The organism is Streptomyces sp. CC224B, assembly GCF_030010595.1.
In the GTDB taxonomy this organism is placed as follows: Bacteria; Actinomycetota; Actinomycetes; order Streptomycetales; family Streptomycetaceae; genus Streptomyces; species Streptomyces longispororuber.
The window spans coordinates 1-56,494 of the sequence record NZ_JASCXL010000053.1 but is presented as its reverse complement, the minus strand read 5'-3'; the positions used below and the strand labels follow the sequence as shown (position 1 = coordinate 56,494).

The 56,494-nt window shown below is 73.1% G+C and carries 52 protein-coding genes, 1 tRNA gene and 1 pseudogene (1 of these 54 cut by a window edge); 29 read left to right on the top strand and 25 right to left on the bottom strand.

The window, feature by feature from the left end; translation table 11 throughout:
* Positions 1–403 carry the 3' portion of an Lrp/AsnC family transcriptional regulator gene (locus QK440_RS21655; protein WP_190135402.1) on the top strand. Its footprint begins 83 nt before the window's first position, so the window shows 403 of its 486 coding nt (coding positions 84–486); its start codon lies off the left edge, out of view; its stop codon occupies positions 401–403.
* Between the two features lie 55 nt (positions 404–458).
* Here QK440_RS21655 and QK440_RS21650 read toward each other — a convergent pair whose 3' ends face one another.
* Both QK440_RS21650 and QK440_RS21645 read right to left on the bottom strand, forming a co-directional pair.
* Entirely contained in the window at positions 459–1,052 is a 594-nt protein-coding gene (locus QK440_RS21650; protein WP_282794817.1) for a TetR/AcrR family transcriptional regulator, read from the bottom strand.
* On the bottom strand, positions 1,049–2,563 hold the full coding sequence (locus QK440_RS21645; protein ID WP_282794816.1) for a 3-hydroxyacyl-CoA dehydrogenase: 1,515 nt from the start codon (positions 2,561–2,563) through the stop codon (positions 1,049–1,051). Before QK440_RS21645 ends, QK440_RS21650 begins: the two co-directional genes overlap by 4 nt.
* Before the next feature lie 195 nt (positions 2,564–2,758).
* Between QK440_RS21645 and paaN the strand changes: the two genes are divergently transcribed.
* On the top strand, positions 2,759–4,450 hold the full coding sequence (gene paaN, locus QK440_RS21640) for a phenylacetic acid degradation protein PaaN (protein WP_282794815.1): 1,692 nt from the start codon (positions 2,759–2,761) through the stop codon (positions 4,448–4,450).
* Positions 4,451–4,686: 236 nt separating this feature from the next.
* Here the strand turns inward: paaN and QK440_RS21635 are convergent, their stop codons facing one another.
* The 3 genes from QK440_RS21635 to QK440_RS21625 are packed head-to-tail and all read right to left on the bottom strand — an operon-like array spanning position 4,687 to position 7,636.
* Positions 4,687–5,475 carry a TrmH family RNA methyltransferase gene (locus QK440_RS21635; RefSeq protein ID WP_282794814.1) on the bottom strand — a complete coding sequence of 263 codons (789 nt, stop codon included), beginning with the start codon at positions 5,473–5,475 and terminating at the stop codon, positions 4,687–4,689.
* Positions 5,472–6,845, bottom strand: a complete 1,374-nt coding sequence (locus tag QK440_RS21630) for an HTTM domain-containing protein (RefSeq protein WP_282794813.1) — start codon at positions 6,843–6,845, stop codon at positions 5,472–5,474. Before QK440_RS21630 ends, QK440_RS21635 begins: the two co-directional genes overlap by 4 nt.
* Positions 6,842–7,636 (bottom strand): DUF5819 family protein, encoded by a 795-nt coding sequence (locus tag QK440_RS21625; RefSeq protein ID WP_282794827.1) that lies wholly within the window; start codon positions 7,634–7,636, stop codon positions 6,842–6,844. Before QK440_RS21625 ends, QK440_RS21630 begins: the two co-directional genes overlap by 4 nt.
* A gap of 379 nt (positions 7,637–8,015) precedes the next feature.
* Here QK440_RS21625 and QK440_RS21620 point away from each other — a divergent pair, with 379 nt between their 5' ends.
* The 7 genes from QK440_RS21620 (at position 8,016) to QK440_RS21590 (ending at position 13,282) form a co-directional block, all read left to right on the top strand.
* Positions 8,016–8,174: a hypothetical protein gene (locus QK440_RS21620; RefSeq protein ID WP_282794812.1), complete on the top strand. Its 159-nt coding sequence runs from the start codon at positions 8,016–8,018 to the stop codon at positions 8,172–8,174.
* Between the two features lie 209 nt (positions 8,175–8,383).
* Positions 8,384–9,439: a 1,2-phenylacetyl-CoA epoxidase subunit PaaA gene (gene paaA / locus QK440_RS21615; RefSeq protein ID WP_282794811.1), complete on the top strand. Its 1,056-nt coding sequence runs from the start codon at positions 8,384–8,386 to the stop codon at positions 9,437–9,439.
* Positions 9,436–9,726, top strand: coding sequence for a 1,2-phenylacetyl-CoA epoxidase subunit PaaB (gene paaB, locus QK440_RS21610; protein ID WP_190135378.1), 291 nt, complete (start codon positions 9,436–9,438; stop codon positions 9,724–9,726). Before paaA ends, paaB begins: the two co-directional genes overlap by 4 nt.
* Positions 9,723–10,448 carry a 1,2-phenylacetyl-CoA epoxidase subunit PaaC gene (gene paaC / locus QK440_RS21605; RefSeq protein WP_282794810.1) on the top strand — a complete coding sequence of 242 codons (726 nt, stop codon included), beginning with the start codon at positions 9,723–9,725 and terminating at the stop codon, positions 10,446–10,448. The genes paaB and paaC overlap by 4 nt, the downstream gene beginning before the upstream one ends.
* On the top strand, positions 10,442–10,942 hold the full coding sequence (paaD, locus tag QK440_RS21600; protein ID WP_282794809.1) for a 1,2-phenylacetyl-CoA epoxidase subunit PaaD: 501 nt from the start codon (positions 10,442–10,444) through the stop codon (positions 10,940–10,942). Before paaC ends, paaD begins: the two co-directional genes overlap by 7 nt.
* Positions 10,942–12,009 carry a 1,2-phenylacetyl-CoA epoxidase subunit PaaE gene (paaE, locus tag QK440_RS21595; RefSeq protein ID WP_282794808.1) on the top strand — a complete coding sequence of 356 codons (1,068 nt, stop codon included), beginning with the start codon at positions 10,942–10,944 and terminating at the stop codon, positions 12,007–12,009. The genes paaD and paaE overlap by 1 nt, the downstream gene beginning before the upstream one ends.
* A 121-nt stretch (positions 12,010–12,130) precedes the next feature.
* Positions 12,131–13,282: an acyl-CoA dehydrogenase family protein gene (locus QK440_RS21590; RefSeq protein WP_282794807.1), complete on the top strand. Its 1,152-nt coding sequence runs from the start codon at positions 12,131–12,133 to the stop codon at positions 13,280–13,282.
* A 221-nt stretch (positions 13,283–13,503) separates the two neighbouring features.
* Here the strand turns inward: QK440_RS21590 and QK440_RS21585 are convergent, their stop codons facing one another.
* The 4 genes from QK440_RS21585 to QK440_RS21570 form a co-directional block, all read right to left on the bottom strand.
* Positions 13,504–13,833, bottom strand: a complete 330-nt coding sequence (locus tag QK440_RS21585; protein WP_190135401.1) for a rhodanese-like domain-containing protein — start codon at positions 13,831–13,833, stop codon at positions 13,504–13,506.
* A 208-nt stretch (positions 13,834–14,041) separates the two neighbouring features.
* Positions 14,042–14,836: a hypothetical protein gene (locus QK440_RS21580; RefSeq protein WP_282794826.1), complete on the bottom strand. Its 795-nt coding sequence runs from the start codon at positions 14,834–14,836 to the stop codon at positions 14,042–14,044.
* 138 nt (positions 14,837–14,974) lie between these two features.
* The gene (locus QK440_RS21575; RefSeq protein ID WP_282794806.1) at positions 14,975–16,549 is read right to left on the bottom strand and encodes a DUF2252 domain-containing protein; all 1,575 of its coding nucleotides are present in this window, start codon (positions 16,547–16,549) and stop codon (positions 14,975–14,977) included.
* Positions 16,550–17,013: 464 nt separating this feature from the next.
* Positions 17,014–17,100, bottom strand: a tRNA-Leu gene (locus QK440_RS21570).
* A gap of 1,546 nt (positions 17,101–18,646) precedes the next feature.
* Between QK440_RS21570 and QK440_RS21565 the strand changes: the two genes are divergently transcribed.
* The 6 genes from QK440_RS21565 (at position 18,647) to pknB (ending at position 26,939) form a co-directional block, all read left to right on the top strand.
* Positions 18,647–19,501, top strand: a complete 855-nt coding sequence (locus QK440_RS21565; RefSeq protein WP_282794805.1) for a DUF3662 and FHA domain-containing protein — start codon at positions 18,647–18,649, stop codon at positions 19,499–19,501.
* A 10-nt stretch (positions 19,502–19,511) separates the two neighbouring features.
* A complete protein-coding gene (locus tag QK440_RS21560; RefSeq protein ID WP_282794804.1) occupies positions 19,512–20,042 on the top strand; it encodes an FHA domain-containing protein in 531 nt (176 codons plus the stop codon).
* A 120-nt stretch (positions 20,043–20,162) separates the two neighbouring features.
* Entirely contained in the window at positions 20,163–21,791 is a 1,629-nt protein-coding gene (locus tag QK440_RS21555) for a Stp1/IreP family PP2C-type Ser/Thr phosphatase (RefSeq protein ID WP_282794803.1), read from the top strand.
* Positions 21,792–21,817: 26 nt separating this feature from the next.
* Positions 21,818–23,245 (top strand): FtsW/RodA/SpoVE family cell cycle protein, encoded by a 1,428-nt coding sequence (locus tag QK440_RS21550; RefSeq protein ID WP_190135368.1) that lies wholly within the window; start codon positions 21,818–21,820, stop codon positions 23,243–23,245.
* The gene (locus tag QK440_RS21545; protein WP_282794802.1) at positions 23,242–24,705 is read left to right on the top strand and encodes a penicillin-binding protein 2; all 1,464 of its coding nucleotides are present in this window, start codon (positions 23,242–23,244) and stop codon (positions 24,703–24,705) included. The genes QK440_RS21550 and QK440_RS21545 overlap by 4 nt, the downstream gene beginning before the upstream one ends.
* A 170-nt stretch (positions 24,706–24,875) precedes the next feature.
* A complete protein-coding gene (gene pknB / locus QK440_RS21540) occupies positions 24,876–26,939 on the top strand; it encodes a Stk1 family PASTA domain-containing Ser/Thr kinase (RefSeq protein ID WP_282794801.1) in 2,064 nt (687 codons plus the stop codon).
* A 95-nt stretch (positions 26,940–27,034) separates the two neighbouring features.
* On the opposite strand, the gene QK440_RS21535 is transcribed toward pknB, so the two are convergent.
* The 7 genes from QK440_RS21535 to QK440_RS21505 form a co-directional block, all read right to left on the bottom strand.
* Complete coding sequence (locus QK440_RS21535) at positions 27,035–27,448, bottom strand: hypothetical protein (RefSeq protein WP_282794800.1); 414 nt, start codon at positions 27,446–27,448, stop codon at positions 27,035–27,037.
* Positions 27,449–27,574: 126 nt separating this feature from the next.
* Positions 27,575–28,309 (bottom strand): class E sortase, encoded by a 735-nt coding sequence (locus QK440_RS21530; RefSeq protein ID WP_282794799.1) that lies wholly within the window; start codon positions 28,307–28,309, stop codon positions 27,575–27,577.
* Positions 28,310–28,345: 36 nt separating this feature from the next.
* Positions 28,346–29,620 carry a class E sortase gene (locus tag QK440_RS21525; protein WP_282794798.1) on the bottom strand — a complete coding sequence of 425 codons (1,275 nt, stop codon included), beginning with the start codon at positions 29,618–29,620 and terminating at the stop codon, positions 28,346–28,348.
* On the bottom strand, positions 29,617–30,255 hold the full coding sequence (locus QK440_RS21520; protein ID WP_282794797.1) for an aminodeoxychorismate/anthranilate synthase component II: 639 nt from the start codon (positions 30,253–30,255) through the stop codon (positions 29,617–29,619). Before QK440_RS21520 ends, QK440_RS21525 begins: the two co-directional genes overlap by 4 nt.
* Complete coding sequence (locus tag QK440_RS21515; protein ID WP_282794796.1) at positions 30,255–30,413, bottom strand: hypothetical protein; 159 nt, start codon at positions 30,411–30,413, stop codon at positions 30,255–30,257. The genes QK440_RS21520 and QK440_RS21515 overlap by 1 nt, the downstream gene beginning before the upstream one ends.
* A 67-nt stretch (positions 30,414–30,480) precedes the next feature.
* The gene (locus QK440_RS21510) at positions 30,481–31,203 is read right to left on the bottom strand and encodes a class E sortase (protein ID WP_282794795.1); all 723 of its coding nucleotides are present in this window, start codon (positions 31,201–31,203) and stop codon (positions 30,481–30,483) included.
* Between the two features lie 53 nt (positions 31,204–31,256).
* Positions 31,257–32,048: a DUF881 domain-containing protein gene (locus QK440_RS21505; protein ID WP_282794794.1), complete on the bottom strand. Its 792-nt coding sequence runs from the start codon at positions 32,046–32,048 to the stop codon at positions 31,257–31,259.
* Positions 32,049–32,198: 150 nt separating this feature from the next.
* Here QK440_RS21505 and crgA point away from each other — a divergent pair, with 150 nt between their 5' ends.
* Positions 32,199–32,456: a cell division protein CrgA gene (gene crgA / locus QK440_RS21500; protein WP_282794793.1), complete on the top strand. Its 258-nt coding sequence runs from the start codon at positions 32,199–32,201 to the stop codon at positions 32,454–32,456.
* A gap of 365 nt (positions 32,457–32,821) precedes the next feature.
* On the opposite strand, the gene QK440_RS21495 is transcribed toward crgA, so the two are convergent.
* Positions 32,822–33,715 carry a rhomboid family intramembrane serine protease gene (locus QK440_RS21495; RefSeq protein ID WP_282794792.1) on the bottom strand — a complete coding sequence of 298 codons (894 nt, stop codon included), beginning with the start codon at positions 33,713–33,715 and terminating at the stop codon, positions 32,822–32,824.
* A gap of 145 nt (positions 33,716–33,860) precedes the next feature.
* On the bottom strand, positions 33,861–34,394 hold the full coding sequence (locus QK440_RS21490; RefSeq protein ID WP_282794791.1) for a peptidylprolyl isomerase: 534 nt from the start codon (positions 34,392–34,394) through the stop codon (positions 33,861–33,863).
* Positions 34,395–34,759: 365 nt separating this feature from the next.
* On the opposite strand from QK440_RS21490, the gene QK440_RS21485 reads away from it, so the two are divergent.
* From QK440_RS21485 to QK440_RS21475, 3 genes are all read left to right on the top strand, one after another.
* The gene (locus QK440_RS21485; protein ID WP_282794790.1) at positions 34,760–35,479 is read left to right on the top strand and encodes a DUF5324 family protein; all 720 of its coding nucleotides are present in this window, start codon (positions 34,760–34,762) and stop codon (positions 35,477–35,479) included.
* 299 nt (positions 35,480–35,778) lie between these two features.
* Positions 35,779–36,513, top strand: coding sequence for a M23 family metallopeptidase (locus tag QK440_RS21480; RefSeq protein ID WP_282794789.1), 735 nt, complete (start codon positions 35,779–35,781; stop codon positions 36,511–36,513).
* A gap of 147 nt (positions 36,514–36,660) precedes the next feature.
* On the top strand, positions 36,661–36,936 hold the full coding sequence (locus QK440_RS21475; protein WP_282794788.1) for a chaplin: 276 nt from the start codon (positions 36,661–36,663) through the stop codon (positions 36,934–36,936).
* A 128-nt stretch (positions 36,937–37,064) separates the two neighbouring features.
* On the opposite strand, the gene QK440_RS21470 is transcribed toward QK440_RS21475, so the two are convergent.
* From QK440_RS21470 to QK440_RS21445, 6 genes are all read right to left on the bottom strand, one after another.
* Entirely contained in the window at positions 37,065–37,937 is an 873-nt protein-coding gene (locus QK440_RS21470) for a tyrosinase family protein (RefSeq protein ID WP_282794787.1), read from the bottom strand.
* A 59-nt stretch (positions 37,938–37,996) separates the two neighbouring features.
* Positions 37,997–38,407 (bottom strand): tyrosinase family oxidase copper chaperone, encoded by a 411-nt coding sequence (locus tag QK440_RS21465; protein ID WP_282794786.1) that lies wholly within the window; start codon positions 38,405–38,407, stop codon positions 37,997–37,999.
* A 13-nt stretch (positions 38,408–38,420) separates the two neighbouring features.
* Positions 38,421–39,080, bottom strand: a complete 660-nt coding sequence (locus QK440_RS21460) for a vitamin K epoxide reductase family protein (RefSeq protein WP_282794785.1) — start codon at positions 39,078–39,080, stop codon at positions 38,421–38,423.
* On the bottom strand, positions 39,080–39,583 hold the full coding sequence (locus QK440_RS21455; RefSeq protein ID WP_282794784.1) for a DUF5949 family protein: 504 nt from the start codon (positions 39,581–39,583) through the stop codon (positions 39,080–39,082). Before QK440_RS21455 ends, QK440_RS21460 begins: the two co-directional genes overlap by 1 nt.
* Positions 39,584–39,822: 239 nt before the next feature.
* Positions 39,823–40,098: a hypothetical protein gene (locus tag QK440_RS21450; protein ID WP_282794783.1), complete on the bottom strand. Its 276-nt coding sequence runs from the start codon at positions 40,096–40,098 to the stop codon at positions 39,823–39,825.
* 199 nt (positions 40,099–40,297) lie between these two features.
* Positions 40,298–41,281 (bottom strand): hypothetical protein, encoded by a 984-nt coding sequence (locus QK440_RS21445; protein ID WP_282794782.1) that lies wholly within the window; start codon positions 41,279–41,281, stop codon positions 40,298–40,300.
* A gap of 734 nt (positions 41,282–42,015) precedes the next feature.
* Here QK440_RS21445 and QK440_RS21440 point away from each other — a divergent pair.
* The 9 genes and pseudogenes from QK440_RS21440 to QK440_RS21400 all read left to right on the top strand — a co-directional run bounded on the left by QK440_RS21440 (position 42,016) and on the right by QK440_RS21400 (position 53,445).
* Positions 42,016–42,312: a hypothetical protein gene (locus tag QK440_RS21440; protein ID WP_282794781.1), complete on the top strand. Its 297-nt coding sequence runs from the start codon at positions 42,016–42,018 to the stop codon at positions 42,310–42,312.
* Between the two features lie 35 nt (positions 42,313–42,347).
* Positions 42,348–43,475 (top strand): annotated as a pseudogene (locus tag QK440_RS21435) (glycosyltransferase); the annotation flags it as partial.
* A 575-nt stretch (positions 43,476–44,050) separates the two neighbouring features.
* The gene (locus QK440_RS21430; RefSeq protein ID WP_282794780.1) at positions 44,051–45,823 is read left to right on the top strand and encodes a sugar transferase; all 1,773 of its coding nucleotides are present in this window, start codon (positions 44,051–44,053) and stop codon (positions 45,821–45,823) included.
* A gap of 15 nt (positions 45,824–45,838) precedes the next feature.
* Positions 45,839–47,248 carry an O-antigen ligase family protein gene (locus QK440_RS21425; RefSeq protein WP_282794825.1) on the top strand — a complete coding sequence of 470 codons (1,410 nt, stop codon included), beginning with the start codon at positions 45,839–45,841 and terminating at the stop codon, positions 47,246–47,248.
* Positions 47,245–49,344 carry a lipid II flippase MurJ gene (locus QK440_RS21420; RefSeq protein ID WP_282794779.1) on the top strand — a complete coding sequence of 700 codons (2,100 nt, stop codon included), beginning with the start codon at positions 47,245–47,247 and terminating at the stop codon, positions 49,342–49,344. Before QK440_RS21425 ends, QK440_RS21420 begins: the two co-directional genes overlap by 4 nt.
* Positions 49,334–50,113: a polysaccharide deacetylase family protein gene (locus QK440_RS21415; protein ID WP_282794778.1), complete on the top strand. Its 780-nt coding sequence runs from the start codon at positions 49,334–49,336 to the stop codon at positions 50,111–50,113. Before QK440_RS21420 ends, QK440_RS21415 begins: the two co-directional genes overlap by 11 nt.
* Entirely contained in the window at positions 50,110–51,306 is a 1,197-nt protein-coding gene (locus QK440_RS21410) for a glycosyltransferase (RefSeq protein ID WP_282794777.1), read from the top strand. The genes QK440_RS21415 and QK440_RS21410 overlap by 4 nt, the downstream gene beginning before the upstream one ends.
* Before the next feature lie 184 nt (positions 51,307–51,490).
* Positions 51,491–52,231 carry a lipopolysaccharide biosynthesis protein gene (locus QK440_RS21405; protein ID WP_282794776.1) on the top strand — a complete coding sequence of 247 codons (741 nt, stop codon included), beginning with the start codon at positions 51,491–51,493 and terminating at the stop codon, positions 52,229–52,231.
* A complete protein-coding gene (locus QK440_RS21400) occupies positions 52,228–53,445 on the top strand; it encodes a GNAT family N-acetyltransferase (RefSeq protein ID WP_282794775.1) in 1,218 nt (405 codons plus the stop codon). Before QK440_RS21405 ends, QK440_RS21400 begins: the two co-directional genes overlap by 4 nt.
* A gap of 34 nt (positions 53,446–53,479) precedes the next feature.
* Here the strand turns inward: QK440_RS21400 and QK440_RS21395 are convergent, their stop codons facing one another.
* Entirely contained in the window at positions 53,480–54,880 is a 1,401-nt protein-coding gene (locus tag QK440_RS21395; RefSeq protein ID WP_282794774.1) for a glycosyl hydrolase, read from the bottom strand.
* A gap of 130 nt (positions 54,881–55,010) precedes the next feature.
* On the opposite strand from QK440_RS21395, the gene QK440_RS21390 reads away from it, so the two are divergent.
* Positions 55,011–56,318, top strand: a complete 1,308-nt coding sequence (locus QK440_RS21390; protein ID WP_282794824.1) for an ATP-grasp domain-containing protein — start codon at positions 55,011–55,013, stop codon at positions 56,316–56,318.
* Positions 56,319–56,494: the final 176 nt, after the last annotated feature.

Sequence of the window (56,494 nt, the reverse complement as noted above, 5' to 3'; positions counted from 1 at the left end):
GCACACGGACGGGCGCGCCTCGATAAGGTCCGTGGCCGAGCGCGTCCACGTGTCGCGGGCCAACGCCTACGCCCGCATCAACCGGCTGATCGAGGACGGCGTCATCCGGGGCTTCGGCGCCCGCGTCAACTACGAGCGGGCAGGCCAGGGCGCGTCCGCGTACATCACCCTGAAGATCGTCCAGAACACCTGGCGCACGGTCCGCGAGCAGTTGCGCACCCTGCCGGGAGCCGCCCACATCGCCCTGGTCAGCGGGGACTTCGACGTCCTGCTCCTGGTGCACACGCCGGACACGCGCGCGCTGCGGGAGCTGGTCCTCACCCGGCTCCAGTCCATCCCCGAAGTGCTCAGCACACGCACCCTGCTGGTCTTCGAGGAGGACGACCTGGACATGGAGAGCTGAGGCCCGGCCGGCCCGCGGGCGGCGTCGCGGACCGGCCGGCGGCTACCGCCGGGTCTCAGCCATTCGTCCGCAGTCCGCCGAAGGCGAACTGCACCACGGCGTCGGCGATCTCCACGCCGTCGGCGGCACCCCGGACGTCCGGCCGGTACCACTCCACGATGGAATTGATCATTCCGAAGAGCAGCCGGGTGGCGAGCCGCAGCTCGACGTCCGAGCGCAGGTCACCGTCCGCCACGGCCTCCTTGAACAGGGCCGCCACCTGGTGGTCGAAGTCCCTGCGGCGCTCCATCGCCCACCGCTCGGTGTCGGTGTTGCCGCGCACGCGCAGCAGCAGCGTCACGTAGGGCAGCTCGGCGACCAGCACCTCGACGGTGCGGCGCGTGACGTACTCCAGGCGGTCCACCGCCCTGCCCACGCGCGCGGGGTCCTCGGTGAGTACGGCGAAGAGCCCGTCGAGCGCCCGGTTCACCGCGCGCCGCAGCAGCTCCTCCTTGCCCGCCACGTGGTGGTAGATCGACGACTTGGAGATGCCGGCCGCCTTGGAGAGGTGCTCCATGGACGTGCCGTCGTACCCGCGCTCGTTGAAGACCCGTACGGCGACTTCGAGGAGGGTCTGCGGGGTGTAGGTGTCGCGTCGTGCCGTGCTCATCCGTTCTCCTCCCGCGCGGCCGCGTGGCGCAGCCCCTGCGAAGGGGCGTACCGCCCCGTGGGGTACTCGCCGTGCACGCTGTCGAGGAACTCGGCCACCCAGGGCAGGCCGACCGCCGTGCCCCAGGTCAGCGGCCCGCGCGGGTAGTTGACGCCCAGGCGCATGGCCGTGTCGATGTCGTCCGCGGTGGCCACGCCGCGCGCCACGGCGTCGTGCGCGAAGTCGACGAGCATCGCGACGGTGCGCGCGACGATCAGGCCCGGGGTGGCGCGGACGACGCTGACCTCCTTGCCGAGCGCCTGGAAGAGACCCACCGCCTCGCTCAGGCCCTGGTCCCCGACGCGTACGTCGCGGGCGAGCGCGATCCTGGTGGCGGACGCGTAGTCCAGGGCGAGGTCGAACTCGACGGTGGGCGCCGCGGCGGTGTGCGGGGACCCGCCGCAGACCAGGGACAGGCGCGTACCGCTGGGCAGTTCGATCCAGCCGGGGTACGGCCCGCCCTGGGTGGCGTCCCGGTCGACGCGGATGCCCGCGCCCTCGATGAGACCGACGAGCGCGGCGGCCTGGAACAGCTCGCCGTGCACGGTGACGGCCTCCGGGGCGTCGGCGGGCCCCGCGGTGTGCGGTGCGGGGCGCGGGGCGTCGTCGCCGTACGCGTACCAGCCCTGCCCGGTCTTGCGTCCCAGGCGCCCCGCCTGGACGAGGCGGCGCTGGGCGAGGGACGGGGTGAACTTCGGGTCCTGGAAGAACGACTCCCACACCGAGCGGGTGACGGCCTCGTTCACGTCCTGGCCGATGAGGTCGGTGAGTTCGAAGGGGCCCATCGCGAAGCCGCCGCACTCGCGCAGCACGGCGTCGATGGTCGCCGGGTCGGCCACCTGCTCCTCGTACGCGCGCAGCGCCTCGGCGTAGAAGGGCCGCGCGACCCGGTTGACGATGAACCCGGGGGTGTCGGCGCAGCGCACCGGGGTCTTCCCCCAGGCCTGTGCCGTCGCGTACGCGCGCGTGGCGGCCGCTTCGTCGGTGGCGGCGCCGCTGACGACCTCCACCAGGGGCAGCAGGGGCGCCGGGTTGAAGAAGTGCAGCCCCACGAAGCGGCCGGGCCGGGACAGCGCGCCCGCGATCGCGGTCACCGACAGCGACGAGGTGTTGGTGGCGAGCAGACAGTCCTCGGAGACGGCCTCTTCGAGCTCCTGGAACAGCCGTTGCTTGACGTCCAGCCGCTCCAGGACGGCCTCGACAACGAGGCCGCACCCGTCGAGGTCGGCCGTCGTGTCGACCGTCCGGAGGCGCCCGACGGCGGCGGCGCGGGCGTCCGCGTCGAGGCGGCCCTTCGCCACGAGCCGGTCCAGACGTGCGGTGATCGCCTCGGCCGCCTTCTTCGCGAGTCCGGGGGCGGCGTCGTACAGCCGCACCGGATGTCCCGCCACCAGCGCGACCTGGGCGATGCCCTGGCCCATGGTGCCGGTGCCGACGACGGCCACCGGGCTGCTGAGATCGAGTGCTGTCATGCTCGCGATCCTCCCGCACAAGGGTCCTGGCCAGGGGTTCGGGGTGGGTGAGGGAGGTTTTCCACAGCTTCGGCGGACCCCCTTGTCCCGACCGATCGTTCGGTTACTCTAGCCCTGTCCAGTCGTTCCTGCCCACTGTCCCTGCCCCGCTCGCCAGCTCGAAGGAGAGCTGACTCGACGAGGAGTTGGTCCGCCATGGCCGCCGAACTCACCGCGCACCCGCTGATCGCCAAGCACCGGCCCACGCTCGACCAGGCGCTGGAGGCCATCAGCACGCGCGCGTACTGGTCGCCGCACCCCGAGCACCCGAAGGCCTACGGGGAGAACGGCAGCCTGAGCCTGCCGGAAGGCAAGGCCGCCTTCGAGTCCCTGCTGAACCAGCGCTTCGACCTCGACCAGCCGGGCACGGACGACTGGACGGGCGGCGAAGTCTCGCCCTACGGCCTGGAGTTGGGCATCACCTACCCGCACCCGGACGTGGACACCCTGCTGCCCGCGATGCGCGCGGCGATGCGCGCCTGGCGGGACGCGGGCGCCGAGGTCCGCGCGGCGGTCTGCCTGGAGATCCTGGCGCGCATCAGCGCCCGGACGCACGAGTTCGCGCACGCGGTCATGCACACCAGCGGCCAGGCCTTCATGATGGCGTTCCAGGCGGGCGGCCCGCACGCCCAGGACCGCGGCATGGAGGCGGTGGCGTACGCCTACGCCGAGCAGGCCCGCACCCCCGCCACCGCCGCGTGGCACAAGCCCCAGGGCAAGCGCGACCCCCTGGTGCTCGACAAGCGCTTCACGCCGGTCGGCCGCGGCGTCGCCCTGCTGATCGGCTGCAACACCTTCCCGACGTGGAACGGCTACCCGGGCCTCTTCGCCTCCCTGGCCACGGGCAACGCGGTCCTGGTCAAGCCCCACCCGCGCGCGGTGCTGCCCCTCGCCCTGACCGTGCGCGTCGCCCGCGAGGCCCTCGCCGACGCCGGCTTCGACCCCAACCTGGTCGCGCTGGCCGCGGAGCGCCCCGGCGAAGGCATCGCCAAGACCCTCGCCGTCCGCCCCGAGATCAAGATCATCGACTACACGGGCTCGACCGCCTTCGGCGACTGGCTGGAGGCCAACGCCCGCCAGGCGCAGGTCTACACGGAGAAGGCCGGGGTCAACACGGTCGTCATCGAGTCGACCGACAACTACCAAGGCATGCTGGCGAACCTCGCCTTCTCCCTGTCGCTCTACAGCGGTCAGATGTGCACCACCCCGCAGAACCTCCTGATCCCGCGCGGCGGCATCGACACGGACGCGGGCGCCAAGTCGTACGACGAGGTGGTCACGGACCTCGCGGGCGCGGTGTCCGGCCTCCTGGGCGACGAGGCCCGGGCGAACGGCATCCTGGGCGCCCTGGTCAACCCGGACGTCAAGGCGCGCCTGGAGGCGGCGGCCGGCCTCGGCGAGGTCGCACTGGCCTCGCGGGAGGTGGCGAACGCGGAGTTCCCGGAGGCCATGGTGCGCACCCCGGTGATCGTGAAGCTCGACGGCGCGAAGCCGGACGCCGAGGCCGCGTACCTCAGCGAGTGCTTCGGCCCGGTGTCGTTCGCCGTGGCGGTGGACTCCGCGGCCGACGCGGTCGAGCTGCTGCGCCGCACGGTGCGGGAGAAGGGCGCCATGACGGTCGGGGCGTACACCACGTCCCAGGAGGTGGCGTCCATGGTCGAGGAGACCTGCCTGGACGAGAGCGCCCAGCTCTCGCTGAACCTGACGGGCGGGGTGTACGTGAACCAGACAGCGGCGTTCTCGGACTTCCACGGCTCGGGCGGCAACCCGGCGGCGAACGCCGTGCTGTGCGACAGCGCGTTCGTCGCCAACCGCTTCCGGGTGGTGGAGATCCGCAAGGAGGCGTGAGCCGGGCGGCGTTCCCCGGGGCCGGGCGGCGTCCTCGGGGTCCGGGCGGCGTCCCCGGGGCCCGGTCGGCGCGTCCCCGGGGCCCGGTCGGCGCGTCCCCGGGGCCCGGTCGGCGCGTCCCCGGGGCTCGATCGGAGGCTCCGGGGATCGATCGGAGGCTCCGGGGCCCGGTCGGCGGCTCCAGGGCCTGATCGGTGCTCCGGGGCCCGGTCCGCGTGGGCCGGGCTCCCCTGGGGTCAGCTCTTCGCTGCCGCCGGACCGTGCTGCGCCGACCAGTGGAACAGCGTCATGCCGACGCTGGTGGCCAGGTTGTAGCTGGACACCTGCGGGCGCATCGGCAGGGACACCAGGTGGTCGGCGCGGGCCCGGACCTGCGGTGACAAGCCGCTGCGCTCGGAGCCGAAGGCCAGGACGGCGTCGTCGGGGAGGGTGATCCCGCGGATGTCGTCACCCTCGGCGTCGAGCGCGAACAGCGGTCCCTCGGGCAGCGCGCCGTCGTCCAGGCGCTCCACCGCCGTCGCGAAGTGCAGGCCCGCGCCGCCGCGGACGACGGTGGGGTGCCAGGGGTCGAGCGTGCCGGTGGTCACCACGCCCGTGGCGCCGAAGCCGGCCGCGAGGCGGATCACCGCCCCGGCGTTGCCCAGGTTGCGCGGGTCGTCGAGGACGACCACGGGCGCGGTCCGCGGCCTGCGCGCCAGCGCCTCCAGGTTGGCGGCCCGGGACGGGCGGTCCGCGAGGGCGGCCACGGCCGTGGGATGCAACCGGGGCACCAGGGCGCGCAGCGTCGCGTCGTCGGTCTCGACGAGCAGCGCGTCCAGCGTGTCCGCCACATCCGGCGCCAGGTCCGCCGCGAGGGCCAGGGCGCCCGTCTTGTCGCTGGTCAGCGCCACGGGGACGGACGCGCCGAAGCGCAGCGCGTGCTTCAGGGCGTGAAAGCCGTCGAGCAGCACCGCCGCTCCGGCCAGCCCGCGCCACAGCCGCACCGCGTCCACCGGCGGCCCGCCGCCCTCTCCCGTACCGCTCATGCCCCGAAGCCTACGTGCGCCTGCCGGGCCTCCTCGTGCCCCTGCCCGGCCTCCTGACGGGCGGGCACGCCGTCCTGGGGGTGCTGGTGCGGCACCGCGCGGCCCCGGAGGGCACGGGGCACCGGAAGCCGCGCGGACAGCGCTCCACGCGCGCGTGCCAGCCCGTTCCCCAGCCGCCGCAGGAAGGACGCCGGCAGGAACACGGCGTCGGCCGCGATCATCGCCAGCGAGAAGAACGGCAGCCCCAGCACCACCGCGATGACGGCGTGCTCGCAGATCATGACCGCCAGCAGCACGTTCTTGACACGCCGGTTGAGCAGCGTGAACGGAAAGGCCACCTGCACGATGACCGTCCCGTACGTGATCAGCATGACCATCGTGCCCTGGGAGGAGAGCAGCTCGGACAGGGCGGGCCAAGGAGAGAAGTAGTCGAGGTTCAGCGGGTAGTAGACGGCCGTGCCGTCCTGCCAGCGGCTCCCCTGGACCTTGTACCAGCCCGCCGTCGCGTAGATCAGACACGCCTCGACCATGATCACGAGCAGGGCGGCGTTGTGCGCGAGGTTGGCCACGACGTCGAGCAGCCGGCGCGGGGCACCGTACGGCGACCGCCGCCCGGCGGCCCACCACAGCCCCTGGGACGCCCACATGCCCCAGAAGAGCACCGGCCAGAACCGGTCGAGCTCCCCCATGCCCGTCACGAGGGCCAGCGCGATCCCGAGCACCCACCACAGGACCGGGCCGACACGGTCGGCCGCGCCCGGGACGCCCGTACGGTCCCCTTCGACGGCACGGCCCAGGGAGTCGGCGTCGCGCAGGGTGTCGGCACGACCCAGGGTGTCGGCACGGCCCGGGGAGCCGGCACGGGCTCCACGCGCGCGTGGACGCCGTCGGGCGTCCAGCGACCACACCTGGCCGCAGCGCGTGAACACGAGGTAGATCGCCATCAGGTGGATGACGTTGTCGCCGCCGTCCCCCATGAAGATGCTGCGGTTCTGCAGCGAGAGCACGCCGATCATGAACAGCACGGACATGGTGCGCGTACGCCAGCCCACGAGGAACAGGGCACTGGTGAGCACGGCGAAGGCGTAGACGAACTCGAACCACAGCGTCGAGTCCGACCACATGAGCACCGTGAACGCGCCGTTCCCGGAGATCATCTCCCGCGCCATGTCCCAGCCCCAGGGGCTGTCGGGCCCGTACAGCTCGTGGCGGTGCGGCAGTTCGCGCAGCAGGAAGAACAGCCACGTCGCCGCGAAGCCGATCCGGACCACCGCGGTCTGGTACGGCCCGAGGGCGTGGGCGGTGACGCGCTGCAGGCCGCGCGCGAGCGGGTCAAGGCGCGCCGCGGCGCGCCGGGCCGGGTGGCTCACCGGGCACTCCCCTCGGCGGCGACGTCCCGGCTCGCGCGCGCGTCGTCGGCCAGCGGCAGGTCGTCCGGGATCACCGACCACCAGGGCAACAGCCGCACCACCGGTTTGGTGCTGACGTTCTCGTCGCTCCACTCGGGCGGCCGTACGGCCGTGGTCCGGGACCGGATCTGCACCTGGTCGATCGTCTCCCCGCGCGCGAGGGGGTCCTGCCGGTCGATGCGCAGCAGCACGACGCGGCGGATGTAGCGCTCGGAGATCTCACCGCGCGGACCGGTGGGACGATTCTGCGCGTCGTGCGTGGACAGGAAGAAGTCCCAGGCCCGGCGCAGTTCGTTCTGCTGCGTGTGGCTCGGCAGCGGGTTGTGGTCGATGGCGGCGCCGTCCTGCGCGGACAGGTCGTACCAGGAGGTGACCCGGTGCCCGCCGTCCGCGGTACGGAGCTTCGCGCGGGCCTGCACCGAGACGTTCTGCTGGAGCGGGTTGGGCGCGAACAGCTTCCAGTTCTGCTCGAACTCCGGGTACACCCACTTGTCGATGGTTTCGCCGTGCTTCTTGCTGACGGTGTTCGCCGGGGCGACGTGCAGGAACATCATGCCGAGGTGCACGCAGACGGTGGCAGCGATCGCCGCCAGGGCGAGAACGGCGACGACCTGGTAGCGGCGGGGGAGTCCGGCGAGGCCTAGGGGGGCGGCGGGAGTGCCCGGAGCGGAGGCGCTGCCGGGCCACTCAGGTGCCGGGAACCCGCTGGGGGCGCCTGCCGCCGGGGGTCGGGCAGGGGTGCCTGCCGCCAGGGGCCGGGCAGGGGCGTCTGCCGCCGGGGACCTGACGGGGCCGTTTGCCGCCGGGGCCTGGTGCGCGGCCGGCCACCCGCCGGGGGCACCTGCCGCCCGGGCCTGGCGCGCGGCCGGGGTTATGCCGTCGGCGGGGACGGTGGGGGGTTCGCCCCTGGCGGGGGAGGCCGTCTCCGCAGCGCGGGCCTCCTCCACCTCGTGGGGCGCAGGGGGCGGGGACGCGTAGGTGGCCGCGTGGGTCTCCTCCACCACCTCCGGCGCAGGGAGCGCACACGCGGCCGTGTGGGCCTCATCCACCGCCTCCGGCCCGGACGACACGCGGCCCTCATCCACCCCACCCGGCGCGGACGACACGGGGCTCTCATCCACCCTGCCCGGCGTGGGAGACGCGAGGCTCTCATCCACCCCGCCCGACGCGGAGCACGCACAGCTCTCATCCACCCCGCCCGACGCGGAGGACCCCGAGATCTCCGCCGTCCCGTCCGGCGCGGAGGGCTCGTCGGGCTCGACCGGCCCGTCCGGCGGGCTCTTGTCGTAGGCGTCCATTCCGTCCCGTTCCCCGATCCCGCACCGATCCTTGCCGCCGGAACGGTACTCAGACCTGCCCGCCCGGCACAGCGTCCCGGAGGTTATCCACAGGGTTGACACCTTATGGCGCCGCGCCGCACCATTGAATTCCGGCGGACCGAACGATCGGTCGGGAGCCGGTGAGGACGCAGAGACTGCCCGAGGTCGAGGGGGACCGAGATGGCGACAGCGCACCAGCCGCCCGTCGTGGCGGAGGACGAGGCCGCGGCCGGCGCCGTGTCCACCGCCGCGGTGGTGGACACGGCCGCGCTCGAGTCCGCCTTCGACGCGGCCGTGGCCGCCGACGAGCGCATCGAGCCGCGCGACTGGATGCCCGACGCCTATCGCGCGACGCTCGTGCGCCAGATCGCGCAGCACGCCCACTCCGAGATCATCGGCATGCAGCCGGAGGCCAACTGGATCACGCGCGCCCCGTCCCTGCGCCGCAAGGCCATCCTGATGGCCAAGGTCCAGGACGAGGCGGGCCACGGCCTGTATCTGTACAGCGCGGCGGAGACGCTCGGCACCAGCCGCGACGAGCTCCTCGACAAGCTGCACGCGGGCCGCCAGAAGTACTCCTCGATCTTCAACTACCCGACGCTGACGTGGGCCGACGTAGGCGCCATCGGCTGGCTCGTGGACGGCGCGGCGATCACCAACCAGGTCCCGCTCTGCCGCTGCTCCTACGGTCCGTATGCGCGCGCGATGGTCCGTATCTGCAAGGAGGAGTCCTTCCACCAGCGCCAGGGGTACGAGCTTCTGCTCGCCCTCAGCCGCGGCACCCCCGAGCAGCACGAGATGGCCCAGGACGCGGTGAACCGCTGGTGGTGGCCGTCCCTGATGATGTTCGGCCCGCCGGACGCCGAGTCGTCGCACTCCGAGCAGTCGATGACCTGGAAGATCAAGCGCCACTCGAACGACGAGCTGCGCCAGCGCTTCGTGGACATCTGCGTCCCCCAGGCGGAGTCGCTGGGCCTCACCCTTCCGGACCCGGACCTGAAGTGGAACGAGGAGCGGGGCCACCACGACTTCGGCGCCATCGACTGGAGCGAGTTCTGGGCGGTCCTCAAGGGCAACGGCCCGTGCAACGAACAGCGGCTGACCCAGCGCAGGCGGGCCCACGAGGAAGGCGCGTGGGTGCGCGAGGCGGCCGCCGCGTACGCCGCCAAGCACAGCGACCACGACAAGGACCGCCGGCCCGCGACGCCCGGCACTCACGGGGAGGCGACCGCATGAGCAACTCGACCGAATGGCCGCTGTGGGAAGTGTTCGTGCGCTCGCGCCGCGGCCTCTCGCACACGCACGCGGGCAGCCTGCACGCCCCGGACGCCGAGATGGCCCTGCGCAACGCCCGTGACCTGTACACGCGCCGGAGCGAGGGTGTCTCCCTCTGGGTGGTGCCGTCCGCCGCGATCACCGCCTCCTCGCCGGACGAGAAGGACGCCTTCTTCGACCCGGCCGCCGACAAGCCGTACCGCCACCCGACGTTCTACGACATCCCGGAAGGGGTGCAGCACCTGTGACCACCGCACCCCGCACGGCCCACGTCGCGGCCCTCGCCCTCGGCGACGACGCACTGGTGCTCTCCCACCGCCTGGGCGAGTGGGCGGGGCACGCCCCCGTGCTCGAGGAGGAGGTCGCCCTGGCGAACATCGCCCTGGACCTCCTCGGCCAGGCCCGGGTCCTGCTGTCCCTGGCCGGCGACGAGGACGAGCTGGCGTACCTGCGCGAGGAGCGCGCCTTCCGCAACGTCCAGTTGGTCGAGCAGCCGAACGGCGACTTCGCCCACACCATCGCCCGCCAGCTCTACTTCTCCGTCTACCAAGGCCTGTTGTACGACCGGCTGGCCACCACGGAGAGCGAGCTGGCGCCCCTGGCCGCGAAGGCCGTCAAGGAAGTCGCCTACCACCGCGACCACGCCGAGCAGTGGACGCTCCGGCTCGGCGACGGCACGGCCGAGAGCCACGAGCGGATGCAGCGCGGCCTCGACGCGCTGTGGCGGTTCACCGGCGAGCTGTTCCGGCCGGTGCCGGGCCTGGACGTCGACGGGGAGGCCCTGCGCACCGAGTGGACGGCCACGGTCACCTCCGTCATCCGGAAGGCGACGCTGACCGTCCCGGAGGGCCCGCAGGCCGGGGCCTGGGCCGCGGGCGCCGGGCGCGAGGGCCTGCACACGGAGTCCTTCGGGCGGATGCTCGCCGAGATGCAGCACCTGCACCGCAGCCACCCGGGGGCGTCATGGTGACCACCGCGCCCACCCCCCTGGAGGAGCGGCTCCGCGCCCTGGCCGGCTCGGTGCCCGACCCCGAGCTGCCCGTCCTGACCCTCGCGGAGCTGGGCGTGGTGCGCGGGGTGCGCGTCAGCGGGCCGAGCCGCGTCGAGGTCGAGCTGACGCCGACGTACACCGGCTGCCCCGCGATCGAGGCCATGACCGCGGACATAGAGCGGGTCCTGCACGAGCACGGCATGGCCGACGTCCAGGTGCGCACGGTGCTCTCCCCGGCCTGGTCCACGGACGACATCAGCGCCGAGGGCCGCCGCAAACTGGCCGAGTTCGGCATCGCCCCGCCCCGCCCGCACACCGCCGACGGCCCCGTGCCGCTCACCCTCACGGTCCGCTGCCCGCACTGCGGCTCCACCGACACCGAACTGCTCAGCCGCTTCTCGTCCACGGCCTGCAAGGCGCTGCGCCGCTGCGTGACCTGCCGCGAACCCTTCGACCACTTCAAGGAGCTGTGATGGCGCGCTTCCATCCGCTGCGCGTGGCGGCCGTCGAGCAGCTCACCGACGACTCCGTGGCCCTCACCTTCGACGTCCCGGAACCCCTCCGCGAGGAGTACCGCTACGACCCCGGCCAGCACCTCGCCCTGCGCCGCGTCGTGGACGGCGTGGAGATCCGCCGTACGTACTCCATCTGCTCGCCGGCGCCCGCTCCGGGAGCCACCGGGGAGCCACGGACGCTGCGGGTCGGCGTGCGCGTGGTGGACGGCGGCGCCTTCTCCACGTACGCGCACAAGGAGATAGCCGCGGGCGACGAGCTGGAGGTGATGACCCCGGCGGGCCGCTTCACCCTGGACCCCGCGCCCGGGCGGTACGCGGCGGTGGTCGGCGGCAGCGGCATCACCCCGGTGCTCTCCATCGTCACCACGCTTCTGGAGCGCGAGCCGCGCGCCGCGTTCTGCCTCGTCCGCAGCGACCGCACCGCCGCGTCCACGATGTTCCTGGAGGAGGTCGCCGACCTCAAGGACCGCTGGCCGGACCGGTTCCAGCTCGTGACGGTGCTCTCCCGGGAGGAACAGCAGGCCGGGCTCACCTCCGGGCGGCTCGACCAGGAGCGGCTCACCCAGTTGCTGCCCGCGCTGCTGCCGGTCGCCGAGGTGGACGGTTGGTTCCTGTGCGGTCCGTACGGCCTGGTGCAGAGCGCGGAGCGGACCCTGCGGTCCCTCGGCGTGGACCGCCGCCGTATCCACGAGGAGATCTTCCACGTCGACGCCGCTCCGACGGCCTCGGCGCCCCTCCCGACGCCCGAGCACAGCACGGTCACCGTCACCCTCGACGGCCGCTCCGGCACCTGGCCGGTCCAGGCCGGTGAGTCGCTGCTCGACACGGTGCTGCGCAACCGCGCGGACGCGCCCTTCGCCTGCAAGGGCGGGGTGTGCGGCACCTGCCGCGCCTTCAAGGTCTCCGGTGAAGTGCGGATGGACCGTAACTTCGCGCTGGAGCCGGAGGAGACCGAGGCGGGGTACGTCCTGGCCTGCCAGTCCCACCCCACCACGGACAAGGTGGAGCTGGACTTCGACCGCTGAGCACCCCCCGCCCGCCTGTTCCCTTCTTCTGAGACCTGTTCTACCTTGACGCCCCGTCAGCTCCCGTGCGCGGGGCGGCAGGACGGACGGGCACGGACAGGCCGGGCGGGAAGGACGTGCAGTGGACTTCACCTTCACCGAGGAACAGCAGGCGGCGCTCGAAGCGGCGAAGGCCCTCTTCGCCGACGTCGCGCCGGACGGTGTGCCGAGCCCGTCCCTCACCCCCGGCGCCGTCGCCGAGGACTTCGACCGTGCCTTGTGGGCCAGGCTGGCGGACGCCGACCTGCTCAGCCTGCTCCTCGCTCCCGAGTACGGTGGTTCGGGCCTCGACGCCATCGCGCTCTGCCTGGTGCTGCGCGAATCCGCGAAGGTCCTCGCTCGCGTCCCGCTCCTGGAGTCGAGTGCGGCCGCCTGCACCGTACAGGCTCATGGCAGCGCGGAGTTGAAACGGCGGCTCCTCCCGCCGACCGCTCGTGGTGACGTCGTCCTGACCGTCGCCGCGCACGGGCGCACGGGCCACGACGGAGCCGAACTCGCCGTCGCCGCCCGGCCCGACGGCCCCGACTGGCTGCTCGACGGCACCCAGACCGCCGTGCCCTGGGCACACAACGCTGACTTCGTCCTGGTACCGGCCACCGCGCCGGAGGGCGGTGCCGTTCTCGCCGTCGTGCCCCGCGCCGTTCCCGGTCTGAGCATCGCCGACCAGTTCTCCACCCACGGCGAACGCCTCGGCGAGCTGCGCCTGGACGCGGTGCGCGTCCCGGGCCACGACCTCGTCACCGCCGACGGAGCCTGGGACGTCCTGCGCCACCTGCTCGCGACGGGCACCTGCGCGCTCGCCCTGGGCCTCGGCACCGAGGTACTGCGGATGACCAGCGAATACACCGGCAAACGGGAGCAGTTCGGCCACCCCATCGCCACCTTCCAGGCCGTCGCGGTGCAAGCCGCCGACCGCTACATCGACCTGCGTGCCATGGAAGCCACCCTCTGGCAGGCCGCCTGGCGACTCAGCACGCCGGACGCCACTCCCCTGGGCAACGGCGGTCCGCTGCCCGTCGCCGCGGACGTAGCCGTGGCCAAGACATGGGCGTCGGACGGCGTACGCCGCGTCGTCCAGACCGCGCAGCACCTGCACGGCGGCCTGGGCGCGGACACCGACTACCCCCTGCACCGCTACCACGCCTGGGCCAAGTACCTGGAGCTCTCCCTGGGCCCCGCGGCAGCCCATGAGGAGGCCCTCGGCGAGATCCTCTCCGCCCACGCCCCTGGCTGACGGAGCGGGGCCCCACGGGCCCCGCGAGGGGACCTGGGCAAGCCATGAGCCCTGAGCGCCCGGGGCGGGCACCACACCATACGCGGAGCATCGCGCGGTAGCGCCCTACGAACGCGAAGGCCCGGCCGACGCCTCCAGGAGCACGCCGGTGCCCGGTGCCCGGCCAACGCGGGCGCCGCCCGTGGCAGACCAGGGAGGCGTCCTGCGACCGCGCCGACGCCCTAGATCACGGTGCCCGGCTGGCCCTTGTCGTCGACGACCGGCTTGCCGGAGGCCTCCCAGACCTGCATGCCGCCGTCCACGTTGACGGCGTCGAAGCCCTGCTGGGCGAGGTACATCGTCACCTGCGCCGAACGCCCCCCGGACCGGCAGATCACGTGCACCTTGCCGTCCTGGGGCGCCGCCTCCGTCAACTCACCGAAACGCGCGGTGAACTCGCTCATCGGAATGTGCAGCGCGTTCGCCGCGTGACCGGCCTGCCACTCGTCGTCCTCGCGGACGTCGAGCAGGAAGTCTCCGTCGGAGAGATCAGCGACCGTGACCGTGGGCACACCAGAACCGAATTGCATGCCACCGACGCTACCCGACCCCACCACCCCGCCCCGGCCCGACCACCCGGAACCAGCCGAGCCGCCCCCTCGAACCCCGCACAGCCCTCACCCCCGCAGCCCTCGCCCCCGGCAGGCATCCACGCCACCCACCATCCGGCCCGGCACCCAGAAGCCACCCACTCTGCGACCCGGCGCACGCCGCGCCACGTCACGCGGCCTGCAACCGCTCCAGTTCCGCCTCGCGCTCCGCCACCTGGGCCAGCAGTTGCTCGGCGATCTCGTCGAGGAGCCGGTCCGGGTCGTCCGGCGCCAGCTTCAGCATCGCGCCGATCGCGCTCTCCTCCAGCTCACGCGCGACCACCGACAGGAGTTCCTTGCGCTGCGCGAGCCACTCGAGCCGCGCGTACAGCTCCTCGCCGGGGGTGGGCCGCCGCTCGTCCGGCACCGGCCCCGCGTCCCACTCCTCGTGCAGCTCGCGCAGCAGCGCCTCGTCACCACGGCCGTACGCGGTGTTCACCCGCGCGATGAACGCGTCCCGCCGCTCCCGCTCCTGGTCGTCCTGCGCGAGGTCGGGGTGGGCCTTGCGGACCAGCTCGCGGTAGAGCTTGCGCGCCTCGTCACTGGGCCGCACCCGCTGCGGCGGCCGCACCGACTGATCGGTCAGCATCGCGGCGGCCTCGGGCGGCAGCCCGTCGCCGTCCATCCAGCCGTGGAACAGCTCGTCCACGCCCGGTATCGGCAGGACCCGCGCCCGGGCCTCCTCCGCCTTGCGCCGGTCCTCCGGGTCGCCGGACCGTGCCGCGACGGCCTCGGCGATCAGCGCGTCCAGCTCGTCGAGGCGGGCGTACATGGGGCCGAGCTTCTGGTGGTGCAGCCGGGAGAAGTTCTCCACCTCGACCCGGAACGTCTCCACCGCGATCTCGTACTCGATCAACGCCTGCTCAGCCGCCCGCACAGCCTTCTCGAGCCGCTCCTCGGGCCGGGCGCCGCCGGCCTGCGGCACGCCCTCGGGCGTCTCGTCCTGTGCTTGCTCGGCTTCCGGGGTCGTCACCTGCCCAGCGTAGGACACGGGCCGGGCGCCACCGTGCCCAGAGCCCGAACGCCGGCGGCCCCGCGCCTCTCCGTTTCTCTCACACCCCCCTCACACCCCCGTCTCAGCCGCGACGCGCCCCTCCCGGACGGCGGTGACCAGCAGCGCGTGGTCCGCCTCCGTACGGTCGGCGTACGCCACCGCGAAGTCGGCCATGGCCTCGTCCAGTTCGTCGTTCTTGCCGCAGTACCCGGCGATGAGGCGCGGATCCGCGCTGTGGGCGTGCGCGCGGGCCAGGAGGGCGCCGGTCATACGGCCGTAGTCGTCCAGTTGGTCGGGAGCCAGTGCGGCCGGGTCGACGCTGCCCTTGCGGTTGCGGAACTGCCGTACCTGGAAGGGGCGCCCGGCGATCGTGGTCCAGCCGAGCAGGAAGTCGCTGACCACCTGCATTCGCTTCTGGCCGCGCACCACCCTCCGGCCCTCGTGGACGACCTCCTGCGCCGTGAAGCCGACCGCGGGTAGATGGGGCAGCAGCGCCGAGGGGCACGCCTCCTTGACCTGGAGCACCAGCGGTTCACCCCGGTGGTCGAGGAGCAGCACCACGTACGACCGCAGGCCGACGCTTCCGGTGCCGACGACGCGGAACGCCACGTCCTGGATCGCGTACCGCGCGAGCAGGGGGAGGCGGTCCTCGGACAGCGTGTTCCGGTACTCGCCCAGGGCGAGGGCGACCGCCGCCGCCTCGGCGTCCGGTATGCGCCGCAGGACCGGCGGGGCGTCGACGAAGCGCCGGGGTGTGACGCCGTCGTGGCCGTCCCCCGCACCCTCGACCGGCTCGGTCGACTTGGCCGCGAAGCGGGCGCTCGTGTTCTGCCGGGCCTTCTGCGCGACCCGGTCGAGGGTGCCGAGCAGGTCGCGCGCGTCGGTGTGGGAGACCAGTTCCTCGTCGGCGATCGCGTTCCAGGCGTCGAGGACCGGGAGCTTGGCGAGCAGGCGCATCGTGCGGCGGTACGCGCCGACGGCGTCGTAGGCGGCTTCCTTGCAGGCGTCCTCGGTGGCACCCGCCTGGCGGCCTGCGAGCACGAGGGAGGCGGCCAGCCGTTTTACGTCCCACTCCCAGGGGCCGTGGGCGGTTTCGTCGAAGTCGTTCAGATCGATGATGAGGCCGCCGCGCGCGTCCCCGTACAGACCGAAGTTGGCCGCGTGGGCGTCGCCGCAGATCTGTGCGCCGATGCCGGTGACGGGAGTGCGCGCGAGGTCGTGGGCCATGAGCCCGGCCGCCCCGCGCAGGAAGGCGAACGGCGTCGCGGCCATCCGGCCCGTACGGATCGGGGCGAGCTCCGGGAGCCGGCCCCTGTTGGTCTCCTCCAGGACGGAGAGCGGGTCGGGCCGGTGGTCGTCCGGCACGAACCGCGCGTGCGCGGAGCGCGGTACCCCCGCCCGCAGGGCCTTGCCCTCCTGCTTGGGCCTCGCGTGCTCCGCCCCGCCGAGCCCGGGGTGGCGAGCGAAGCCCTCCACGTGGGGCAGCCGCCAGGCGTCACGCGCTTCACGCGGGCCCGGCACCGCCGCGCCGGAGCTCCGTCCGCCGGGTGCGTCGGCCGCTGCGGCGCCCGCGCCCTCAGCGTCGCCCCCTGCCGTGGCCCGTCCGCCCGTACCTGATGTGTCAGTTGTCTCAGTCACGGCCATCGCCCCCCGGTTCCGGTGTCCGCGCAGCTCTTGCCGACACACCCCGGCCGAGGCAGATCCGCCCCGCGCCGGCGAGTGGCGTCGCGAACATCAACTGCCATCGACCGTACCGCCGCGGACGAATCCCCGTCAGAGCCTGTGGATAACTCCGGCCGACCGCCGTCACGAGCCGGGCGGTGACATACATCACGACTCCCGCATGCCCCGCGAGAGTCGTAAGCAGTCGGCGTCGGCATCGGCATCCGGACACAGATGTCACGGGAAGCATGGCCCCGGGCATCGGCACGGACACGGACGAGGGCCTGGGCGCAGCCGCGAGCCACCCCCGAAGGAACGCCCGCGCACCCGCACGCCACACGCCCACCCGCCAGCCGAGCACCATCGCAGCCGATCGCACCGCGGCGACCAGCCGTGAAAGAGAGCTGGAGAAAAAAGAAAGACCCCAGATGAACTGGGGTCTCACTTGGTGCGCGAGGGGGGAGTTGAACCCCCACGCCCTTTCGGGCACTGGAACCTGAATCCAGCGCGTCTGCCTATTCCGCCACCCGCGCATGGGTGTTGTCTTTGGGTCTCTCACTGTGTGGTGCGAGCGCCTGCCGACATCCAGAAGATTAGCACGCTGCGGAGGGTGGATTCACATCCGTATGTGCGGGCACCTGCGCGGGGACCCGAGCCGCCCCCTCCCCCCGGCTTCCGCTCCCGCGAACCCAAGAGACCTCCCAGCCTCCGCAACCACCTCAGCCCCACAGTCCCCACCCCAGGCGCCTATGCCACCTCCCCGCAGCCCCACAGCTCTCAGCCGAGCCCCACGCCCCGTACGCCTCCAGCCGTACGCGCCCCCAGCCGCACACCCCCCCCCCACCCCTCAGGGCACCACCCCTCAGCGCGACCCCACCCAAAGCCCCCACCCTCGGCCCGCACCACAGCCCCACTCAGCCACTCCCACGCAGGCCCTCCCCCCGAGCCAGAAGGCACCGCTCACTCCCCACCACCCCATCCGGCGCACCCGCCACGCCCGCCCCCACACACCCCGCACACACCTCACACCTCGTGCTCCGCCGTGACTTCCCCCACCCCCGCCCGGCACCCGCCAGGCGCCGCACGGCCCCGTCGGGCACCCCCACCGGCAACCTGCTGCCAGACGCAACTAAGCCACCCGTCAAGTCCTCCTCCAAGGTCCACGGGCACGTGCGGGACACTGTCTTCAGAGCCCCTCTACGATCCCTGGTAAAGAGGAACCCGACCCGGCCCGCACGGGCCCGAGATGTCCGGCGAGGACATGGGCGGGTACCTGTACGGGAACCCTGCGGGAACACCGTGCCCGGCGCCCAGGACTGGGCCGGCGGGCCGCGCGGATCCGAGCAGGGCCCGAGCAGCACCCCAGCACCACCCCCAGCACCACCCGAGCAGGACCCGGAGCAGGCTGAGCGCGAGGCCTGACCCGACCCGCGCAGGCCCAGCAGGCCCGGGCATCCGCCCGCGCAGGCTCGGGCCCCGCCGCACCAGCGGCCGGGACCAGGAAGCGACCACGGCGGAAGGAAGAGCGGAAGGCGAGGCAGGAGCGAGCGAGCGCGGAAGGACCGGAACCGCGGAGTCCGAGCGGCAGCCCCGCACCGGGACACCGGCCGGGCCGGGAGCACCGGACCCGGGCACCGGACGGGAGCACCACAGCGGGACACCTATGGGCCACCCCGGACACCGAGGTCAGGACGCCCGGGCCGGACGTCGACGCCCGGCCCGGACACCCGGCCCCGGACACCCGGAGCCGGCACGTCGGACGCCAGGTGCCGGTACGCCGGACCCCTGGTCGGGAAGCGCCCCCGGCGGTTCCCGAAGGAGCCCCTGAAAGATCCCTGAAGGTCGACGGAGGAGCACCGTGGATCACCAGCGAAGACCCGGGCAGATGCCGGGCAGGACCCTGGTGCGCGTCCGGTGGAACCCTGAACGATCCCGGAGGATCCCGGAAGGGCGGTGCGGGCATGCCTTGTGAGAGGCGACACTCGTGGTCTGGGCAGACAGGGGGAACCAGCTGATTTCCCGGCGCGTGGATACGATCAGTAAGCAGTACGAGGATGACAACGACGGAGGAGGTGCCCCATGGGAGTCCTGAAGAAGTTCGAGCAGCGACTCGAAGGTCTGGTCAACGGCACCTTCGCCAAGGTGTTCAAGTCCGAGGTCCAGCCCGTCGAGATCGCCGGTGCCCTGCAGCGCGAGTGCGACAACAACGCGACGATCTGGAACCGCGAGCGGACCGTCGTCCCGAACGACTTCATCGTGGAGCTCAGCGCCCCCGACTTCGAGCGCCTGAGCCCCTACTCCGGGCAGCTCGGCGACGAGCTGTCCGGCATGGTGCGCGAGTACGCGAAGCAGCAGCGCTACAGCTTCATGGGGCCCATCAAGGTCCACCTGGAGAAGGCCGAGGACCTCGACACCGGCCTGTACCGGGTGCGCAGCCGCACGCTCGCGTCCAGCACCTCGCAGACTCCCGACCCCGTGTCCGGCGGCCCGGCGGGCCCCGGCGGCGGACCCACGAGCGCGGGCCAGGGCCGCGCGGGGGGCTCCGGCTTCCCGCAGGGCCCCTCGGGCGCTCCTCCCATGCCTGCCGCACCGCCTCCCGGCGCGGCCGCGGGCCGCCCGCAGGGGCCGGGCCCCGGCGCCCTGCCGGGCACACAAGTACGGCGCTGGATTGAGATCAACGGCAATCGCCACCAGATCTCCCGCCCGACGCTGGTGCTGGGACGCAGCACCGACGCCGATGTGCGGATCGACGACCCCGGCGTATCGCGCCGGCACTGTGAGATCCGGACCGGAACGCCCTCGACGATCCAGGATCTCGGGTCTACCAACGGCATCGTGGTAGACGGGCAGCACACCACCCGCGCTACGCTCCGCGACGGCTCGCGGATCGTCGTGGGCAGTACCACCATCATTTACCGGCAAGCCGAAGGGTGAAGCGGGGGCAATGTCAGAGCTGACCCTGACGGTCATGCGGCTGGGTTTCCTGGCCGTTCTGTGGCTGTTCGTGATCGTGGCCGTCCAGGTCATCCGCAGCGACCTGTTCGGTACGCGCGTCACCCAGCGCGGCGCGCGCCGGGAGGGCGGCCGCCAGGCCGCCCGGCAGGCCGCCGCGGCGCCGCCGCCGCAGCAGCGCCAGCAGGGCGGCGGGCGCCAGTCCGGCGGGGGCCGCCAGCGCCGGGGCGCCCCCACGAAGCTGGTCGTCTCGGAGGGCACGCTCACGGGTACGACCGTCGCCCTGCAGGGACAGACGATCACCCTGGGCCGGGCGCACGACTCGACCATCGTGCTGGACGACGACTACGCCTCCAGCAGGCATGCCAGGATCTACCCGGACCGTGACGGCCAGTGGATCGTCGAGGACCTCGGGTCCACCAACGGCACCTATCTCGACCGGACCCGCCTGACCACCCCGACGCCCGTTCCGCTGAACGCGCCGATCCGCATCGGCAAGACCGTCATCGAGCTGCGGAAGTAGTACGACAATGAGCGAGCGGAGCGAGCGAGCCGACGCGGTCCAGACACAGGACGCCAGCGCGCTCCCGACCGGAGGGTGGGCACCGTGCGGATGTACCCGGAGCCGACGGGCGAGGTGCGCATGAGTCTGTCACTGCGTTTCGCCGCCGGATCGCACAAAGGCATGATCCGGGAGGGGAACGAGGACTCCGGTTACGCCGGTCCGCGTCTCCTCGCCATCGCCGACGGCATGGGCGGCCAGGCCGCGGGCGAGGTCGCCAGCTCCGAGGTGATCTCGACGCTCGTCACCCTCGACGACGACGTCCCGGGCTCGGACATCCTCACCTCGCTCGGCTCCGCCGTGCAGCGCGCCAACGACCAGCTGCGCCTCATGGTCGAGGAGGACCCGCAGCTCGAGGGCATGGGCACGACGCTCACCGCCCTGCTGTGGACCGGCCAGCGGCTCGGGCTCGTCCACGTCGGCGACTCGCGCGCGTACCTGCTGCGGGACGGCGTCCTCACGCAGATCACGCAGGACCACACCTGGGTGCAGCGGCTCGTCGACGAGGGCCGCATCACCGAGGAGGAGGCGACCACGCACCCGCAGCGCTCGCTGCTGATGCGCGCCCTCGGCAGCGGCGACCACGTGGAGCCCGATCTCTCCATCCGCGAAGTTCGCGCCGGCGACCGGTACTTGATCTGCTCCGACGGCCTCTCCGGCGTCGTGTCGCACCAGACGATGGAGGACACGCTCGCGAGCTACCAGGGCCCCCAGGAGACCGTGCAGGAGCTCATCCAGCTCGCGCTGCGCGGCGGTGGCCCGGACAACATCACGGTGATCGTCGCCGACGTCCTGGACATCGACACCGGCGACACCCTCGCGGGCCAGCTCTCCGACACCCCGGTGGTGGTCGGCGCGGTCGCCGAGAACCAGCTCCAGACGAGCGACGGCGGGGCCATGCAGACCCCGGCGGGCCGCGCCTCCGGCCTCGGCCGCCCGGCGCCGCCGTCCTCCGGCGGCTTCGGCCCGCCCGGCAGCGGCGACAGCCCGGAGTACGCGCCGGAGGGCTCCTTCGGGGCGTACGGCGACGAGGACTTCGTGAAGCCCGGCGGCGGCCGCAAGTGGCTCAAGAGATCCCTGTACACGGCGCTCGCGCTCGCCGTCGTCGGCGGCGGCCTCTACGGGGGCTACCGCTGGACGCAGAACCAGTACTACGTGGGCGCGAAGGACGAACACGTGGCGCTCTACCGCGGCATCGACCAGGACCTGGCCTGGGTGAGCCTGTCCAAGGTCGAGAAGGACCACCCCGAGATCGAACTCAAGTACCTGCCGTCGTACCAGCGCAAGCAGGTCGAGGCGACGATCGAGGAGGACAGCCTCGACGACGCCCAGAGCAAGATCGAGGAGCTGGGTCTGCAGGCGTCGGCGTGCAAGAAGAACGCCGAGCGGCGCAAGATCGAGCGGGAGAACAGGGAGCGCGCGGAGAGCGACGCCAAGCCCAGTGCCAAGCCGGGTGAGGACGAGGGCGAGGCGGGCGGTCTGACGAGCCAGACCCTGACCGTGAAGCCCGCGCCCACCGGTGCTCCCGCCGCTCCGGGCACTCCGAACGCCACCGGCGCGCCGACCGCCACCGGCACTCCGACCGCTCCTGGCGACGACAAGAACGCCAAGGACGACAAGTCCAAGTCCACCACCGCACCGACTCCCACACCCGGCCCCAGCCTCTCCGAAGAAGAGCAGAAGCTGGTCCCGCAGTGCGGTAAGCAGTAAGCAGCCGTTGGGGGCCCCTGCACGCCATGAGCAGTAGCACTACACACACGTCGACGATCGGCGCCATCGGCGCGCCGAGCCGGCGCAACACCGAGCTCGCGCTCCTGGTGTTCGCCGTCGTCATCCCGCTGTTCGCCTATATGAACGTGGGCCTCGCCATCTCCGGCGAATTGCCCCCGGGCATGCTCGGCTACGGCCTCGGACTCGGCCTCCTCGCGGGCGTCGCGCACCTGGTGGTGCGCAAGTTCGCGCCGTACGCCGACCCGCTGCTGCTGCCGCTGGCCACGCTGCTGAACGGGCTCGGCCTGGTGGTGATCTGGCGCCTCGACCAGTCCGAGAAGCTGCAGCAGATGGCCAAGGCCTCCTTCGGGGCGTTCAGCCCCGCCGCGCCGAAGCAGCTCCTGTACTCGGCGATCGGCATCGCCCTGTTCGTCGTCGTGATGCTGTTCCTCAAGGACCACCGCGTCCTGCAGCGGTACACGTACATCTCGATGGTCGCCGCGATCGGACTGCTGCTGCTCCCGCTCGTGCCGGGCCTCGGCAAGAACATCTACGGCGCCAAGATCTGGATCCAGGTCGGCGGCTTCTCCATCCAGCCCGCCGAGTTCGCCAAGATCGTCATCGCGGTGTTCTTCGCGGGCTACCTGATGGTCAAGCGCGACGCGCTCGCGCTCGCCAGCCGCCGCTTCATGGGCCTGTACCTGCCGCGCGGGCGTGACCTCGGCCCGATCCTGGCCGTGTGGGCGATGTCCATCCTGATCCTGGTCTTCGAGACCGACCTCGGTACGTCGCTGCTGTTCTTCGGCATGTTCGTCGTGATGCTGTACGTCGCCACGGAGCGCACCAGCTGGATCGTGTTCGGTCTGCTGATGTCCGCCGTGGGCGCCGTCACCGTGGCCTCCTTCGAGCCGCACGTGAAGGTGCGTGTCGACGCCTGGCTGGACCCCTTCTCCAAGGAGGTCATCGCGCAGACGGGCACCGACCAGATCGCCCAGTCGATGATGGCGTTCGGCTCCGGCGGCACCCTCGGCAGCGGCCTCGGCCAGGGCCACTCCGACCTCATCGGCTTCGCCGCCAACTCCGACTTCATCCTCGCCACGTACGGCGAGGAGCTGGGCCTCGCCGGCGTGATGGCGATCCTGCTGATCTACGGCCTGATCGTGGAGCGCGGTGTGCGCACGGCGCTCGCCGCCCGCGACCCCTTCGGCAAGCTGCTCGCGATCGGCATGTCCGGCGCGTTCGCGATCCAGGTGTTCGTCGTCGCCGGCGGTGTGATGGGCCTGATCCCGCTGACCGGTATGACGATGCCGTTCATCGCGTACGGCGGTTCCTCCGTGATCGCCAACTGGGCGCTCGTCGGCATCCTGCTGCGCATCAGCGACACCGCGCGCCGCCCGGCCCCGTCCCCCGCCCCCAACCCCGACGCCGAGATGACCCAGGTGGTACGGCCGTGAACAAGCCCCTGCGCCGCATCGCTGTCTTCTGCGGGCTGCTCGTCCTCGCGCTGCTCGTCCGTGACAACTGGCTCCAGTACGTGAAGGCCGACCACCTCGCCGAGCACGACATGAACCGCCGCGTGCCCATCGAGCGGTACGCGCAGCCGCGCGGCGACATCATCGTCGACGGCAACCCGATCACGGGCTCCAAGAAGGTCGACGGCGACGACTTCAAGTACAAGCGCACGTACAAGAACGGGCCCATGTGGTCCCCGGTCACCGGCTTCGCCTCGCAGCGCATAGGCGCCACGCAGATCGAGTCCATCGAGGACCGCATCCTCACCGGCAACGACGACCGGCTCTTCTTCCGCCGCAGCCTCGACATGCTGACCGGCAAGAAGAAGGAGGGCGGCAACGTCGTCACGACGCTGAACGCCGCCGCGCAGAAGGCCGCGTACAACGGCCTGAAGGGCCGCGGCAAGGGCGCCGTCGCCGCGATCGACCCGCAGACGGGCGCGATCCTGGCGCTGGCCTCCACGCCGTCGTACGACCCCTCCAGCTTCGCGGGGAACACGAACAAGGAGGCCGAGACCTTCGGCAGGCTCGACAAGGACCCCGACAAGCCGCTGCTGAACCGGGCCCTGCGCGAGACCTACCCGCCCGGCTCCACCTTCAAGGTCGTCACGGCCGCCGCGGCCCTGGAGCACGGCCTGTACACGGACATCGACTCCAAGACGCGCTCGCCGCTGCCCTGGGTGATGCCCGACACCCGTACCGAGCTGAAGAACGAGGGCCCCATCCCCTGCAAGAACGCCTCGCTGCGCCAGGCGCTGCGGGTGTCCTGCAACACGGTCTTCGGCAAGATCGGCGCGGACCTCGGCAAGGACAAGATGCTGGAGACGGCGGAGGAGTTCGGCTTCAACGAGGAGCAGTTCGTCCCGGTCCGCTCCAACGCCTCCGTCTTCCCCAAGGACATGGACAAGCCGCAGACCGCGCTGTCGTCCATCGGCCAGTTCGAGACGGCCGCCACGCCGCTGCAGATGGCGATGGTGACCGCCGCGATCGCCAACGACGGCACGCTCATGGAGCCGTACATGGTCAACTCGCTCCAGGCGCCGAGCCTCGACGTGGTCGAGAAGCACTCGCCGAAGGAGATGGGCAAGCCGCTGTCCAAGGAGAACGCGCAGAAGCTCCAGGACATGATGCAGACCGTCGTGGAAGAGGGCACGGGAACCAAGGCCAAGATCCCCGGCGTCACTGTCGGCGGCAAGACCGGTACGGCCCAGCACGGTCTGAACAACAGCAAGAACCCGTACGCGTGGTTCATCAGCTACGCCAAGACCGACTCGGGCTCCCCGGTCGCGGTCGCCGTGGTCGTCGAGGACAGCGACGCCGCCCGGGACGACATCTCCGGCGGCGGTCTCGCGGCGCCCATCGCGAGGGACGTGATGAAGGCGGTCCTCGACAGCAAGAAGTGACCCATGTCACGGCCACTCCCCATCGGTGCACGTAGCGATACCGGTCCTGTATCGGGTGACGGTTGCGGCCGGGTCACGTTAGGCGATCCGGGTACGGTATGCCCGGACAGCACACCGCCGGACCGCGCAACACGGTGCGGTCGGGACCGACGGAGAGGGCTGGAATAGCTATGGAAGAGCCGCGTCGCCTCGGCGGCCGGTACGAGCTGGGCCAGGTGCTCGGCCGCGGCGGGATGGCGGAGGTCTACCTCGCGCACGACACCCGCCTCGGCCGCACCGTGGCGGTGAAGACGCTGCGGGTGGACCTGGCCCGCGACCCGTCGTTCCAGGCCCGGTTCCGCCGTGAGGCCCAGTCGGCCGCCTCGCTCAACCATCCCGCGATCGTCGCGGTCTACGACACCGGCGAGGACTACGTCGACGGGGTCTCCATCCCGTACATCGTCATGGAGTACGTCGACGGCTCGACACTGCGCGAGCTGCTGCACTCCGGGCGCAAGCTGCTGCCCGAGCGCGCCATGGAGATGACCATCGGCATCCTCCAGGCGCTGGAGTACTCGCACCGCAGCGGGATCGTGCACCGCGACATCAAGCCCGCGAACGTCATGCTGACGCGCAACGGCCAGGTCAAGGTCATGGACTTCGGCATCGCCCGCGCGATGGGCGAGTCCGGCATGACGATGACGCAGACCGCGGCCGTCATCGGCACCGCGCAGTACCTCTCGCCGGAGCAGGCCAAGGGCGAGCAGGTCGACGCCCGCTCCGACCTCTACTCGACCGGCTGCCTCCTGTACGAGCTGCTGACCGTACGGCCCCCCTTCGTCGGCGACTCCCCGGTCGCGGTGGCCTACCAGCACGTGCGCGAGGAGCCGCAGGCGCCGAGCGTCTTCGACAACGAGATCACGCCCGAGATGGACGCGATCGTCCTCAAGGCGCTCACCAAGGACCCCGACTACCGCTACCAGTCGGCCGACGAGATGCGCGCCGACATCGAGGCCTGCCTCGACGGCCAGCCCGTCGCCGCGACCGCCGCGATGGGCGCCGTCGGCTACGGCGGCCAGGGCGGCGACTACGGTGACCAGGCCACGGCCATGCTGCGCCCGCAGAACGGCGCCCACGGCCAGGGCCAGACGTCGATGATGCCCCCGGTCAACCCGGACGACGGCGGCTACGGCTACGACGAGAACGGCCGGCGCGGCCGCCAGAAGAAGAGCAGCACCTCGACGGTCCTGCTGGTCGTCGCGGGCGTCCTCGTCCTGGTGGGCGCGATACTGATCGGCAAGTGGGCGTTCACCGGGAAGGACGCCTCCGACGAGAAGAAGGCCCCGAACTTCGTCGGCGAGACCGTGAAGGAAGCCGAGCAGTCGGCGAAGAACGTCGACCTCAAGATCGCCGTCTCCAAGCGCGAGCCCTGCGAGAAGTACCCGAAGAACCAGATCTGCTCGCAGACCCCGACCGAGGGCACGAAGGTCGAGAAGGGCGACACGATCAACGTGGTCGTGTCGACCGGCGCGCCGAAGGTGGCGGTCCCGAGTGTCCTCGGCATGGACGAGGGCGAGGCCACCGAGAAGCTCGAAGGCGACAAGTACCAGCTCAACGTCGAGACGAAGCAGCGGATCTCCACCGAGACCGAGGGCAAGGTGCTCGAGCAGGACCCGGTCACCGGCACCGAGGTGCAAAAGGGCAGCACCGTCACCTTGTACATCGCCAAGGAACAGCAGAAGATCACCGTCCCCGACGTGTCCGGACAGACCTGGGAAGCCGCGAAGAAGCAGATCGAGGCCAATGGTCTCGTCGCGAACCGCTCCGACGTGGAAAGCGACAGCGTCGAGGAAGGCAAGGTCATCCAGACCACTCCCTCGGCCAACACGCAGGTCGTACCCAACTCCACCGTCAACGTGCAGGTCGCCAAGAAGCCCAAGGAAGAGGAAGAGGAGCAGGACGTCCAGGTCCCGTCCGTCATCGGGCAGAAGCTGTCCGACGCCCGGGACGCGATCGAGGACGCGGACCTGTCCGTCGGCAACATCACGGGCCCGCAGGACGACGACGCCACGGTGGTCCTCGTCCTCCCGTCCGCGGGCCAGAAGGTCAAGCCCGGCACCGCCGTCAACCTGACGACCGTCGGCAGCGGCGGCGGGGGCACCCCCGGCGGCGGCGACCAGGGCGGCGGCGACAACGGAGGCGGCGGCGGCTTCATCGAGGGCGCGACCGGCTTCGGCCGCCACGAGCGGGACTGACGCACAGGGCATACGAGACGGAGAAACCCCGGTGCCACTACTGGAAGGTGGCACCGGGGTTTCTCCGCGCTCAGGCCCGGGGGGACCTGGACCCGTCAGGACCAGTCAGTACAGCTGTTGACGAGGTGGCTGCCGTCGAACCTGGCTACCTGGACACCGACATTGAAGATCCCTCGGTCATCCTTGGCGTGTGTCTTCCAGCTCTTGAGCGTTCCCTTACCACCCTTGGCAGCGTGCCAAGACCAGTATGTGATCTTTCCGCTCGCGTTCTTCGTGAGCAGCCGGACACGTGCCTGCTTTGCGTCCGCCTTCGAGTCATACGCGGTGAGACCCACCTGGATGCGCTCCGTCGCGCCATGGAAGTTCGGCACCCGCACGGAGCCGTTGGCGCCGGTGGTCATGCAGCTCGCCGTCAAGGTGGCAGCGTTCGCCGTCGTAGGCAGGAAAGCCGACAGGGCCAAAGCGGTCGCGCAGACTCCGACAGCCCGCGTGGTCTTCTTCACGTTCATCCCCCAACATTCTCTCGATCACAGTGGTCGTGATCGAATCTAGAACAGGGGAGTGCTCGGGGAAGCGGCGGCCCTCGGACATCTTGGCCCGGGGCTCTTCCGTGCGGCAGGCGTGCGACGCGCGCCTTATGTCAGCTCGGGCGGCGGTGTCCGGTCGTGGTCGACCTTCTCGACGCGCTCCAGCTTGCCCCAGACCACGTAGCGGTACTTGGACGTGTACACCGGCGTGCAGGTCGTGAGCGTGATGTAGCGGCCCGGCTTCTTCGCGCCCGACTCCTTCGGGACCGGGTCGAGGACGCGGATGTTGAACTTCGACGTCTCGGGGAGGGTCTTGTAGACCTTGTACACGTACCACTTGTCGCGGGACTCGAAGACGATCGGGTCGCCCACGTCGACCTTGTCGATCCTGTGGAACTTCGCGCCGTGGCCGTCGCGGTGCGCGGCCAGCGAGAAGTTCCCCGTCCTGTCCTGCGGCAGGGCGGACTTGACGGGCTTGGTGTAGTAGCCCGCGACGCCGTTGTTGAGGGTCTTGGTGGCGGTGCCCTTCTTGACGAGGATCTCGCCGCCGGTCATCGACGGCACGTGCAGGAAGCCGATGCCGTCCTTGGTGTTCAGGGAGCCGGGGCCGTCCGCCCAGTAGTCGCGGACGCGGTCGCCCTGCTTCTTCGCCTCGCGGTCCGCCACGACGTTCGTCCACCACAGCGAGTAGACGACGAAGAGGCCGAGGACCAGGCCTGCCGTGATGAGCAGTTCACCGAAGACGCTGACCGCGGTCGCGACACGGCCGCGGCCGCGCGGGCGCGGCGGGTCCGCCGGCGTGGACCCGTCGGTCCGCTCGTCCTGATCGGTGGTGGCTGCCACTGCATCTGCCCCGTCTGTCGTGGCCTTCCCGGCGCCCTAGTCGACCAGAGCGGCCGGTTTTCCCTTGGCCCGTGGCCGGTCTTCGACCATCTTGCCCCACACGATCATCCGGTACTTACTCGTGAACTCAGGGGTACAGGTGGTCAGTGTGATGTAGCGGCCGGGTTTCGTGAAGCCCGAACCCGGTGGGACGGTGTCGAGGACGGCCGTGTTCGCGGGGCTGGTCTGCGGGAGGATGCTCGCCATCTTGTAGACGTAGTACGTGTCCTGCGTCTCGACCACGATCGGATCGCCCGGGTCGAGCCGGTTGATGTACCGGAAGGGCTCGCCGTGGGTGTTGCGGTGCCCGGCGACGCCGAAGTTGCCGGGGTCGGCGTCGGGCATCGGCGTCTTCGTGCGGCCCTTGTTGTAGTGGCCGACCATGCCGCGGTCGAGGACCCGGTGCTTGTCGATGCCCTCGGCGACCGGCACGACGACGTCGAGCTTCGGGATGTGCAGCAGCGCGAAGCCCTGGCCCGGCTCGAAGGCGCCCGGCCTGCCCTTGCCCCGCGCCCAGTCCTCCTCCAGGTGCCGGCGGGCGGCGTCGGCCTGCTGCTGGGCTCTTATGTTCGTCCACCAGAGCTGGTACGTCACGAAGAGCAGCATCAGGACGCCGACGGTGATGAACAGCTCGCCGATGGCACGGCTCGCCACGGTCGCGGGGCTCGGCCTGCGGGCCCGTTCGGCGCGGCGGGCCTCGAGCCGGGTCAGGGGGCGGCCCGGCGCCCCGTCGGCGGGCGACGGCGCCACGGCCCTGGACCGGGGCTTCGCGCCCCGGGTGCCCTTGTGCTTGGCCGCCTTGCGCCGGGCGGCCCGGCCGCCGCCCGGGGCGACGGCATCCGGCCCCTCCGGGTCGCGCGGGACCTCCTGGGGCAACGGCTGCCGCCCCGGCGCCTTCGGCCGCCCTCCTGCCGCTATTCGCCGCGTGTCCGCCGTCCGCAGCCCGATCGTCTCGTCGTCGGCCTGCCGCACCGGCCCGGGCTGCCGCACCGGGTCCGACGGGCCCGCCGGTCCCGTCGGCTGGGCCTGCCGTACGCGCTCGACCGGCTCGGGCGCCCCAGCATCCCCGTACGCCCCAGCGCTTCCGGGCGCCCCAGCACCCCCGTACGCCCCAGCGCTTCCGGGCGCCCCGGCACCCCCGGACGCCTCAGCAGACGGCGCAGACGGCACGGACGGCGACGGTGGCGGCGGCGCGGGAGCCGTGCGGAACCACGGCGACGAGTGCTCCCCCGCCCCGGCCGCATCGGCGCCCCCGCGCGCCTCCGCGGTCACGCCGTGGCCCGGCCCACCACCGGGGCCAGCCCGCTCGATCGTGCGACGGCCCCGGCGTCACCGCACTCGGCGAGCCAGTTGGCGAGCATGAGGTGCCCGTGTTCGGTGAGGACCGACTCGGGATGGAACTGCACGCCCTCGACGGGCAGTTCGCGGTGGCGCAGGCCCATGATGATGCCGTCGCGCGTCCGGGCGGTCACGACGAGCTCGGCCGGGACCGTGGCGGGCTCGGCGGCGAGCGAATGGTAGCGGGTCGCGGTGAACGGCGAGGGCAGGCCCGCGAACACGCCCCCGCCCTCGTGCTCGACGAGCGACGTCTTGCCGTGCAGCAGCTCCGGCGCCCGGTCCACGACACCGCCGTACGCCACGGCCATCGACTGCATGCCCAGGCACACCCCGAAGACGGGCACGCCGGTGGCGGCGCAGTGGCGCACCATGTCCACGCAGACCCCGGCCTGTTCGGGGGTGCCGGGACCCGGCGAGAGCAGGACGCCGTCGAAGCCGTCCTGCGCGTGCCGGAGCTCGACCTCGTCGTTGCGCAGGACCTCGCACTCGGCGCCGAGCTGGTACAGGTACTGCACGAGGTTGAAGACGAAACTGTCGTAGTTGTCGACGACGAGAATGCGTGCGCCCATCAGTTGTCCACCGTCACGTCGTTGAAGGGCAGCAGCGGCTCCGCCCAGGGGAAGACGTACTGGAAGAGCACGTAGACCACCGCGAGGATGAGCACCAGGGAGATCAGTGCCCTCACCCATGCGTTCCCCGGCAGATGCCGCCAGATCCAGCCGTACATGCCGTCCCTTCCGTCATCAGGCGGCCCCCGGCCATCGCACCAGCCGTCGCCGCCGTACCGCACCAGACTAACGGCGCAGTGCCTCAGGTTTCCCTGCCTCCACGGGCTGGGTGGCGTCCAGGTGGGCCCAGGCGACGAGGCGGTGGCTGTGGCCCCACTCCGGGTCGCAGGTGGTGAGGGTGAGGTAGCGGCCGGGCTCCCGGTAGCCGGACTTGCGCGGCACCGGGTCGATGACGCCGACGTCGCCGGGCAGCGTCCTGTACGGCTTCCTGTCGACGCGGTACGTGAACCAGGTCGCGCCGTCGGTCAGGACGACCGCGTCGCCGGGGCGCAGCGCGGGGAAGTCCTTGAACGGGTCGCCGTAGGTGCGGCGGTGTCCGGCGACGGAGAAGTTGCCCTTCCGGCCGAGCCGGGCGGTGTTCGCGTAGTGGCCGAGGCCCTTCTTGAGGGTGTCGGTGGCGGTGCCCTGGAGCACGGGCTTGTTCCACGTGAAACCGAAGCGGGGGATGTACATGACGGCGAAGGGTTCGCCGTCCTCGTAGGGGGCGGGTGCCGGGGGCGAGGCGCCCGGGGACCCGCGGATGCCGCTTGCGGGGCCGGTGCCCGAAGCGCCGCCGGGGGCGGCCCGTCCGTGGGACCAGCGGTCCTGGAGGCGGTCGATCTGGTCGTCCATGGCCCGGTCGGCCTTCACCCCGGTCCAGAAGAGCACGTACACGACGAAGAGCACGATCACGGTGCCGGCGGTGACGCACAGCTCGCTGACCGTCCGGACGATCGCGCGCACCGACACCGCAGGGACCTCCCGAGCGCGTGCTGCTCCGAGGGCTACAAGGGCTGCAAGGGTTATTGCAGGGGCTTCGCGTAGTGCAGGTTCACTGTGCCCGAGTAGCCGGGAAGAGTCACCGCCTCGTCGTCCTCGACTTTCCAGCCGAGCCCGTAGGCGTTGACGTACAGCATGTAGTTCTGGATCTCGGGCGAGGCGGCGAGGGCCCGCTTGAGACGGTCGGGGTCGCCGACGGCGGTCACCTTGTACGGCGGTGAGTAGACGCGGCCCTGGAGGATCAGGGTGTTGCCGACGCAGCGCACGGCGCTGGTGGAGATCAGACGCTGGTCCATGACCTTGATGCCCTCGGCGCCGCCCTGCCACAGGGCGTTGACCACGGCCTGGAGGTCCTGCTGGTGGATGACCAGGTCGTTGGGCTGCGGCTCGGGGTAGCCGGGCAGCTTGGCCCTGGCGTTCGGCGGGGCGTCGGTGAGGGTCACGGAGACGGCGTCGCCGCGGAGCTTCTCGGTGCCCGCGTTCCGCTCCAGGGCGGCGAGGCGGGCGTCGTCGGCCTTGGTGGCGGGGTTGTCGCGGCGGGCCAGGGACTCCACTTCGCCGCGCAGCGAGCTGTTGGAGTCGTCGAGGTCCTTGTTCTCGCGGCTGCGTTCCTGGATGAGGTCGGAGAGCTTCAGCAGGGAGTCGTCGGTGCGGATGTTGGTGCCCTTGGCCGTGTTGAAGCTGGTCATGAAGAGCAGCCCGGCGAGCGCGAAGACACCGGCGGTGAGCACCCGCACCGGCCGCCAGCGGCGGCGCCGGCCGGGGGCGGGAGAGGAGTGGCCCGGGCCCGTGGGGAAGTCGGCGGAATTGCTCAACGTACCCTTATCTCCTTCACCGCCGCGGAAGCACTACGCTATCGGACGCCCGGGGGAAGACTTAGCGCACCGTAGCGCCGTAGCGTCCGTCCCCGGCGCCGGACCCAGCTACCTGCGCGGCCACGCAGCGCATCGACAGGAGAGACCCTCGTGCCGAAGTCACGTATCCGCAAGAAGGCAGACGATTACACTGCGCCGTCGCAGAAGAAGGCGACGGACATCAAGCTCACCAGCCGTAGCTGGGTCGCCCCGGTGATGCTGGCGCTGTTCCTGATCGGCCTGGCGTGGATCGTCGTCTTCTACGTCACGGACGGCAAGCTCCCGCTCGACCCGCTGGGCAACTGGAACATCGTGGTCGGCTTCGGCTTCATCGCGGCGGGCTTCGGCGTCTCCACGCAGTGGAAGTGACGGCCGCCTGAGCCCGTCCCGGGCCCCCGGCGTCGTCCGCAAGTCCTGGCCCCAGTTATCCACAGCGTGAGCACCATCATCCACAGGTCTGGGGAAAGGCCTGAAAATCTGTGGATAACTCTCCGGACGTTGACGCCGGTGTGACTGGTCGTCTCTCCGCGCCCGCTCCGCGCACCCCTTGTCCTGCCTGGGCAAACCCGGATCAGGGATACACGGAACAGACGTTCCCCACGTCGTGCACAAGATCGGGCACAGACTGTGGACAACCCGGGGGCGCGCGGTGGAAAGCCCGCGCCCCCCGGGGTCCGGCCAGGTGAGCGGCCGGACGCGGCCGAGGCGCGCTCGCGGCCCGGCCGCCCGGGGCGTCAGGAGAGCTGGGCGGTGCGGACGAGCACGGTGACCACGATGACCGCGAACACCAGGGCGCATGTGCCCCACTGCACCAGGGCACGGCGCTCGCGCGGCGCGTGCACCATGCCGTACGCGATCACCACCCCGGCGACGAGACCGCCGACGTGCGCCTGCCAGGCGATGCCGCTCCAGGTGAAGGTGAACAGCAGGTTCAGCGCGAGGAGCGCGATGACCGGGCGCATGTCGTAGTTCAGGCGCCGCATCAGGACCGCCGTCGCGCCGAGCAGCCCGAAGATCGCCCCGGAGGCGCCCAGCGAGGCGTCGCTCGGGTCTTCCAGGAGATACGTCAGCGCGCTGCCGCCGAGCCCCGACAGCAGGTACAGCGCGAGGAAGCGGACCCGGCCGAGCGCCGCCTCCAGCGGGCCGCCGAGCCACCACAGGCCCAGCATGTTGAACGCGATGTGCCAGATCTCCTGATGCGTGAACACCGCTGTGACCAGGCGGTACGACTCCCCGGCCGCCACGCCCTGGCTGGCGGGGAACGGCGCGGGCGGCCACTCGCCGATGAGGAAGAGGTCGCCGACCAGGTCCTCGCGCGCGCGGACCGCGAGGAACACCAGGACGTTGAGCGCCAGGATGATCTTCGTGAGCAGCCTCGGGTCCTGCGTGAGCGTGCCGCCCGCCAGCGTGCGCGGCCGGCTCGCCGCCGGCGCGGGCCCGGTGTCGGAGCCGCCCTTGACGCACTCGGGGCACTGGAAGCCCACCGAGGCGCTGATCATGCACTCCGGGCAGATGGGCCGTTCGCAGCGCGTGCAACTGATGCCCGTCTCGCGGCCCGGGTGCCGGTAGCAGCTCGGCAGGCTCTGCGCGTCCTGCGGCCCCTGCGGGCTGCCTGGCGCCTGGTCCATCACGGTCCCCTCTGGTCTGCCGTACGCGATGACGTCGGCACGCTGGTCAACGCGCCGCCCCGCCCTCCTCTACGGATGGGCGGGGCGGTTTTGTTCCCTCGGGCGCCGAGCGGGCGGGCGGCTCGGCGCACCGGGCGCTCGGCGCTCAGCCCTCGCGCGACTCCACGACGACGGACTCGATCACGACGTCGCTGACCGGGCGGTCCGTGCGCGGGTTGGTCTGCGTGCCGGCGATGGCGTCCACGACCTTCTTGCTCGCGTCGTTGGTGACCTCACCGAAGATGGTGTGCTTGCCGGTCAGCCAGGCCGTCGGGGCGACCGTGATGAAGAACTGCGAGCCGTTGGTGCCGGGGCCGGCGTTGGCCATGGCCAGCAGGTAGGGCTTGGTGAAGGCGAGGTCCGGGTGGAACTCGTCCTTGAACTCGTAGCCCGGGCCGCCGGTGCCGTTGCCCAGCGGGTCGCCGCCCTGGATCATGAAGCCGCTGATCACCCGGTGGAAGACCGTGCCGTCGTACAGCTTGTCCGTGGACTTCTTGCCGGTGGCGGGGTGCACCCACTCGCGCTCGCCCTTGGCGAGCTCAACAAAGTTCTTGACCGTCGTCGGCGCGTGGTTCGGCAGGAGCCGGATCTCGATGTCGCCTTGGTTGGTCTTGAGGGTGGCGTAAAGCTGCTCAGCCACGATCTGCCTTCCGTTGTCCTCTGTGACCCTCCGATCCTCGCACGGACCCGATGGGGACGAGTAGCCGCCGAGTCGGGGACGGGCAGGAGAGGCGACCAGAGGCAAGGAGAGAAAAGGAAAAGAGAGGGAAGAGGGCAAGAGAAGGGAGGAAGACGACGAGTAGCCGCAGAGGCGGCGCGCGGCGGCCCGATCCGTGGCATCGTCGACGGCAGTTCCTCTCGGTGGGCGCGCGCGGTTCCACCCGGCGGGTGTGTTCGGTTGCCCCGGATGCCCGCCCGTGCGTGTCCCGCTCCCTTCCGGCAGGCATGATCCCGGAAAGGGTGGAAAGGTGACATACCTATAACGCCACCAAGGAGGAGGATCCCGTGACCCGCAAAGACAGCGTGCGTGCCGCGGCGGACTCGGCGAAGGACAGTGTGCGGCACGCCGCGGACGCGGTGGCACCCTACGCCGAGGAGGCCAAGGGCCGGGCCACCCACCTGGCGCAGGAGGCCCGGACGCGCCTGGCGCCCAAGATGTCGCAGGCCGCCCAGACGGCCGTCGGCCAGGCCCGTACCCACTTCGACACGCACGTGGCGCCGCGTGTGGAGCAGGCCCGCAGCCATGTGCCGCCGAAGGTCGACCACGCGGCGCACGAGGCCGCCGCCCGCACCCGCAGGGCGGCCCGGCAGGCCGCCGACTTCTCCAAGCCCCGCCTCGAGCAGGCCATCTCCGTGGCGGCTCCGGTGCGCGAGGAGGCCGCGTCCCGCGGTGCCGCCGCGCTCGCCGCGCTGCGCGGGCAGGTGTCCCCCCAGGAGATCGAGCGCCTCGTCCGCAAGCACGAGCGCCGGGCCCGCAGGGGACGCGTCTTCAAGCGCCTCGCCGTACTCGGAGTGCTCGGCGCCGGTGCCGTCGCCGTGTGGAAGTGGTGGGACAAGCAGGCCAACCCGGACTGGCTCGTGGAGCCCCCGGCCGCCACCGAGGTGCCCGACCGTACGCCGCTGACGTCGGTGGACGGCAGCGGGCAGGCCTCCCTGGACCCGGAGGTCCAGGCGAAGGAAGCCGAGACGGAGGCGAAGGCGAAGGGGCAGGACGACCACGCCTGACCGGGGCGTCGGACCGGGGCGGGCGCCCGCCGGATCATCGGCGGAGGGTGTGACCGTGGCCTCCGGGGCGGCGGTTCGGGCCGGCCCCGGCGACGCCTCCCGGAGGGGACGCCGGACTCCCCGGCCACCGGACCGCCCAGTGTGCGGTCCCCCGGACCGGACGAGTGGTTGCCGCCGCGCACGCAGCGCGGCGGTTTCCGCGTGGGGACGGCCGCGCCCGGCCCTCCCGCCCCCGCCGGTTAAGCCGGTCGGCGCAACCAGACGTGCGGCACCGCGTCGTCCCCGTTGTGCTGTCGGGCATGGGCTACCACATAGACGGCCCGCACACAGCGGGCAGCACACGGAGGGGCGCGCTGGGCATCGGCGTCTTCCTGTTGGCCTCGGGAGTGCTCGGCACGAGGGCGTCCGCCCTCGACGGGCCCCCGGACACGGACCACCGCCTCAACGGCGTCTACGAACTCGGCGACCAGGGCGACCGGAGTGACCACAGCGACGACGCCGTCTTCGACCGGCACGGCGGCCCCGAGGGGTGCCACGCCGACTACGACGCGGAGTTCGAGGCGCTCCTGGAGGCGGCCGCCGAGCAGCTCGGCGACTCGTCCCCGCGCAACCTCGGACCGCCCGGCAAGCTGACGCGCCCGCTGCGCCGCCGCTTCCGGGTCACCGCCCGCTACGGCGTGCCCGGCGCGTGGCTCGCCGGCCACCACACCGGCATCGACCTGGCCGTTCCGCGCGGCACACCGGTGTACGCCGTCGGCGCGGGCGTCGTGGTGCTGGCCCGTTGGTCGGGCCCGTACGGAAAGGCCGTCACCGTCCGGATGCCGGACGGGTACTACGCGGTGTACGCGCACCTGTCGCGCATCTCCGTGAGCCAGGGCACCCGGGTGCGCGCCGGCACCCGCCTCGGCAGCAGCGGCAGCACGGGCCGGGCCACAGGGCCGCACCTGCACCTGGAGATCCGCAGACGCCGCCGCTACGGATCGGACGTCAACCCGGTCCGCTACCTGGCCAGACGGGGCGTGCGCCTCGTGTGACGCGGTCCACGGCCCGCGCGACAGAAGGCCTATTTACCGATCGTGCGGCTTTCAGTTCACCGCCGTGACCTCGTCCGGCAAGGGGCCGTTAGGGAGATGCGGCCGCACCTGCGCGGCCGCGTTGTCTCGATTCGAAGGAGAACCGTGATGTCTCGCATCGCGAAGGCAGCCGCCCTCACGCTCGGCGCGGGTGCGGTCGTACTGGGTGGCGCCGGGATGGCCTCGGCGGACGCCGGCGCGTCGGGTGCGGCCGCCCACTCCCCGGGGGCGCTGTCGGGCAACGTGGTCCAGGCTCCGGTCCACATCCCGGCCAACGTCTGCGGCAACACCATCAACGTCGTCGGCCTGCTGAACCCGGCCTTCGGCAACACCTGCGTCAACGACGGCGGCCACGGCCACGGCCACCAGGGGTACGGCCACTGAGCCAGGCCCGGCCCGTCGAGAAGCCCCCGGTGACCACCCCCTCCGGGGGCTTCTCGCTGCCGCCCGGCGGCACGGTGGCCCGGCCTCCCACGGCCGACCCTGCTCCGCACCCCCCACGCCCCGCCCGCTCACTCCTCGTACCGGTACGTCCCGTCGTGTCCCACCAGGTCGCCCGGGGTGGCCCGCCACGGCGGCAGCGGCTCGTCGCGGGCGACGACGCGCTGGTACTGCGGCTCGCCGGGGCGCGGCGGCCGGAGGGGGATGTACGGGGCGGCGTCCGGGTGGCGCCGCCGCCACCGGGTCCACAGCAGGTCCACGAAGGCGTGGTGGAGCCAGAACACCGGGTCGTTGACCGAGCCGCCGCCCAGCATGTGGCCGCCGACCCACCGGTGCACGCGGTTGTGGTTGCGCCACCGCTCGTTGCCGCGGCCGGGTGCCCAGCCCTCCAGGACGTTGCGGAATCCGCCCTTCGACGTCGAGTCCCAGGGCTCCACGTCGTAGCGCGTCTCCCGTAGGGCCCGTTCCACGTCGTCGGCGGTGGGCAGGTCGAGCGGGTCCGCGGGGTTGCCGAACGCCCGGGTGAGGAACTCCCCGTCCGTGACGGACTCCTTGATCGTCCAGTTGCCCCCGTCGTACGCGAACGGGCCGGTGCGCACCTGCCGGTCACGGGCGCGCCCGTCGCCGCCCATGAAGTCCTCGCCCCACAGGGACGCGGCGGGCGTACGGTCACGCGTCCAGTCCCAGTACGGCACGGTGACGGCGGAGTCGATCCGCTGGAGCGCCCGCTCGAAGTCGAGCAGGAACCGGCGGTGCCAGGGGAAGAACGAGGGCGCCATGTGGGCCACCCTGAGCCGCCGTTCCCCGTCGGCCACGTAGAAGTCGATGTGCCTGCGGACGAACTCGTCGTACTCCCCCCTGCGCTTCAGGCTCAGCACCGCGTCCACGAACCTGCGCCGCTCGGCCCGCGTGAGACGGCTCTGGTTCCTGCGTGTGTAGGTCACCCGTCGTGCCCCCTCCGGCTGTTGCGGGGCCGTGGCCCCGGTGTGGCGCCCCCGCGCCGTCAGTGCGTGTGGCCGCGCAGCGCCTCGCCCGCGCCGAGTTCGTCGACGGCGCCGCGGGCCGCCGCGCGGGGCGTCCCGTACGACGCGTAGTGGTCGACCATGCTGAGGTAGCTGCCGTCCGCGCGGCGTATCACGCCGAGCCGCCGGCCGTCGACCGTGACGTGCCAGTCCCCCGGCGCCCGTCCGTCGCCGGGCGCGAGCGGTACGCCCTGGATGTGCCGCCCCCGGTACATCTCCTCGAAGGCGCCCTCCTCCGGGGCCGGGCGCGCGCGGTCGGTGCGTCCCGGCTCCCTCCGGGTGTACGCGCCGTGCAGGACGCCCAGGGAGGTGAGCGTGGCCACGGCCGCGACGCCGAGCAGGTGGCGGCGCCCCACCCGGTGCGTCAGCGGTGTACCGGCCCCTGATGTCATGCGTGCCCCCTCGTCAACCGGTCCAGAAACTCCACCACCGCGTGAGGATCACCATGGCGACGCCTCCGAGGTGCATGACCGGAAGGGTCCAGGTGAAGTCCTCGAAGAAGGTCCTCAGTCCGCCCGGCACGGGCAGCAGGCCCTGGCGGACGGTGAAGGAGGTGACGTACCAGAACATCAGGGCGGTCGCCGCCCATGCCAGGCAGCACCACAGGCACAGCGCGTTGATCCGGTACAGGGACTGGAACTGCAACCAGGTGCAGAAGACCACCCCGCCCAGTGTCCCCGCGTTGAACGCCAGCCAGTACCAGCGCGGGAACCGCGCCGCCCCCAGCAGGCTCACGCCGACGCAGACCACCACGGCGTACGCCACCAGGCCCAGCATCGGATTCGGGAAGCCGAACACCGCGGCCTGGTCGCTCTCCATGACGCTGCCGCAGGACACGACCGGGTTGAGGCTGCACGCCGGCCGGTGGTCCGGGTCCTTCAGGAGCGCGAACTTGTCGAGCGTGATCACCCAGGACGCCAGCAGCCCCGCCACCCCGGTGCCCACCAGGAGCAGGCCCAGCGCCCGGCTGCCCGCGACCGCGCGCGCGGGGGGAGCGCCGTCCGCCCGGGACGCCTCCCGTACCGCCTGCTCGGGGACCGTGGCGGTCCGTACCCCGGTCCGCATCAGTCGCCCGGCCGTGGCAGGGGGAGCAGGCAGTGCGCGGCGTTGGTCAGCGTCTCCTCGTCACCGGCGAAGTCCCTGAGGCTCTGCTCCGACACAGGGGTGCCGGGCGCCCCTTCCGGCCACGCGCGCGTGGTCATCAGGAAGTACGCGTGGCCCCGGTCCCGCGCCGCCGCGAGCCACTCGGGCGGCACGGCGCACCGAGCGTTGACGTAGGTCATGTTCACGACCGCCTCACCGCCCTCGACGACGAGGCTCACCGGCAGCCGCGGGTCCTGCGCGCCGTCGAGCACGGGCCCTCCGACCGGCAGCCCCGCGTTGTGCAGCAGCGTGCCGACGGCGTCGGCCGTGGTCTCCGGGCCGCCCTCGGCGTCTCCGAGGGAGTAGGCCATGAGGAAGGCCATGTCCTGTTCCTCTTCGGGGTGTTCGCCGCTCCAGGCGATCACCCCGAGGGTGCCCAGGTCGGCCGCCCGGAAAGGGAGCTGCCCGCTCGGTGGTGAGGTCATGGACGGAACCGTAGCGACGCGTGCGCGGCACTTTTCGCCTCACGTCCCCTAAGTGGCGGATCCACCGTTCGGCTCCACCCGATGGTGTCAGCCGATCGAACCTGAAGACGATTCACGGCACCTGTCGGCACCCATGCGAAAAGCCGGTCCGCGGAGTGCTCCGCGGACCGGCCTCCGGCTGCTTTCCGAGCGCCACGACGCCTATGCCGTCCATGCGTACGCCGCGACCGTCGCGTTCCTTACTTGCCGAGCGGAAGACCGCCGAGGAGCTGGGTGGGGCCACCGCGCGCGGTGAGGCCCTCGGCGGCCCGCTTCACCACGTTCACGACGGGGCTCTTGGCCGGCGTCTCCTGCGCGCCCGGGTTCAGCGGCTGCGCCTGGGAGGACAGGCCGGACAGCGACTCCAGGCCGCCGCCCAGGCCGGGAGGCGTCAGGCCACCGGCGAAGGCGGGTGCCGCGGCACCCAGAACGGCCATGGATCCGGCGAGGACGGCGGCGGCCTTGAAGGGCTTCATCGTGTTCCTTTCTCCGGCGACTCGCGTCACCTGTACAACGTCACCGATCAGGCCTTTACTGCCTGTGCTCCAAGGAATAAACGCCTGTGCAGTCTCCCCGGGAACAACGAGCGGAACTCGGCCCGGAAACCCCCGCGCACGCGAACTCTCCCGAACCCACTCGTTGGAAGGGCCGCGCCACATCCTCATATCAACCGGACTAATGGCCGCGCGAGTTGTGCGATCCGCTGAAGATTTTGTCCTGCCCGGCATCCGCCGGGGCTTTCTCGCGGCTCGCCGGTTTCGGCATCGGGGGCAGGCCCGGCAGATTCGGCGCGGGCAGTTTGTCGGTGAGCAGAACGGCGACGACGGTATTCACCGCACCGGCCACCACGTTCTTCACGGATTTCGCGACGGTCGCCGCGTCTCCGGACACGGACGCCTTGAGCAGGGCGTCCACGGCCGTCCGGAGCTGCTTCACCGTGTCGTCCTTGAGATTGCGCGGAATGGCACGGTCCGCGTACGCGGAGTCTTCCTCCAGGGAGGGCGGCAATCCGGGCAGGTCGAGGAGCAGCGGCAGGTCCGGCGTCCGCGGTGGGGTGGAGGACTGGGGCGTGTCGGGCCGCTGCGGCGGGGCGGACGGCTGGGGCGCGTCCGGTTGCTGCGGTTGGGCGGGCTGAGCGGGCTGGGCGGAAGGCTGGGGCACGTTCGGCGTCTGCGGCGCGGGGGAGGACTGGGGTGCGTCGGGCTTCTGTGGCTGGGCGGGTTGAGCGGGTTGCGCGGAGGGCTGCGGCGCGTCGGACTGCTGTGACTGGGGCGTGTCGGGGGTCGGAGGGGTGGCCTGTGGCTGAGGGGAGGTGGCCGGGGGCTCTGCCTCGGGCGTCTTGAGCTTGTCGAAGGCCTCCCCCACGGCGTCCCCGAGCTTCTTCGCCTGCTCCGGGTCCAGTCTGCCGTTGTCCGCCTTCAGGACCTGCGTCACAAGGTCGGTGACCGGCGTGAGCACGGTGCCGAGGCCCGCCAGTGCCTCCGCCTGGGCCAGCAGCTTGTCCGCTTCCGGTACGGGAGCCCCGGCGGCGGGCGGGTCCTCGCGCGCGGCGGCCTGGAGGGCGAGGACCGGTCCTGTCACACCGAGCAGGAGCGTCGCGCAGAGCGCGGTGGTCGTGATGCGCCGTGCCGCGGTGCGCCGTACGGATGGAGCGCGCATGAGTCGTCCCCGTCTGATGGCTCGTCGGATCTTGTGATCACTGTGGGAGGACCGCAAGGCCGTCGCAACCGAGCCGGGCCGACGGAGCGTCAGTTGCGCGTCCTGAGCGGCGTGTTCGGGCAGGTCGTGGGCGTGGTCGGGGTCCCGGAGTGGCCGTCGCGGGAGGTCTCGGCCATTCGAGTACGCGGCCCCGGCGGTCTCGGTCGCGCTCCCGGCGGGCGGTGGTCCCCAGCCGGTCGCGCCCAGTCGGTCGCGTTCAGCCGTTCCCGCCGCGCCGTCGTACGACGATCGCACCAGCGGGGTGCGGTCGAGGCGGGATCCGGGCGGCGGAGCCCGGAGTGGGGTGTCGCCCGGACGGGTGAAGGATCTGGGGCTCCATTCCGGTGATCCGACTGTCCCAACAGTGACCCGGTGACACCCCCGCCAAGGCGCAACACAGCCTTGCCGCGCGCCTCTTAGACGTGCTCTGACCCTTGGTTTCACGGCTTCGACACACGTTCCGGGCTCGCGGGAATGTCTTTCGCGGCCCGCTACTGTGGCGCTTCCTCACGAGGGAATTTCAGCCATATTCGTGCACATTCGCACGGTTGGTTGCCGCTTCACCGCTTGTCGTACCTACCTACAGCACCCACAGTCCGCACCGTGCTCCACCCGCCCCGCCTCCCCGCCGTGTCAAGACCGTAGTGATCCCGCAGTTCGCAGCAATCCGCACCCTCCGGAAGGCCACCGCCGTCATGCGTCACTCGCCGGGCCTGCGTCGCGTCCTCGCCGTCCTGCCCTCCCGCGTTCCGGCTCCCGTCCCGCACGGGCCCAGGGCCGCCGTGCCGCCGGGCGGGCAGGAGCCGGGGGGAGAGCGGCCGCGCGTCACGTCGCTCGTGGAGCCGCGCGCCGCGTGCGCCACCGAGTGCACCCCCCGTCATCACGCCGTGCCCCCCGGCCCCACCCCCGTCTTCGACCACTGCTCCGGCTCGGCCACCGGCACCCGCTCCGGTACCGAGGCCGGCTCCGGCTTCGTCGGCGTGTGGCGGTAAACGCACCGCCCCGCACACACCTAGGGGAATCGCGCATGCAACTGGCTCCGACCGACCGGCCCCCGCGTGTCCTGCACGTCAGCCAGCCCGTGGACGGCGGTGTGGCCCGCGTGGTCCAGGACCTCGTGGCGGCCCAGGCGGCGGCGGGTGTCCAGGTCCATGTCGCCTGCCCCACCGAGGGGTTCCTGTCCCGGGGAGCCGCCGGGCACGCGCGTGTGCACCCGTGGGCGGCGACCCGTTCCCCCGGCCCTCGCCTGGCTGCGGAGGTGCGGGACATCGCCCGCGTCGTCGCGGCCGTACGCCCCGACCTCGTGCACGCCCACAGCGCGAAGGCCGGTCTTGCCGTGCGGCTCGCCGTCCGCGGGCGCGTGCCCACCGTCTTCCAGCCGCACGCCTGGTCGTTCGAGGCCGTCGGCGGAGCGACCGCGGGCCTGGCGCGGGCCTGGGAGCGGTACGGCGCCCGGTGGACGGCACGGCTCGTGTGCGTCAGCGAAGCGGAACGGCGCACCGGCGCCCGGGCCGGGGTGCGCGGCCCGGCCGTCGTGGTGCCCAACGGCATCGACCTGCGCCGCCACCGGCCCGCCGACCGCCGGGAGAGCCGGGCGTCGCTGCCGCTGCCCGATTCCGTACGGGCTTCCGCGACGCCCCTGGTCGTGTGTGTCGGGCGGCTCTGCCGGCAGAAGGGGCAGGACGTGCTGCTGCGGGCCTGGACCGCCGTCGCCGCGGAGGTGCCGGGAGCGCGGCTCGCCCTGGTGGGCGACGGGCCGGACGCCGCCGCGCTGCGGGCGGCGGCTGACCCGTCCGTGCTGTTCACCGGGGCGGCCGAGGACGTGGCGCCCTGGTACGGGGCCGCCGACCTGGTCGTCCTGCCGTCGCGCTGGGAGGGCATGGCACTCGCCCCGCTGGAGGCCATGGCCTGCGCGCGGCCCGTGGTGGTCACCGAGGTCGACGGCGCGCGCGAGAGCCTGCCGCCGTCCCTGGCCCCGCACGTCCTGGTACCGCCCGAGGACGCGAGGGCCCTGGCCCGCGCCTTGGTTGCCCTCCTCCGGGACCGCCCGCTGCGCGAACGGCTGGGGGAGCAGGGCCGCGCCCACGTGGAGGAGTGCCACGACGTGCGGCACACGGCGAGCACGGTCGAGGGCGTCTACCGCGCTCTCCTGGCCGGGTCGCCACCGGCCCTGGCGGGGCCGCCACCTGCCCTGCCCGCGGCGCCACCGGCCCTCTCCGCGGCGGTGACGCGGCACGCGCCTGGCACGCGACCACACCCGGCGGACCAGCGGCCAGCAGACCCGCGGGGCGCGCCCGTCCCGCAGAGCGCACCCGTTCCGCAGAGCCCGTCCGTCCCGCAGAGCCCGCCCGTCCCGCAGAACGCGTCCGGCACGCCGCACGCGACCGGCACACAGCGCACGCCCGTCACATGCCTCATGCCTGACCTGAGGCACACGACCGTCACCCCGGACACGACCGCCGCGTCAGCTAAGACCGCCGCGTCAGACACCAGCGCCGCATCCGGCACGGCCGCCACGTCTGCCACCTCCAGCACGACCACCACGTCCGGCAGGACCACCACGTCCGGCAGGACCGCCGCGTCCGGCAGGCCCGCCACGCCAGAAACAGCCGCCACGCCAGACGCGGCCGACGTACCGGACGCGACCGCCGTACCGGACGCGATCGTCACCAGCCCTGCGGCAGTCCCCGGCCGTGCGGCAGTCACCGAGCACAGGGAGTCCAGCAACCCGTGAGTGCGGAACGAACCGTCGCCACCTCCTCAGAGGAGCTGCGGCAGGGCCAGCAGGGCCTCGCCTCGGCCGTCGTCGTGGCTCCGCGGGACGCACGGGGCCCCCGCGTCGGCCCCGGCGCCCGGCAGCCGTACCGCCAGGGGCCCCCGGGCCCGCTGGTGGCGGCCGACGTCACCGCGGCGGTGCTCGGCGCGCTCGCGTACGCGGCCGGGACCCGGTCGGGTACGGCCGCGACGCTGCTGGTCGGGGCGCTGCTGACCATGACCGTCGGCGCTCTCAACGCCCGCGGCGGCCTGTACCGTCCGGCCCGGCTCCCCCGGGTGCTCGACGAACTGCCCGCGCTCGGCGGGCGCGTGGCCGTCGCCTGGTGCGTCACGCTGACGTGCGTGACGGCCCTGCCCGGCGCCGGCGGCGGGCCCGGGCACGCCGCGGTGGACGCCGGGCAGTTCTTCGCGAGCGCCGGACAGCTCGCGCCGCTCGCGCCGGGCGCGCTGCTCACCGCGTGCGCCGCCCACTGCGCCCTGAGCGTGGGTGGCCGCGCCCTGGTGTACTGGCGCCGCCGCGCGAGCCTGTTGCGCGGGCCGCGCCCGGTCCTGGTGCTCGGCGACGGCGCGCACGCCCGCGGGGTCGCCGGAGCCCTGCTGCGCCACCCCCGGTGCGGGGTGCGCCCGGTCGGGGTCGTGTGCGCCCCCTCGGACACCGGTACGCCCGGCCCGACCGAACCCGCGTCCCCCGCCGGGCCCCGGACCGCCAACGGACCCGCCGCCTCCGCCAGACCCGCGGACCCCGCCGATGCCGGGGTGACCGACCGCCCCGCCGCCACTTCCGGCCGCACCGGCACCACCGGACCCACCGATACCACCGGCACCAGCGGAACCGTTGACTCCGCGACCGCAGCCGCCTCGGCCGCCCCGGCTGCCCCGCCCGTCCCCGAGGACCCCGGCCAGGACGCTCCCCCCGGCCTTCCCGTGCTGTCCACCACGGACGCCCTGCACCGCGCGGCCATCCAGAACGACGTACGCACCGTGCTGATCGCCGCGGGTCCGGCGGACGCGCGCGAGCGCTGGCTGCCGACGCTGCACGCGCTCGGCTGCGACCTGTGGGAGCTGGCCCCGGCGCCGCCCGGGCCCACGGTCCCCGTCCAGTACATCGCCGGGTTCCCGTGCCGTCCCCTGACCTCCGGCGGACGCGGCGGGGCGCGCCTGCGCAAGCGGGCCCTCGACGTCGTGGTCTCGGCCGCGCTGCTGCTGCTGGCCGCGCCGGTGCTCCTGGTGTGCGCCCTGCTGCTGCGCACCCTGGAGGGGCCGGGCGTGGTGTTCCGGCAGGAGCGGGTGGGCATGGGCGGGCGCCGGTTCACGCTCCTGAAGTTCCGCACGCACCGGCCCGCCGACCCCCAGGAGGCGGCGACCCGCTGGAGCGTGGCCGACGAGGACCGCATCAGCCCGTACTGCCGGTTCCTGCGCCGCACCTCCCTCGACGAGCTGCCGCAGCTCTGGAACGTGCTCCGCGGCGACATGAGCCTCGTCGGGCCGCGCCCCGAACGCCCGTACTTCGTCGACCGGTTCAGCCAGCAGTTCCCCGACTACGCGCGCCGCCACCGGATGCCCGTCGGCATCACCGGGCTCGCCCAGATCCACGGCCTGCGCGGCGACACCTCCATCGAGGACCGGTGCCGCTTCGACAACGCGTACATCGACGGCTGGTCCTTCTGGCAGGACCTGTGCATCCTGCTGCGCACCCTGGGCTGCCTCGTGCGGCACACGGGGAGCTGAGGCGCCGTGTCGACCGTGCTCGCCGCACGCCCGGCCGCCGGCGGAACGGGACCGCTCACCGCGCTGCGCCGCCACGCGCCCGTGCTGCCCGTCGTCACGGTGGTCGCCCTGCTCGCCCTGCCGGTGTCCCCGGGGGCCGCGGGCTCCCCGCAGGCCACCGCGGCCGACGCCGCCTCCGGTCTGGTCGTCGCGTACTGCGTCCTGTCCGCCGTGCGGTCCGCCCGCAGGCCGCTGACCCGTACCGCGGCGCTGCTGTTCGGGCTCCCGGTGCTCGGCGTCACCCTGGCCGCGTGCGCCGCTCCCACGGGCGGCGCCGCCCTCGCCGGTGTCGCCCGCTACCTCCAGGTCTTCGTCCTCGTCCCGCTCGCGGTGCTCGCCCTCGTCCGCGACAGCCGCGACCTGCGCCTGGTGGCCTGGTCGTTCGTGGGCCTCGCGCTGTGGCAGGGCGGGATCGGGGTGCACCAGTACCTCACCGGGACCGGGGCCTCGTACATGGGGGAGGACATCCGCGCGGTCGGCACGTTCGGCCCGACGGACGTCATGGGGATGGCCACCGTGGTCTCGTACGGGGTCGTGTGCGCCCTCGCCCTCGCCTTCCGCGCCGGCGTGCCCCGCCAGCGGACCGCCGCGGGCCTCTGCGCCGCGCTCCTCGTCGTGCCGCTCGCGCTCTCCTTCAGCCGCGGCGCGTGGATCGCCACCGCGGCGGCCTGCGGGACCGTCCTCGTCCTCGCCGGGGTACGGCGCGCGCTGCGGCTCCTGGTGGCCGCGACGGCGGCGGCCGTCGTCCTGGTGGGCGGCTTCGGCCTGGGGTCGCAGATGCTCCAGGAGCGGCTCGGCAGCATCACCCAGGTCACCGACGCCCCCGACCAGTCCGTCACCGACCGGTACACCATGTGGGCCGCCTCCGTCGCCATGTGGCAGGAGCGGCCCCTGACGGGCGTCGGCCTCAAGGGCTTCCCCGAGTACCGCGACAGCCACGCCTCCGTCGCGCTCTCCTCCGGCAGCGACACCGCGGGCGCCGGCCAGGGCTTCCAGCGCCAGCCGCTGCTGTCCCCGCACAACATGTACCTGCTCGTCCTGAGCGAGCAGGGGGCCGTCGGCCTGGCCGCCCTCGCCGGGTGCTGGGCCGGTCTCCTGGCCCGCTGCCTGAGCCGCTGCGTCCGCCTGCGCCGCACCGCCGGGGGCGAGGACCGGCTCGACTGCGCCCTGCTCGCCTGCGGCCTGCTGGTCTGGCAGGTGGTGGACTTCCTGTACGCGGACATCGGCGGCCCCTCCACGGTCCTGACGGCCGTGGTGCTCGGGCTCGCGGGGTGGTGGGGCGTCGGGGTCCACGGACGCGAGGACGCCCCAGGAGCACCACAGGCACGGGGCACGGCGGACGTCCCGGGGCACGGCGTACGGCCCCTGGAGGCGTCCCGGTCATGAGCACCGCCCCCGACACCAGCGGCAAGGGGCTGCTCGGCACGCCCTCGCCCTCGCACGCGCCACCCCCAGGCACGCAGCCCTCGCACGCGCTGCCCTCGGGCACGCTGCCTGCGGACGCACTGCCCTCGGGCACGCTGCCCTCGCACGCGCTGCCCTCGGCCACGCTGCCTGCGGACGCGCTGCCCGCCGAGGTACAGCCCTCGCCCGCACCGCCCCTGGCTGTGACACCCCCGCACGCGCAGCCCTCGGCCCCGCAGCCCTCGGCCACGCCGCCCTCGACCACCCCGCCCGCGGAACCCCCCTCCTTGAAGGTGCCTGCCACGGAACCCGCCCCCCTGGGGACACCGCTCCCGGAACCCCCCTCCCTGAAGGCGCCCCCCACGGAACCCGCTCCCCTGAAGACGCCGCTCCCGGAACCCGCCCCCCTGAAGGCACCCGCCCCGAACCCCACCCCCCAGGCCCCTCCCTCCGCCTCCGGCCTCCCCAGCAACGGCTTCCTCGCCAAGGCCGCCCTCGTCACCGCCGCCCTCTCCGTCGCCGGGTCGCTGCTCGGGCTCGGGCGGGACCAGGCGCTCGCGCACTTCTTCGGGGCCGGCACGGACACCGACGCCTTCCTGGTCGCGTGGACCGTGCCGGAGATGGCGGCCACCCTGCTCATCGAGGACGGGCTCGCCTTCTTCCTCGTACCGGCGTTCAGCCTCGCCCTCGCGCGGCGCGCGCAGGGCGGCGACCGCGACCCGGTGCGCGCCCTGGTCGCCGCGTCGCTGCCGCGGATGAGCCTGTGTTTCGCGGCGGCCGCGCTCGTCCTGGCCCTGACCGCGCCCTGGGTGGTGGCGGTCCTCGCGCCGGGGCTGCCGGACCGCGCCCTTGCCGTGGACTGCACCCGGCTGACCGCGACATGCGCCCTGTCGTTCGGCCTCGCCGGGTACTGCAGCGCCGCCCTCCGCGCCCACCAGCGCTTCACGGTCCCGGCCGCCATCTACGTGGTCTACAACGCGGCCATCATCGGCACGCTCGTCGTCCTCGCCGGACAGTGGGGCGTACGGGCGGCCGCGGCCGGCGTGGCCCTCGGCGGCGCCCTCATGGTGGTGGCCCAGGCCCCCTCCCTGTGGTGGCAGTTGCGCGCCCGCCCGGACACCCGGCCCCAGGACGCGCGCCCGGACGCGACCCGGCTGATGACGGCGGTCATCTGGACCGTGCTGCTGTTCGCACTGCTGCGGCAGTCGCAGGTGCTCATCGAGCGCTTCCTGGCGTCCTCACTGCCGGGCGGCGCCATCTCGCACCTCAACTACGCGCAGAAGGTCGCGCAGATGCCGATGGCGCTGTCCCTGATGCTGTGCACGGTCACCTTCCCCGTGGTGGCCCGCGCGCTCGCGGACGGGCAGCTGGAGCGCGCCCGCGACCGCGTCGAGCGCGACGTGGTGCTCGCCGGGTGCGTGGTCCTGCTCGGCGCCGCCGCCGTGATCGCGGCCGCGTACCCGCTGAGCCGCCTCCTCTTCGAGCGCGGCGCCTTCACCCCGCAGGACACCGCCGCCACCGCCTCCGTCATGCGCGTGTACTCCCTCGGCCTGCTCGGCCACACCCTCGTGGGCGCCCTCGCCCGGTCGTACTTCTCCGCGGGGAGCGTCACCTGGGCGCCGGTGACCGCGATGGGCATCGGCATCGTCATGACCGCCGGCCTCGGCTTCCTGACCGTCGGCACCTGGGGCGTGCACGGCATCGCCGCCGCCAACGCCGCGGGCATCTGCCTCACCGCCGTCCTGCTGCTGCACGGCATGGGCCCGCGCACCGTGCCCGTCCGCACCCGCAGGCTCGTCGCCCAGCTCGCCCGCCTGGTCCTGGCGGCGGCCGCCGCGGCGACGGCGGGCGCCCTGTGCGCGGACGCGGTCGGCCCGCCCGTGCCCGCCCTCGTGCTCTCCGGCGCGGTGGTGCTGGTGACGTTCACCGCCGTCGGCCGGGCGCTGGGCGCCGCACCCCTGCTGCCCGCGACCGCCGCCCTGGCCCGCACGGCGGGCTCCCTGGTCCGCGCGACCCGCTCCCTGGTTTCCGTACTCGGCACCGTCACACGAAAGCTGGCCTCCCGTCATGTCCGTTGACACCGCACGTACGACACCCCCCTCGCCCCCACCGCCCCGGCGCGCCGCCGCACCCGCCTGGATCGCGATGTACCACTCGGTGGCCGAGTGCGCCGACGACCCGTACGGCATCACCGTCTCGCCCGACCGCCTCGACGGCCAGCTCGACCGGCTGCGGCGCCGGGGCCTGCGCGGCGTGTCGGTGGCCGAGCTGCTCCGCGCCCGCGACGAGGGCCGCGCGCACGGCCTGGTCGGCCTCACCTTCGACGACGGCTACCAGGACTTCGTCGACCACGCCCTGCCCCTGCTGCGCCGCCACGACTGCACCGCCACCCTGTTCGTCCTGCCGGGCCGCCTCGACGGGGACAACGCCTGGGACCCGCTGGGCCCCCGCAAGCCGCTCCTGGACGCCGACGGCGTACGCCGGGCCGCCGACAGCGGCATGGAGGTCGCCTCGCACGGCCTGACCCACGTCGACCTCACGCGGGCCGGCGACGAGGAGCTCGCACGCGAGGTGCACGGCAGCCGCGCCGCCCTCACCGAGCTGACCGGGACGGAGGTGGCGGGCTTCTGCTACCCGTACGGCTTCGTGGACGCGCGCGTGCTCGCCACCGTGCACGACGCCGGCTACCGCTACGCCTGCGCCATCGCCCCCGGGGACCTCGCGGGGGACCTCGCACTGCCGCGCGTCCACATCGGCCAGCGGGACACCGCCGCCCGCCTGTGGCTCAAGGAGCGGCTGAACCGCCGCCGCGGCCGGACGCTGCCCCCGCCGGCGGTGACCGGATGAGGGTCCTGCACGTCATCACCGGGCTCGGCACCGGCGGCGCCGAGCAGCAGCTCCGCCTCCTCCTGCGCCACCTGCCCGCCGCCTGCGACGTCGTCACCCTCACGAACCCCGGCGCCGTCGCCCGCCAGCTCACCGCCGAGGGCTTCCGGGTCACGCACCTGGGCATGTCCGGCAACCGCGACCTGACCGCGCTGCCCCGCCTGGCCAAGCTCATCCGCGCCGGCCGCTACGACGTGGTCCACACCCACCTCTACCGGGCCTGCCTGTACGGGCGGATCGCCGCCCGCCTCGCCGGGGTCCGCGCCGTCGTGGCCACGGAGCACTCGCTGGGGGAGTCGCAGATGGAGGGCCGCCCGCTGACCCGCGGCGTGCGCGCCCTGTACCTCGCGGGCGAACGGCTCGGCCGGGTGACCGTCGCGGTCTCGCCCGCCGTCGCGGCGCGGCTGCACCAGTGGGGCGTACCGCGCCGGCGCATCCACGTCGTGTCGAACGGCATCGACGCCGACCGCTTCCGCTACGACGCCCGGGCACGGGCCGCGACACGGCGCCTCCTGGACCTCCCCGACGACGCGTTCGTCGTCGGGGGCGTCGGACGCCTCGTCCCCGGCAAGCGCTTCGACGTCCTGCTGCGCGCCGTGGCCCAGCTCCCCCACGAGGTACGGCTGCTGCTGGTCGGCGCGGGCCCCGAGGAGGACGAACTGCGCGCCCTGGCACGGCGGCTGCGCCTCGGCGACCGGGTGCGGTTCGCGGGGGAGGTCTGCCACGACCGGGGCGAGGCCGCCACGGGGACCGGCGACGACCAGGACGAGGGCACCGCGCAGGAGGACCCCCCGGGGTCGGCCCCGCCCGGCCCGGCCGCGCCCGACCTGCCCTCCCTCCTGTCCGCCATGGACGTCCTCGCCTCCCCCTCCCCCGAGGAGGCCTTCGGCCTCGCCCTGGTGGAGGGCCTGGCCAGCGGCCTGCCCGTCTTCTACACCGACTGCCCCGCCATCGAGGCCCTGCCCGCCCAGGAGCGCGGCCCCGCCGTCCCCTGCGCCAGCGACCCGGACGCCTTCGCCCGCTCCCTGTACGCGCTGCTCACCGACGGCGTCCCGCCCCGCGAGACCGCCGCCGTGGCGCACCACTACAGCGTCACCCGCAGCGCCACCCGCCTGATGCACGTCTACGAGCGCCTGCTCACCCCCCACACGTGAGCGGACCCGTACGCGCCCCTGCCCGCGCGGAACCGGTCCGCCCGCTTCCGATCCGCACGCGCACGCACACGCGACCACACCCGCATCCCTGTCCGCACCAGCACCAGCACCAGCACCAGCACCAGCACGAGACCGCACAGGAACCAGTCCGCCCGAGCGGCCCGACCCCGGAGGTTGCCCCCCGATGAGTGATTCCCCCCGCGCGCGCGAGCGGCTCGTCCGTGTACGCGAGCGGCTCGTCCACGTACGCGACCGGCTCACCCGGCTGCCCCGCTGGTGGCCCCTGCCCGCCTGCACGCTCCTCGGCGCCCTCGCCGGCTGCGGGTACGGCGTGCTGCACACCCCCGAGTACACCGCGACGAGCTACGTCATCGCCGTCCCTCAGGAGCGCACCGACCCGACGACCGCCCTGGGCTTCGCGCAGGCCTACGGGCGCGTCGCGACCCAGTTGGCCGTCCTGGGCGACGCGCAGGTCGAGGCCGGCCTGTCGCCCGCCCGGCTGCGGGAGTCCGTGCGCGTGGCCACCTCGCCGGACGCGCCCATGATCGCGGTCACGGCGTCGTCGGCCCGTCCCGCCGAGGCCGCCACCACCGCCAACGCGGTGGCCCGCGCCCTGACGGTGAGCGCCAACCACACCAAGAAGAGCACCCAGGTGAAGCTGCTGCCGTTCTCCCGGGCCCTGCCCCCGTCGGCGCCCTCGTCGGTCTCCGCCCCCGTCAGCGCCCTCGTCGGCACCTCGGCAGGAGGCCTCCTGGGCGGCCTGGTCCTCCTCGTACGCCCCCGGCGCGGTGAGCGGGCCCCCGCGGCGGCCGTGCCCGCCCCGGCCCCGGAGGCGGGCGGGGAAGCCGCCCCGAAGGCGCCCCGGGACGCCGCCGACGAGCCGGTCGCCGTGTGCGCCCGGCGGTTCCCGGGAGGCGCGCGATGACGGCGGAGAGCGAGCACCTGGCCGCCGGGCCCCGCGCCGAACCGGCGCCGCCGGGCCCCCGCCGGCCGGCCACCGGGCCGCCGCCGTCCGCCCGCCGCCTCACCGTGGACCTGTGCGTACGGGACGACGAGTTCGCCCTCCTGGGGCCCGCCTGGGCCCGGCTGCACCGGGCCTCGCCCACGGCGACCCCCTTCCAGAGCCACGCCTGGCTCTCCTCCTGGTGGCAGTCGTACGGCACCCGCGGGCGGCTGCGGGTGCTGCTCGTCCACGACCGCGGCACCCTGGTGGCCGCGGCGCCCCTCATGCGGGTCCACGCCCCGCTGCCCGCGCTCGTCCCGCTCGGCGGCGCCATCTCGGACTTCACCGACGTCCTCGTCGACGAGGCTGCCGACGCGGCCGGCACGACACCGGGGCTGATCCTCGACGCCCTGGTCGACGGCCTCGCGGCGCTGGCCCGCGGCGCGCTGCTCGACTTGCGGGAGGTGCGCCCCGGCGCCTGCCTCGACCGGGTGTACGAGCGCTGGCCGGGGCCGCGCCGCGTCCTGGACGACTCCCCGTGCCTCGAACTGCCCCCGCTCCCCATGGAGGAGCTGCTCGCGCGCCTGCCGACGCCCCGCGCCCAGCGCGTCCGCGCCAAGCTGCGCAAGCTGGCCAAGCTCGGCGTGGAGACCCGCGTGGTGCCCGCGGACGACGTACCGGAGGCGCTGCGCACCCTGCTGCGCCTGCACGAACTCCAGTGGCAGGGGCGCAAGGTGACATCCGAGCACCTGCGGCCGCGGTTCCGCGAGCACCTGACCCGCGCGGTGCGGCCGATGGTCGCCGCGGGCGACGCCGTCGTCACGGAGTTCCGCCTGGACGGCGAGGTGGTGGCGGCCGACCTCACCCTGCTCTCCGACCGCCTCGCCGGGGGCTATCTGTACGGGGCCCACCCGCGGCTGCGCGAACGCAAGGCCGACGTGGCGACGATGCTCCTGCACGCCTGCACGCACCACACCGCGGGCGACCACCCGCGCGCGCTCAGCCTGCTGCGCGGTACCGAGTCCTACAAACAGCACTGGCGGCCCGACCCGGTCGTCAACCGCCGCTACCTGCTCGCGCGGACGACCACGGCGCCCCTGCTCGCCGCGGCCGTCTCCGGGGCGGCCGCCCGCCGGGGCGCCAAGCGGCTGCTCGACGCCCGGCGCGCGCGTCGTGGTGACGCGGCCACGGGCTGAGCCCGCGCCACCACGACGCGCGGTGGGCGGCGGACTACCGGCCCGCCCTGTCCCCGCGGGCCCCGTCCCCGGCGCCGCCGTCCTCCCGCCACCAGTCGAACCGCAGGCAGAGCTTCCCGCCCAGCCAGTACTCGACCCAGTCGCCGAGTTCGAGCGGCGCGCACTTGGAGGGCTGCGAGGGCTGCGAGGTCCGCGGCGGCTCGGCCGGCCGGGGCCCCGGCCCCTCGCCCCGGCCCGTCAGCAGGGCGCGGTAGACCGCGGCCGACTCCGGGTTGGACGCGCACTGCCACACGCCGTGCGGGCAGTAGTCCGTGAGCGTGTTGTAGAGGGGTTTCTTCTCATCCATCCACGCCAGCATGCGGCGCATGTACGTGGGATTGTCGCCGTTACGGAAAAGTCCCCACTCCGGAAAGGAGATGGGCTTCTCGTGCTTCGCCGCGAAATCGGCATGGAACTGGAGACCGTAGGGTTCGGACACCTGCTCATCGAACGAGATCCCTTCCGGCTGGTCGTAGGAGTCCATCCCGATGATGTCGACGACGTCGTCCCCCGGATAGCACCGCGTCCACGGAATGGCGTCCCGGCCCCGGCTCGGCGTGAAGTCGAACCGGAATTTCTGTCCCGGCACCTCGCGCATCACCGTGACGATGCGCCTCCAGTACGTCTTCCAGGCCTTCGGCGCGGGCCCGCACCGGTGGGTGTACGTGACGCCGTTCATCTCCCAGCCCAGCACGATCACCGTGTCCGGCACGCCGAGGCCGACCAGGCGCCGCGCGAGGGTCCGGTAGTGCTCGTCGAACTCCCCGGCGGCCCCGCGCCGCAGTTCGGCGCGGACGACGGCGTCCTCGACACCGTCCTCGTTGCGCTCCAGCATCGGCACGTTCAGCACGAACAGCCGGTCGTCCCGCTGGCGCCGCCACTCGGCCCAGCTCTCCAGGAAGCGCGGCGCCCCGGCGATGTTGCTCCACCGGTCCCCTGGCAGGTACGTGTGCCCCACGCGCAGCTCCGCCCCGCCCAGCCACCGGCTGAGCTCGGCCATGCGCGAGACGCCGCGGGGGCCGTAGTCGAGGTAGGCGCCGAAGGCGGGCCAGGCGGGGGACGCCTCGGAGTCCGTTGGGGCGTGCGGGACTTGAGGGGCTGGGGGGATGGCAGGGGCGGCAGGGACGGCAGGTTCAGCCGGGGTCCCCGGGGCGCCGGAGGCCTCAGGGGCCGCCGGGGCGCCGGAGGCGGCGGGGCCGGCGCCGGGGGGAGCGGCCGGGGGCGACGGCTGGGCGGGGGCCCGGGCCACGGGGCCCATCGGCGAGAGGTGCCGGGCGGCGCTTTCCCGCCCTCTGTCCACCGTGTATCCCGGCCCCGAAGTGACCACGGACGCCATAATGATTCCCCCTGCGACAAACGCCGCGTGCTTCGCGCGTCGGCGACTGTATGGGGTCATGAAACCTCCTCGTTTCCGCCTGCCGCGACTGACACTCAGTCATATATACATGTGTATTGCGCCAAACGAGTTCCTAACCCTCCGTTCCGAGAGATCGCTCCATTTGGGCGAGCGAAGAGTAAGGGTGAAAGTGCAGCGTCTCGACACACGTGTCCCCGCGGTTCTGCTGCGGACCGACCGGAATTCCTTTCACCACGGAACGCTGGGAGCGGTACGTTCGTTGGGCCGCGCCGGAGTCGAGGTGCACCTGGTGGCCGACGACGCCCACGCCCCCGTGTCCCGCTCCCGCTACCTGCACCGACTGCACCGGCCGCCCCGCCCCGGCGCGCCCCTGACGGAGGTCGCCGCCGTCCTGCGGCGCGTGGCCGCGGACCTGCGCGCCCCGGCCGTCCTGATCCCCCTGGACGACGCGGGCGCCCTGGCCGTGAACACCCTGCGGAGCGAGCTGAGCGGGTCGTACCTGCTCCCCGAGATGGCGGACGGCACCGCCGAGAGCGTGGCCGACAAGGCGGTCCTGGCGCGGCTCTGCGCCTCGGCGGGCGTACCGCATCCCCGTACGGAGCTGCCGCGGTCGGCGGGTCAGGCGGCCGACGCCGCGCGCAGCCTCGGCCCCACGGCCGTGGCGAAGTGGAGCCGCCCCTGGTGCCTGCCGCGCGGCGCCGGGCTGCACAGCACGGTCCTGGTGCGCTCGCCGCACGAGGCGGCGGCCCTGTTCGCCCGCGGTACGGAGGCGGGTTGTCCGCTGCTGATCCAGGCGTTCGTGGCGGCGGAGGGCGGCGCCGACTGGTTCGTCCACGGCTACGTGGGCCGCGACGGCCGCCTCCACGCCGCCGGGACGGGGAGGAAGCTGAGCGCCTGGCCGCGCTCGGCGGGGATCACCGTACGCGGCGAGTGGACGCCCAACCCGGCGCTCGAGGAAGCGGCGGCGAGGCTGCTGACCCGGATCGGCTACCGGGGCGTCTTCGACCTGGACTTCCGCGAGGACGCGGCGACCGGCGCCTACCACCTCCTCGACTTCAACCCCCGGCCGGGAGCGCAGTTCCGGCTCTTCGCGGACGCGGCGGACCTCGACGTCGTGCGCGCCCAGCACCTGGACCTGACGGGCCGTCCGGTGCCCCCGTCGAGCCCGCTGCCCGGTCGCACCTTCGTGGTGGAGAACTACGCCCCGCTGTCCGCGCTCCGGCCGGTGCAACGGCCGGCCCCGCGGGAGCTCGCCTGGCACGCCGACGACGACCGCGCGCCAGGCCAGGCCATGCGCCGCCTGTGGAGCCGCCACGCCCTCGGCAAGCTGGGCGGCCGCGTCCCACGCCAACTGCGCGGCCCGTGGCTGCGCGTCCCCGTACGCCTGCCGAAGCCCGCGCCGCCGGTGCTGCCGGGCCCGGCGTCGGGCCGGGAGGAGGCGGGGGCCGGGTGCGACGGGGCGGGACGCAGGCGATGAGGGTCCGGACGCGGCCCTGGCGGCTCGCGGCGACGGCCCCCTGACGCACGAAAGTGGTGGGGGGGGGGGGGGGGGGGGGGGGGGGGGGGGGGGGGGCGCGCGGGCGGGGGGGGGGGGGGGGGGGGGGGGGGGGGGGGGGGGGGGGGGGGGGGGGGGGGGGGGGGGGGGGGGGGGGG

Bases quoted from the DNA above. Each gene is read 5' to 3' on its own strand.
- QK440_RS21645 (WP_282794816.1), bottom strand. From the start codon at position 2,563: ATGACAGCACTCGATCTCAGCAGCCCGGTGGCCGTCGTCGGCACCGGC.
- QK440_RS21410 (WP_282794777.1), top strand. From the start codon at position 50,110: ATGAGGGTCCTGCACGTCATCACCGGGCTCGGCACCGGCGGCGCCGAG.
- paaD (WP_282794809.1), top strand. From the start codon at position 10,442: ATGGTGACCACCGCGCCCACCCCCCTGGAGGAGCGGCTCCGCGCCCTG.
- QK440_RS21420 (WP_282794779.1), top strand. From the start codon at position 47,245: ATGAGCACCGCCCCCGACACCAGCGGCAAGGGGCTGCTCGGCACGCCC.
- QK440_RS21555 (WP_282794803.1), top strand. From the start codon at position 20,163: ATGAGTCTGTCACTGCGTTTCGCCGCCGGATCGCACAAAGGCATGATC.
- QK440_RS21535 (WP_282794800.1), bottom strand. From the start codon at position 27,448: ATGAACGTGAAGAAGACCACGCGGGCTGTCGGAGTCTGCGCGACCGCT.
- QK440_RS21475 (WP_282794788.1), top strand. From the start codon at position 36,661: ATGTCTCGCATCGCGAAGGCAGCCGCCCTCACGCTCGGCGCGGGTGCG.
- QK440_RS21560 (WP_282794804.1), top strand. From the start codon at position 19,512: ATGTCAGAGCTGACCCTGACGGTCATGCGGCTGGGTTTCCTGGCCGTT.
- QK440_RS21520 (WP_282794797.1), bottom strand. From the start codon at position 30,255: ATGGGCGCACGCATTCTCGTCGTCGACAACTACGACAGTTTCGTCTTC.
- QK440_RS21495 (WP_282794792.1), bottom strand. From the start codon at position 33,715: ATGGACCAGGCGCCAGGCAGCCCGCAGGGGCCGCAGGACGCGCAGAGC.
- paaA (WP_282794811.1), top strand. From the start codon at position 8,384: ATGGCGACAGCGCACCAGCCGCCCGTCGTGGCGGAGGACGAGGCCGCG.
- QK440_RS21465 (WP_282794786.1), bottom strand. From the start codon at position 38,407: ATGACATCAGGGGCCGGTACACCGCTGACGCACCGGGTGGGGCGCCGC.
- QK440_RS21575 (WP_282794806.1), bottom strand. From the start codon at position 16,549: ATGGCCGTGACTGAGACAACTGACACATCAGGTACGGGCGGACGGGCC.
- QK440_RS21440 (WP_282794781.1), top strand. From the start codon at position 42,016: ATGCGTCACTCGCCGGGCCTGCGTCGCGTCCTCGCCGTCCTGCCCTCC.
- paaB (WP_190135378.1), top strand. From the start codon at position 9,436: ATGAGCAACTCGACCGAATGGCCGCTGTGGGAAGTGTTCGTGCGCTCG.
- QK440_RS21415 (WP_282794778.1), top strand. From the start codon at position 49,334: ATGTCCGTTGACACCGCACGTACGACACCCCCCTCGCCCCCACCGCCC.
- paaE (WP_282794808.1), top strand. From the start codon at position 10,942: ATGGCGCGCTTCCATCCGCTGCGCGTGGCGGCCGTCGAGCAGCTCACC.
- QK440_RS21450 (WP_282794783.1), bottom strand. From the start codon at position 40,098: ATGAAGCCCTTCAAGGCCGCCGCCGTCCTCGCCGGATCCATGGCCGTT.
- QK440_RS21565 (WP_282794805.1), top strand. From the start codon at position 18,647: ATGGGAGTCCTGAAGAAGTTCGAGCAGCGACTCGAAGGTCTGGTCAAC.
- QK440_RS21395 (WP_282794774.1), bottom strand. From the start codon at position 54,880: ATGACCCCATACAGTCGCCGACGCGCGAAGCACGCGGCGTTTGTCGCA.
- QK440_RS21460 (WP_282794785.1), bottom strand. From the start codon at position 39,080: ATGCGGACCGGGGTACGGACCGCCACGGTCCCCGAGCAGGCGGTACGG.
- pknB (WP_282794801.1), top strand. From the start codon at position 24,876: ATGGAAGAGCCGCGTCGCCTCGGCGGCCGGTACGAGCTGGGCCAGGTG.
- QK440_RS21635 (WP_282794814.1), bottom strand. From the start codon at position 5,475: ATGAGCGGTACGGGAGAGGGCGGCGGGCCGCCGGTGGACGCGGTGCGG.
- QK440_RS21455 (WP_282794784.1), bottom strand. From the start codon at position 39,583: ATGACCTCACCACCGAGCGGGCAGCTCCCTTTCCGGGCGGCCGACCTG.
- QK440_RS21405 (WP_282794776.1), top strand. From the start codon at position 51,491: ATGAGTGATTCCCCCCGCGCGCGCGAGCGGCTCGTCCGTGTACGCGAG.
- QK440_RS21515 (WP_282794796.1), bottom strand. From the start codon at position 30,413: ATGTACGGCTGGATCTGGCGGCATCTGCCGGGGAACGCATGGGTGAGG.
- QK440_RS21480 (WP_282794789.1), top strand. From the start codon at position 35,779: ATGGGCTACCACATAGACGGCCCGCACACAGCGGGCAGCACACGGAGG.
- QK440_RS21445 (WP_282794782.1), bottom strand. From the start codon at position 41,281: ATGCGCGCTCCATCCGTACGGCGCACCGCGGCACGGCGCATCACGACC.
- paaN (WP_282794815.1), top strand. From the start codon at position 2,759: ATGGCCGCCGAACTCACCGCGCACCCGCTGATCGCCAAGCACCGGCCC.
- QK440_RS21550 (WP_190135368.1), top strand. From the start codon at position 21,818: ATGAGCAGTAGCACTACACACACGTCGACGATCGGCGCCATCGGCGCG.
- QK440_RS21650 (WP_282794817.1), bottom strand. From the start codon at position 1,052: ATGAGCACGGCACGACGCGACACCTACACCCCGCAGACCCTCCTCGAA.
- QK440_RS21400 (WP_282794775.1), top strand. From the start codon at position 52,228: ATGACGGCGGAGAGCGAGCACCTGGCCGCCGGGCCCCGCGCCGAACCG.